This window comes from Pseudomonas sp. Q1, from assembly GCF_009935975.1.
GTDB lineage: Bacteria > Pseudomonadota > Gammaproteobacteria > Pseudomonadales > Pseudomonadaceae > Aquipseudomonas > Aquipseudomonas palleroniana.
In genome coordinates, this window is the sequence record NZ_QODI01000009.1 from 1 (window position 1) to 57,671 (window position 57,671).

The 57,671-nt window shown below is 62.3% G+C and carries 49 protein-coding genes and 1 other RNA gene (1 of these 50 running past the window's edge); 31 read left to right on the forward strand and 19 right to left on the reverse strand.

The genetic code is table 11. The features are described 5' to 3' along the window. Positions 1-106 precede the first annotated feature (106 nt). Genes DK870_RS15330 through DK870_RS15340 form a run of 3 tightly spaced genes read right to left on the reverse strand, consistent with a single transcriptional unit; the run spans position 107 to position 3,196 of the window. A complete protein-coding gene (locus DK870_RS15330; protein ID WP_161549051.1) occupies positions 107-1,570 on the reverse strand; it encodes an aldehyde dehydrogenase family protein in 1,464 nt (487 codons plus the stop codon). 40 nt (positions 1,571-1,610) lie between these two features. Next, on the reverse strand, positions 1,611-2,324 hold the full coding sequence (locus DK870_RS15335) for a cupin domain-containing protein (protein ID WP_161549052.1): 714 nt from the start codon (positions 2,322-2,324) through the stop codon (positions 1,611-1,613). A gap of 20 nt (positions 2,325-2,344) precedes the next feature. Beyond that, on the reverse strand, positions 2,345-3,196 hold the full coding sequence (locus tag DK870_RS15340; protein ID WP_090369316.1) for a GNAT family N-acetyltransferase: 852 nt from the start codon (positions 3,194-3,196) through the stop codon (positions 2,345-2,347). Between the two features lie 294 nt (positions 3,197-3,490). Between DK870_RS15340 and DK870_RS29695 the strand changes: the two genes are divergently transcribed. The 10 genes from DK870_RS29695 (at position 3,491) to DK870_RS15385 (ending at position 14,976) form a co-directional block, all read left to right on the forward strand. Beyond that, entirely contained in the window at positions 3,491-3,616 is a 126-nt protein-coding gene (locus DK870_RS29695; RefSeq protein WP_256679866.1) for a hypothetical protein, read from the forward strand. An 83-nt stretch (positions 3,617-3,699) separates the two neighbouring features. Then, a complete protein-coding gene (locus tag DK870_RS15345; protein WP_060756194.1) occupies positions 3,700-4,368 on the forward strand; it encodes a haloacid dehalogenase type II in 669 nt (222 codons plus the stop codon). Between the two features lie 31 nt (positions 4,369-4,399). Then, entirely contained in the window at positions 4,400-5,674 is a 1,275-nt protein-coding gene (locus tag DK870_RS15350) for an FAD-binding oxidoreductase (RefSeq protein ID WP_090369318.1), read from the forward strand. Positions 5,675-5,769: 95 nt separating this feature from the next. Continuing rightward, positions 5,770-7,407 (forward strand): ABC transporter substrate-binding protein, encoded by a 1,638-nt coding sequence (locus DK870_RS15355; protein ID WP_161549053.1) that lies wholly within the window; start codon positions 5,770-5,772, stop codon positions 7,405-7,407. 19 nt (positions 7,408-7,426) lie between these two features. After that, complete coding sequence (locus DK870_RS15360) at positions 7,427-8,383, forward strand: ABC transporter permease (protein ID WP_060756191.1); 957 nt, start codon at positions 7,427-7,429, stop codon at positions 8,381-8,383. Further along, positions 8,380-9,255 (forward strand): ABC transporter permease, encoded by an 876-nt coding sequence (locus tag DK870_RS15365; protein ID WP_161549054.1) that lies wholly within the window; start codon positions 8,380-8,382, stop codon positions 9,253-9,255. The genes DK870_RS15360 and DK870_RS15365 overlap by 4 nt, the downstream gene beginning before the upstream one ends. 1 nt (position 9,256) lies before the next feature. Further along, positions 9,257-11,098, forward strand: coding sequence for an ABC transporter ATP-binding protein (locus DK870_RS15370; protein ID WP_104994503.1), 1,842 nt, complete (start codon positions 9,257-9,259; stop codon positions 11,096-11,098). Between the two features lie 43 nt (positions 11,099-11,141). Then, a complete protein-coding gene (gene argE / locus DK870_RS15375) occupies positions 11,142-12,299 on the forward strand; it encodes an acetylornithine deacetylase (protein ID WP_161549055.1) in 1,158 nt (385 codons plus the stop codon). Between the two features lie 117 nt (positions 12,300-12,416). Continuing rightward, positions 12,417-13,880: an NAD-dependent succinate-semialdehyde dehydrogenase gene (locus DK870_RS15380; RefSeq protein ID WP_161549056.1), complete on the forward strand. Its 1,464-nt coding sequence runs from the start codon at positions 12,417-12,419 to the stop codon at positions 13,878-13,880. Between the two features lie 10 nt (positions 13,881-13,890). Next, positions 13,891-14,976: a tartrate dehydrogenase gene (locus tag DK870_RS15385; protein ID WP_161549057.1), complete on the forward strand. Its 1,086-nt coding sequence runs from the start codon at positions 13,891-13,893 to the stop codon at positions 14,974-14,976. A 49-nt stretch (positions 14,977-15,025) separates the two neighbouring features. Here the strand turns inward: DK870_RS15385 and DK870_RS15390 are convergent, their stop codons facing one another. After that, positions 15,026-15,952: a glyoxylate/hydroxypyruvate reductase A gene (locus DK870_RS15390; protein ID WP_161549058.1), complete on the reverse strand. Its 927-nt coding sequence runs from the start codon at positions 15,950-15,952 to the stop codon at positions 15,026-15,028. Between the two features lie 192 nt (positions 15,953-16,144). Here DK870_RS15390 and gabT point away from each other — a divergent pair, with 192 nt between their 5' ends. The 3 genes from gabT (at position 16,145) to DK870_RS15405 (ending at position 18,712) form a co-directional block, all read left to right on the forward strand. Next, a complete protein-coding gene (gene gabT / locus DK870_RS15395) occupies positions 16,145-17,437 on the forward strand; it encodes a 4-aminobutyrate--2-oxoglutarate transaminase (protein ID WP_161549059.1) in 1,293 nt (430 codons plus the stop codon). Positions 17,438-17,530: 93 nt separating this feature from the next. After that, a complete protein-coding gene (locus DK870_RS15400) occupies positions 17,531-18,178 on the forward strand; it encodes a 2-haloalkanoic acid dehalogenase (RefSeq protein WP_161549060.1) in 648 nt (215 codons plus the stop codon). Between the two features lie 45 nt (positions 18,179-18,223). Continuing rightward, the gene (locus tag DK870_RS15405) at positions 18,224-18,712 is read left to right on the forward strand and encodes an Lrp/AsnC family transcriptional regulator (protein WP_003230384.1); all 489 of its coding nucleotides are present in this window, start codon (positions 18,224-18,226) and stop codon (positions 18,710-18,712) included. Between the two features lie 49 nt (positions 18,713-18,761). On the opposite strand, the gene DK870_RS15410 is transcribed toward DK870_RS15405, so the two are convergent. After that, positions 18,762-19,955 carry a benzoate/H(+) symporter BenE family transporter gene (locus DK870_RS15410; protein WP_161549061.1) on the reverse strand — a complete coding sequence of 398 codons (1,194 nt, stop codon included), beginning with the start codon at positions 19,953-19,955 and terminating at the stop codon, positions 18,762-18,764. A gap of 234 nt (positions 19,956-20,189) precedes the next feature. On the opposite strand from DK870_RS15410, the gene DK870_RS15415 reads away from it, so the two are divergent. Further along, the gene (locus DK870_RS15415) at positions 20,190-20,954 is read left to right on the forward strand and encodes a GntR family transcriptional regulator (RefSeq protein WP_060756181.1); all 765 of its coding nucleotides are present in this window, start codon (positions 20,190-20,192) and stop codon (positions 20,952-20,954) included. Positions 20,955-21,014: 60 nt separating this feature from the next. Here DK870_RS15415 and guaD read toward each other — a convergent pair whose 3' ends face one another. From guaD to xdhA, 4 genes are all read right to left on the reverse strand, one after another. Then, positions 21,015-22,319: a guanine deaminase gene (gene guaD / locus DK870_RS15420; protein WP_161549062.1), complete on the reverse strand. Its 1,305-nt coding sequence runs from the start codon at positions 22,317-22,319 to the stop codon at positions 21,015-21,017. Positions 22,320-22,326: 7 nt separating this feature from the next. Further along, a complete protein-coding gene (gene xdhC, locus DK870_RS15425) occupies positions 22,327-23,184 on the reverse strand; it encodes a xanthine dehydrogenase accessory protein XdhC (RefSeq protein ID WP_104994496.1) in 858 nt (285 codons plus the stop codon). A gap of 120 nt (positions 23,185-23,304) precedes the next feature. Then, positions 23,305-25,692 carry a xanthine dehydrogenase molybdopterin binding subunit gene (xdhB, locus tag DK870_RS15430; protein ID WP_161549063.1) on the reverse strand — a complete coding sequence of 796 codons (2,388 nt, stop codon included), beginning with the start codon at positions 25,690-25,692 and terminating at the stop codon, positions 23,305-23,307. Further along, the gene (xdhA, locus tag DK870_RS15435; RefSeq protein WP_161549064.1) at positions 25,685-27,133 is read right to left on the reverse strand and encodes a xanthine dehydrogenase small subunit; all 1,449 of its coding nucleotides are present in this window, start codon (positions 27,131-27,133) and stop codon (positions 25,685-25,687) included. The genes xdhB and xdhA overlap by 8 nt, the downstream gene beginning before the upstream one ends. 280 nt (positions 27,134-27,413) lie before the next feature. Here xdhA and DK870_RS15440 point away from each other — a divergent pair, with 280 nt between their 5' ends. From DK870_RS15440 to DK870_RS15485, 10 genes are all read left to right on the forward strand, one after another. Then, a complete protein-coding gene (locus DK870_RS15440) occupies positions 27,414-28,073 on the forward strand; it encodes a GntR family transcriptional regulator (RefSeq protein WP_161549065.1) in 660 nt (219 codons plus the stop codon). A 2-nt stretch (positions 28,074-28,075) separates the two neighbouring features. After that, positions 28,076-31,564, forward strand: coding sequence for a chromosome segregation protein SMC (gene smc / locus DK870_RS15445; protein ID WP_161549066.1), 3,489 nt, complete (start codon positions 28,076-28,078; stop codon positions 31,562-31,564). Between the two features lie 259 nt (positions 31,565-31,823). Beyond that, positions 31,824-32,690: a cell division protein ZipA gene (zipA, locus tag DK870_RS15450; RefSeq protein ID WP_090369351.1), complete on the forward strand. Its 867-nt coding sequence runs from the start codon at positions 31,824-31,826 to the stop codon at positions 32,688-32,690. A gap of 87 nt (positions 32,691-32,777) precedes the next feature. Then, positions 32,778-35,135 carry an NAD-dependent DNA ligase LigA gene (ligA, locus tag DK870_RS15455; protein ID WP_161549067.1) on the forward strand — a complete coding sequence of 786 codons (2,358 nt, stop codon included), beginning with the start codon at positions 32,778-32,780 and terminating at the stop codon, positions 35,133-35,135. Between the two features lie 218 nt (positions 35,136-35,353). Beyond that, positions 35,354-36,520, forward strand: a complete 1,167-nt coding sequence (locus tag DK870_RS15460; protein ID WP_161549068.1) for a putative zinc-binding metallopeptidase — start codon at positions 35,354-35,356, stop codon at positions 36,518-36,520. Between the two features lie 144 nt (positions 36,521-36,664). Further along, an RNA gene (gene ffs / locus DK870_RS15465) (signal recognition particle sRNA small type) lies at positions 36,665-36,761 on the forward strand. A gap of 102 nt (positions 36,762-36,863) precedes the next feature. Then, positions 36,864-37,325: a hypothetical protein gene (locus DK870_RS15470; protein ID WP_218580531.1), complete on the forward strand. Its 462-nt coding sequence runs from the start codon at positions 36,864-36,866 to the stop codon at positions 37,323-37,325. A 23-nt stretch (positions 37,326-37,348) separates the two neighbouring features. Next, positions 37,349-39,310 (forward strand): AAA family ATPase, encoded by a 1,962-nt coding sequence (locus tag DK870_RS15475; protein WP_161549069.1) that lies wholly within the window; start codon positions 37,349-37,351, stop codon positions 39,308-39,310. Positions 39,311-39,467: 157 nt separating this feature from the next. Further along, positions 39,468-40,514: an N-acetylmuramidase family protein gene (locus DK870_RS15480; RefSeq protein ID WP_060756171.1), complete on the forward strand. Its 1,047-nt coding sequence runs from the start codon at positions 39,468-39,470 to the stop codon at positions 40,512-40,514. A gap of 1 nt (position 40,515) precedes the next feature. After that, on the forward strand, positions 40,516-41,106 hold the full coding sequence (locus DK870_RS15485; RefSeq protein WP_161549070.1) for a hypothetical protein: 591 nt from the start codon (positions 40,516-40,518) through the stop codon (positions 41,104-41,106). Positions 41,107-41,122: 16 nt separating this feature from the next. On the opposite strand, the gene DK870_RS15490 is transcribed toward DK870_RS15485, so the two are convergent. Further along, positions 41,123-41,986, reverse strand: a complete 864-nt coding sequence (locus DK870_RS15490; RefSeq protein WP_090369365.1) for a LysR family transcriptional regulator — start codon at positions 41,984-41,986, stop codon at positions 41,123-41,125. A 102-nt stretch (positions 41,987-42,088) separates the two neighbouring features. Between DK870_RS15490 and DK870_RS15495 the strand changes: the two genes are divergently transcribed. After that, positions 42,089-43,048 carry a DMT family transporter gene (locus DK870_RS15495; RefSeq protein WP_090369367.1) on the forward strand — a complete coding sequence of 320 codons (960 nt, stop codon included), beginning with the start codon at positions 42,089-42,091 and terminating at the stop codon, positions 43,046-43,048. On the opposite strand, the gene DK870_RS15500 is transcribed toward DK870_RS15495, so the two are convergent. After that, entirely contained in the window at positions 42,962-43,333 is a 372-nt protein-coding gene (locus DK870_RS15500) for a VOC family protein (RefSeq protein WP_161549071.1), read from the reverse strand. The two genes, DK870_RS15495 and DK870_RS15500, sit on opposite strands and share 87 nt — an antisense overlap. A 197-nt stretch (positions 43,334-43,530) precedes the next feature. Between DK870_RS15500 and dnaX the strand changes: the two genes are divergently transcribed. The 5 genes from dnaX to DK870_RS15525 all read left to right on the forward strand — a co-directional run bounded on the left by dnaX (position 43,531) and on the right by DK870_RS15525 (position 49,160). Continuing rightward, complete coding sequence (gene dnaX, locus DK870_RS15505) at positions 43,531-45,594, forward strand: DNA polymerase III subunit gamma/tau (RefSeq protein ID WP_161549072.1); 2,064 nt, start codon at positions 43,531-43,533, stop codon at positions 45,592-45,594. 43 nt (positions 45,595-45,637) lie between these two features. After that, complete coding sequence (locus tag DK870_RS15510; RefSeq protein WP_003193199.1) at positions 45,638-45,976, forward strand: YbaB/EbfC family nucleoid-associated protein; 339 nt, start codon at positions 45,638-45,640, stop codon at positions 45,974-45,976. Positions 45,977-46,108: 132 nt separating this feature from the next. Next, positions 46,109-47,143: an NADP-dependent oxidoreductase gene (locus tag DK870_RS15515; protein ID WP_060756165.1), complete on the forward strand. Its 1,035-nt coding sequence runs from the start codon at positions 46,109-46,111 to the stop codon at positions 47,141-47,143. A 66-nt stretch (positions 47,144-47,209) separates the two neighbouring features. After that, positions 47,210-47,812 carry a recombination mediator RecR gene (recR, locus tag DK870_RS15520; RefSeq protein WP_060756164.1) on the forward strand — a complete coding sequence of 201 codons (603 nt, stop codon included), beginning with the start codon at positions 47,210-47,212 and terminating at the stop codon, positions 47,810-47,812. 199 nt (positions 47,813-48,011) lie between these two features. After that, positions 48,012-49,160: an acyl-CoA dehydrogenase family protein gene (locus DK870_RS15525; protein WP_161549073.1), complete on the forward strand. Its 1,149-nt coding sequence runs from the start codon at positions 48,012-48,014 to the stop codon at positions 49,158-49,160. On the opposite strand, the gene DK870_RS15530 is transcribed toward DK870_RS15525, so the two are convergent. Beyond that, entirely contained in the window at positions 49,161-49,709 is a 549-nt protein-coding gene (locus tag DK870_RS15530) for an adenine phosphoribosyltransferase (RefSeq protein ID WP_090369375.1), read from the reverse strand. It abuts the gene before it with no gap. 81 nt (positions 49,710-49,790) lie between these two features. Beyond that, a complete protein-coding gene (gene fnr / locus DK870_RS15535) occupies positions 49,791-50,525 on the reverse strand; it encodes a fumarate/nitrate reduction transcriptional regulator Fnr (protein ID WP_060756161.1) in 735 nt (244 codons plus the stop codon). Between the two features lie 153 nt (positions 50,526-50,678). Here fnr and DK870_RS15540 point away from each other — a divergent pair, with 153 nt between their 5' ends. Further along, a complete protein-coding gene (locus tag DK870_RS15540; protein ID WP_060756160.1) occupies positions 50,679-51,164 on the forward strand; it encodes a hypothetical protein in 486 nt (161 codons plus the stop codon). A gap of 6 nt (positions 51,165-51,170) precedes the next feature. On the opposite strand, the gene hemN is transcribed toward DK870_RS15540, so the two are convergent. From hemN to ccoG, 6 genes are all read right to left on the reverse strand, one after another. After that, positions 51,171-52,553 (reverse strand): oxygen-independent coproporphyrinogen III oxidase, encoded by a 1,383-nt coding sequence (gene hemN / locus DK870_RS15545; RefSeq protein WP_104994484.1) that lies wholly within the window; start codon positions 52,551-52,553, stop codon positions 51,171-51,173. A 102-nt stretch (positions 52,554-52,655) separates the two neighbouring features. Next, complete coding sequence (locus tag DK870_RS15550) at positions 52,656-53,339, reverse strand: sulfite exporter TauE/SafE family protein (protein ID WP_161549074.1); 684 nt, start codon at positions 53,337-53,339, stop codon at positions 52,656-52,658. Further along, positions 53,332-53,544 (reverse strand): cbb3-type cytochrome oxidase assembly protein CcoS, encoded by a 213-nt coding sequence (gene ccoS, locus DK870_RS15555; protein ID WP_161549075.1) that lies wholly within the window; start codon positions 53,542-53,544, stop codon positions 53,332-53,334. Before ccoS ends, DK870_RS15550 begins: the two co-directional genes overlap by 8 nt. 22 nt (positions 53,545-53,566) lie before the next feature. Next, positions 53,567-56,017 (reverse strand): heavy metal translocating P-type ATPase, encoded by a 2,451-nt coding sequence (locus DK870_RS15560; RefSeq protein WP_161549076.1) that lies wholly within the window; start codon positions 56,015-56,017, stop codon positions 53,567-53,569. Between the two features lie 7 nt (positions 56,018-56,024). Next, a complete protein-coding gene (locus DK870_RS15565) occupies positions 56,025-56,558 on the reverse strand; it encodes a FixH family protein (protein ID WP_060756157.1) in 534 nt (177 codons plus the stop codon). Positions 56,559-56,588: 30 nt separating this feature from the next. Further along, positions 56,589-57,671, reverse strand: the 3' portion of a protein-coding gene (gene ccoG, locus DK870_RS15570) for a cytochrome c oxidase accessory protein CcoG (protein WP_161549077.1). Its footprint extends 333 nt past the window's final position; 1,083 of the gene's 1,416 nt are visible here — the last part of the coding sequence; its start codon lies off the right edge, out of view; its stop codon occupies positions 56,589-56,591.

The window sequence follows — 57,671 nt, forward strand, 5'->3', positions numbered from 1 at the left end:
GAAAAGGGGGGCTTGCTCCCGATGACAGAGGGTCAAGTGACCCTCTGTCATCGGGAGCAAGCCCCCTCTTGTTTACCGTTGTTAGGCAGTGCCGGAAAACGCTGCCTCAGGCACCGAATCCGACAATGGCCTTGGTCTCCAGGTACTCTTCAAAACCCTGCACGCCATACTCGCGGCCATTGCCCGAACGCTTATAACCACCAAAGGGCGCCATCGGGTCCCAGGCGGGATGGTTCAGGTGCACCTGCCCGGCGCGAATGCGCGACGCCACGGCACGCGCAAGCTGGATGTCCTGCCCCTGCACATGCGCGCCCAGCCCGTACACCGTGTCATTGGCGATGGCGACAGCTTCATCGAGGCTGTCATACGCAATGATGCAGAGTACCGGGCCGAAAATTTCTTCCTGGGCGATGCGCATGCTGCTCGCGACGTCGGAAAACACGGTCGGGCGGGCATAGAAGCCTTTGTCAAAGCCCGGCACGCGCCCGGGGCCACCGCAGACCCGTTTCGCGCCTTCGGCGATGCCGGCTTCGATCATGCTCTGGACACGCTCGAACTGTGCCTGGTTGGCAATCGGGCCGAGTACGGTGTCCTCCGATTGCGGGTCACCGACGACGATGTCATTGGCGGTGGCCGCTGCCAGCGCTTCGACTTCCGCCAGCCTGCTCCGGGGCACGATCATCCGCGTCGGTGCGCTGCAGGATTGCCCCACGTTGCGAAATGCCGACATCACGCCCAGCGGCACGGCCTTGGCAAAGTCTGCATCGGGCAGCAGCACATTCGGCGATTTGCCGCCCAGCTCCTGGGTCACGCGTTTCACCGTCGGCGCGGCCGCTTGCGCCACCAGCGCGCCGGCGCGGTTGGAGCCGGTGATGGAAATCATATCGATGTCAGCGTGCGCCGCCATGGCAGCACCTACCTCGTGGCCACTGCCATTGACCAGGTTGAACACCCCGGGCGGCAGGCCGGCATCGTGCACCAACTGGGCGAACAGCAACGCGCTCAGCGGCGACAGTTCGCTGGGTTTGAGCACCACGGTGCAGCCGGCGGCAATCGCCGGGGCAACCTTGGCGGTGATCTGGTACAGCGGCCAGTTCCACGGGGTGATGAGCCCGCATACGCCGATGGGTTCGCGCTCGATCGCGGTGCTGCCTTCCAGCGTCTGGAAGCGATAGTCGGCCAAAAGATCACGTGCGACGCGCACGTGTTCGGCCGCCAGTGGCACCTGCATGGCCCGTGCGAAACCTATCGCCGCGCCCATCTCCAGGCACAGTGCCTGGGCCAGCTCTTCCTTGCGTTCCAGGATCAGCGTATGGATCTTGCCCAGTACGCGGGCGCGCTCCGCAGGGGCGCAAGCCGCCCAACCGGGAAACGCCTCACGCGCCGCTGCAACGGCGCGATCGACATCTTCGGCGGTGCCACGCGCCACCTGCGCCACCTCCTGTTCGGTGGCCGGGTTGATCACCCCGAGGCTGGCCGGAACAGCCGGCGAAACCCACTGGCCATTGATGTAGAACCTGGCCAATACGTGGGCATCGACGCTGGGGTGGTTCGAAGAGTGTGTAGTCATGTTCAACGGGCTCCCTGGAGCGATAACGGGCGTTGCGAACTTATTTCACCGCGTAAACCTTGCGCACATACACCGAGCCGCGCCAGGCACAGGGCGCGCCTTTGGCGACGAACACGGTGTCTCCGGTGTTGACCGTCAGATCGACACCCTCAGCGTCCTGAAGCGTCATGTTGCCTTCGATCAGGTACATCAATTCGTGCAGCTTGTGCGGGCGGCCGTGGCGGGCATAGGGCGTCGAGTCCCAGATGCCGACGCGCAGTTCGGTGCTGGCGTCGTCGAACAGGTTGTTGGCGCGGCATTGCGGCGCAGGGCCGATCAGGATGTGTGCGTCGGGTGCGGCTGACGGGTTGAGCTGGGCACGCGGGTCGAGCCAGGTCAGGCCGGGGCGCAGCGGGGCGTCGGCGAGGTCCACGGCGCAGAAGGCCCAGCAGGTGCCTGGAGTCGCCTGCAGGGTGAGGCGGGTGCCACGGCCGATGACCGCGCTGTCGCCGACGCCCAGTTCCAAGGTCTGCTCGGCGCTGTGCAGCAGGACTGAGCCTGCGTGAACCACCAGCGTTTCGCTGTGGGGGAAGTCTTCGATCACCGCTTCGCCGCTGAACGCGACCAGGCCGGCAGACACGCCGTCGTCGCTCAGCCAGGCCAGCCGGCGGGTGTTGCCGAAGGGGTCGAGCGTGCTCAGGGCCGCGTTGCGCAAGGGCGTGTCGACAGGGCTGCCGTCAGCGCGAGCGAGCATGAGGATACGGGGGGGAAACATGGGCAATACTCCAGGAGAAATCAGCCGACGGCTTGGGTGATCAGGGCAAATGCATGTATGCCTGCGCGGGCTTTGGGCGGTTCACCCTTGGCCATGCGTGCAACCTTGTCGACGCACTTCAAACCGGCCTGCTCGAGCCAGTCGTTGAGGCCGCATTCGGCCGGGATATCGATGCGCACAAAGGCGTCCGGTACCTCGGCCAGCAGCGTGCCGATCAGGTGCTTGGCCTGCTCGAGCGTCTCGGCCACTACCGGGCCGATGCAGCGCCCGCGACCAAAGGGGTACAGCAGTGCAATCGCGCGCAACTGGCCGTCGCGTTCGATGCCTACCGCGTGCTCCACTTGCAGGTCGCGCAGGATCTCGCGGCGGTCCAGGCCGCTACCGGCGCTGGCCAGGTCGATCAGGGCGGCATGATCATCGGCATTCAGCGTGCGGCAGGTTTCGCCTGCGGCCAGAGCGGTCAGTTCGGGAACCTGCACCTGACCTTGATGCTGCTGCACATAGCCAAATTCGACAAACCCCTGGCTGGCATAAAGCGGTGCACCGGCCAGGGTCGCGTTGAGCAGTGGCGTGCTGGTTCGGCAGGCCTTCAGGGCCATTTCCATCAAGCGTCGGCCGATGCCCTTGCCCTGATAGTCGTCGCTGACGATCACCAGGCCGATCGTTGTGTAATCACCCTGGGGGCAGGCGAACGCCGAGCCGATCAGGCGCTCACCGTCGAGTACCACAAAACCATCGCTGACCCGTTGCAGCATCGCCCAATCTTCCAGGCGGTGTGGCCATTTGAGTTGCACCGACAGGTCATGGGCGGCTGGGAGGTCGGCGACCGTCATTGAGCGATAGAGGTAATCAGGGTGTGGCAGGGCAGCCATGGCGGGCCTCCGTTGAGCACGGGTTGAGGGTCGTTGAAACGCCTGTATCCCACCTGCTTTGCGGGCTGGCAAGAGGGTGCGCAGCATTCGGTAGATTTGCCGTGCGGGAGGGTAACGCCACCATAGTTACTACCAAATCGGAGGGGGTGCTCAGCAGCAAATGCCTCACGGCTGATGGACCTGTTCAGCGCTGTGCACGCAGCGCTTCTTTATAGAAAGGTTGTCCACCACACATTCTGCCGCTGATCGCCCCCAGCCTTGAGCCTTCGTGCCCAAAAAGGCCCATTAAAGCGCATGAATACGGGCTTCGCCCAAGCCTGGAGCGCGCCGCAAACTCTGCTGGCGCTGGCGGCAAAAACGGTGCTTTGTATTGAGGCGGGCGCTTTTTTGACGCCATCTGCTGATTTCACAGTGGTGTAATGAAGCTGTGCTGCAACGAGGCCGACGCGCCGTCAGAGCCGCGAATGCTTGCCACCTTCCACTGACTCCAGGACCGCACCCCCATGAGCTTTCTTCGTCCCAAATTCATTACGTTTGACTGCTACGGTACGCTGACCAACTTCCAGATGGGCCCGCTGACCCGCGAGCTGTTCGCGGACCGCATCGCGCCTGAGCAGATGGATCAGTTCGTCAAGGATTTTGCCGCCTACCGCCTGGATCAGGTGATGGGCGACTGGCGGCCGTACGACGAAATTCTCAAGACCGCCCTGGCACGTACCTGCAAGCGCTGGGGCATCGACTATCGTGAAGAAGGTCAGCTGTATTACGACGCCGTGCCGACCTGGGGTCCCCATGCGGACGTGCCGGCCGGCCTGTCGAAGATCGCCGACAAGATTCCCCTGGTGATTCTCTCCAACGCCATGGACAGTCAGATCATGTCCAACGTCGAAAAGCTCGGTGCGCCGTTTCACAAGGTGTACACCGCCCAGCAGGCCCAAGCCTACAAGCCACGCTTGCAAGCGTTCGAATTCATGTTCGACAACCTCGGCTGCGGGCCGGAAGACATCTTGCATGTGTCGTCCAGCTTCCGTTACGACCTGATGTCGGCCCACGACATGAAGATCAAGCACAAGGCGTTTGTTGCCCGCGGACATGAAGCCGCAGGCAATGCCGCCTATGGCTACCAGCAGATCACCGATATCGGTGGCTTGCCGGGCCTGGTCGGTCTGTAAACACCAACGTCATCGGCGTACGAGGTTAAACATGGGCAGTGAATCCTATTGGCTCGACACCGCACCCGCCTTCACCGGCGCGCAGTTGGGTGACCTGCCCAGGCAGGTCGACGTGGCGGTGGTCGGTGGCGGGTTTACCGGCCTGTCGGCGGCCAGGGCGTTGGCCATGCGCGGCGCCAGTGTGGTGGTGCTGGATGCCGGGCGGGTGGTCGGCGAAGCCTCGGGGCGCAACGGTGGGCAATGCAATACCGGGGTGGCCCAGGATTATGCCGGGCTGCATGCCAGCCTCGGAGCCGCCAAGGCGCGGGACTATTACCAGGCTTATGAAAGCGCAGTGCAGACCGTGGTGTCGTTGGTGGACCAGGAGCAGATCGCCTGCGACATGGTGCGTAACGGCAAGCTCAAGCTGGCGGCCAAGCCCCTGCATTACGAAGGGTTGGCGCGCACCTGCGAGTTGATCCGCCGTGAAGTCGACGCTGATGTCGAGTTGCTCGACGCCGGCCAGACCCGAGCCGAAGTCCATTCGGCGCAGTTTCACGGCGGCTTGCTGCAACGCAATGGCGTGCAAATGCACATCGGGCGTTTTGGTGTGGGCCTGGCCGAGGCGGCGGCGCGACGCGGCGCGATGATCCATGAGCACACGCTGGTCAATGACTGGAAAGCGCAGGCCGGTGGTTATCAAGTCAACACCGCGCGCGGCTCGCTGCACGCCGGTCAAGTGTTGCTGGCCAGCGGTGCCTGCCAGCACGGTGGGCTTGGCTGGTATCGCCGACGCATCGTACCGGTGGGCAGTTTTGTCATCGTTACCGAAGTGTTGCCCCAGGCGCTCATCGATCAGCTATTGCCGCAGCACCGCGCCTATGTGACCAGCCGCATGATCGGCAATTACTTTCGCCTGACCCCGGATAACCGTCTGCTGTTCGGCGGGCGTGCACGCTTTGCGATGTCCAACAGCGTGTCGGATGCCAAGAGCGGCAAGGTACTGCAGGCCGCGATGCTGAACATGTTTCCGCAGTTGGCGCAGGTGAAGATCGATTACTGCTGGGGCGGCCTGGTGGACATGACCTCCGACCGCCTGCCACGTGCCGGGCAACATGGCGGCGTGTTTCATTCCATGGGTTACAGCGGCCATGGGGTGCAGATGTCGGTGCACATGGGCCAGGTGATGGCCGAGGTGATGGCCGGCAATGCTGCGGCGAACCCGTGGCGTGAACTCGAGTGGCCGGCGATCCCCGGGCATTTCGGCAAACCCTGGTTCCTGCCGTTCGTGGGCGCCTATTACCGCTTTCAGGACTACTTACATTGAGTTGCCGCTGTTGCCTCACCGTCGTGTGTGTTTCCAGAACGCTCCGGATAACCGTGAGCACTCGAACCTTTTAATTTTCGACAGGTAGCCTTGCCATGACAGACAACAAGACCACGCCCTCGCTCATCTCCGGTGAAGAGAGCCTGCGGGTATTCGAAAGCCTCAATCGCGGCATGTCGCGGCGCAATGCCTTGCTAATGCTCGGCCTCGCCGGTGTAGCGGCGGCCGGTGCGGGCAGCTTGTTCGGTACGGCCGGCAAATTGTGGGCCGATGAAGCACCGGCCGAAGGCAAGGGCAAGCCGGGCGGCAAGATCCGCGTGGCCGGTATGTCCACGTCTACCGCCGACACCCTCGACCCGGCCAAGGGCGCGCTGTCTACCGACTACGCGCGCCAATACATGTTCTACAACGGCCTGACGCGCTTCGATAGCCACATGACCCCGCACCTGGAGCTGGCCGAACGCATCGACAATGTCGACGCCACGCTGTGGACCATCACGCTGCGCAAGGACGTGACCTTTCACAACGGCAAGCCACTGACTGCCGCCGACGTGGTGTTCTCCCTGAGCCGGCATAAGGACCCGTTGACGGGTTCCAAAGTCATGGCGCTGGTGGAGCAGTTCACCGAGATCAAGGCCAGTGGGCCGAATGAAGTGCAGATCCGCCTCAGCGCGCCCAACGCCGAGCTGCCGTCGATCCTCGCGGTGTCGCACCTCTTGATCGTTCCGGAGGGCACCACCGATTTCAACAAAGGCATCGGCACCGGGCCGTTCACCGTCGGCGAATTCAAGCCCGGTGTGCGTTCGATTGCCGTGCGTAACAAGAACTACTGGAAGCCGGGCCTGCCTTACCTCGATGAGATCGAGTTCATTGCCATCGCCGATGAGCCATCGCGGATCAACGCGCTGCTGTCGGGTGACGTGCACATGATCAACGAAGTCAACCCGCGTTCGACCACGCGCATCAGCGCCAGCCCCAAGCACCGGGTCGTCGATGCGCCGTCGGGCAACTACACCGACTTGATCATCCGTCAGGACCAGATGCCCGGCAAAAGCCCGGAATTCACCCAGGCCATGAAGCTGCTGCTGGACCGCGAACAGGTCAAGTCCGCCGTGTTCCGCGGCTATGCGGTTGTCGGCAACGACCACCCGATTTCGCCGGGCGCGCGCTACTACAACAGCGACCTGCCGCAAACCGTATACGACCCGGAAAAGGCCAAGTTCCTGCTCAAGAAAGCCGGCATGGAGAGCATCACCATGCCGCTGGTCGCTTCGCCGGCCGCGACCGGTTCGGTGGACATCGCCGTGCTGTTGCAACAATCGGCCAAACAGGCCGGGCTCAAGCTTGACGTCAACCGCCTGCCCACCGATGGCTACTGGTCCAACCACTGGATGAAGCACCCGTTGAGTTTCGGCAACATCAACCCACGGCCGAACGCCGACGTGATGTTCTCGCAGTTCTTCCAGTCCAAGGCGCCCTGGAACGAGTCGGGCTGGCAGAACGATCAGTTCGACCAGTTGCTGTTGCTGGCCCGTGCCGAAACCGATGACACCAAGCGCACCCAGATGTACCACGACATGCAGGCACTGGTGCACGACCATTGCGGTATCGGGGTGCCCGTGTTCATCAGCAACATCGATGGCGTGGACAAGCGTGTGAAGGGCTACGTGGCCAATCCGCTCGGTGGTTTCATGGGCTACATGTTTGCCGAGCAAGTCTGGCTGGACGCTTAAGCACCGCGAGGGCAGGACGATGAATAGCACTACACTGTGGTTGATCGGGCGGCGCATCGGCGCCGGGGCCGTGACGTTGTTGATCGTGTCCATGGTCGTGTTCGCGATCACGGCGGTACTGCCGGGGGATGCGGCGCAACAATCCCTGGGCCAGTTCGCCACCCCGGAACAGGTGGCGGCACTGCGCCTGAAGCTGGGGCTCGACCAGCCCGGTGTGCTGCGCTACCTGCACTGGTTGATGAGCCTGCTCAGCGGTGACCTGGGCATGTCGACCTCCAGCGCCATGCCCGTCAGCGAACTGATGGGCGGCCGGGCGCCCAACACCCTGATGCTGGCGGGTGCCACGGCTTTGGTGTCGGTGCCGGTGGCCATGGTGCTGGGTATCGGTTCGGCCATGGCGCGGGGCGGGCGCATCGACAACATCCTGAGCTTTATCACCCTGGCCATGGTCGCGGTGCCGGAGTTTCTGGTGGCGACCCTGGCGGTGCTGATTTTTGCGGTGAACCTGGGGTGGCTGTCGTCGCTGTCTTATGCGAGTGATATCAGCTCCCCCTGGCAGTTCATGCGCACCTATGCCTTGCCGGTGATGACGCTGTGCTGCGTGATCGTCGCGCAAATGGCGCGCATGACCCGCGCGGCAGTCATCGACCAGCTCGACAGCCCTTATGTGGAAATGGCGCGTCTCAAAGGCGTCGGCCCGATTCGCATTGTGCTGCGCCATGCGCTGCCCAATGCGATCGGCCCGATTGCCAATGCCATCGCCCTGAGCCTCTCGTATCTGCTGGGCGGCGTGGTGATCGTGGAAACCATCTTCAACTATCCCGGCATCGCCAGCTTGATGGTCGATGCCGTGACCAACCGCGACATGGCGTTGGTGCAGGCGTGCAGCATGCTGTTCTGCGCGGCCTATCTGGGCCTGGTGTTGATCGCCGACCTGTGCGCCATCCTGTCCAATCCGAGGCTGAGAAACCAATGAATATGCTCATTGCGAAAGGCAAGCCTGCGTCCTCGGCCCTGGCGTTGGCCAAAGCGTCCAGCGGCCCGTCCTGGCTGGGGCTGGTGGGTGGCGTGGTGTGCCTGGCCTGGTTACTGCTGGCGCTGGTCGGCCCCTGGCTGGCGCCGCACCCGGTGGGTGAAGTGGTGTCTGATAACGTCTTCGACGGCTTCAGCCTGGCCCATCCGTTCGGCACCGACTACCTGGGCCGCGACATGCTCAGCCGCGTGATGGTCGGCGCCCGCTTCACCGTCGGCCTGGCGCTGGTAGCGGCGGTGCTGGCCAGTACCCTGGGCACCTTGTGTGCGCTGGTGTCGGTGGTGTCGCCCAAGTGGCTGGACGAAATCCTCAGCCGCATCATGGATGCCTTCATTTCCATCCCGAGCAAAATGTTCGCACTGATCATGGTCTCGGCATTCGGCTCGTCGGTGACGCTGCTGATCTGCACGGCGGTGATCAGTTACATCCCCGGCTCGTTCCGCGTGGCGCGCAGCATGGCGGTGAACATCGAGACCCTGGAATACGTGCAGGTTGCGCGTACCCGCGGCGAAGGCCGGCTGTATGTGGCGTGCCGGGAGATTCTGCCGAACATGCTCAACCCGGTATTGACCGACCTGGGGCTGCGTTTCGGCTACATCGTGCTATTGCTTGCCGGCATGAGCTTCCTGGGCCTTGGCGTGCAGCCACCGGACGCCGACCTCGGCTCGCTGGTGCGCGAAAACATCGGCGGCCTCAGCCAGGGTGCGTTGGCTATCGTCATCCCGGCGCTGGCCATTGGCACCTTGACCATCGGCGTGAATCTGTTGATCGACTATCTGTCTTCCCGACGCAGTCGACGTGCGGGAGGCCATTGAAATGACGGAATTGATTCGTGTCGAAGACTTGCGTGTCGTCGCCTGTGGCGAGCACGGCGAAGTGGAAATCGTCAAAGGCGTGAGCTTCTCGCTGGAGCAGGGCCAGGTGCTGGCGTTGATCGGCGAGTCCGGCTCCGGCAAGACCACCATTGCCCTGTCGCTGCTCGGCTACGCGCGACGTGGGTGCCGGTTGTCCGGCGGGGTGGTGCGTGTCGGCGAGCACGACATGCTGGCCGCGAGCGAAAGCCAGTTGCAGAAGCTGCGCGGCAACCGCGTGTCGTATATCGCGCAGAGTGCGGCCGCCGCGTTCAACCCGGCGAAAAAGCTCATCGACCAGGTGGTAGAAGGCGCCCTGATCCACGGGCTGGGTAGCCGTGTCGAGTTGGAGGCCAAGGCGATCGGTCTGTTCCGTGACCTGGCCTTGCCCAACCCGGAGCGCATCGGCCAACGCTACCCGCACCAGGTCTCCGGCGGGCAGTTGCAACGGGTGATGGCGGCGATGGCGCTGATCAGCGACCCCTTGCTGGTGGTGCTCGACGAGCCGACCACGGCGCTGGATGTGACCACGCAGATCGACGTGCTGCGGGCGTTCAAGCGCGTGGTGCGCGAACGCGGCGCGACGGCGGTGTATGTGTCCCATGACCTGGCGGTCGTGGCGCAAATGGCTGACCGTATCGTGGTGCTCAACAATGGCCAGATTCTCGAACAGAGCGCCACCGCGCCGCTGCTCGAAGCCCCGGCGCATGACTACACGCGCAGCCTGCTGGCGGCCGCGCAGCCGGACGCGACGATCCGTCCGCCGTCCGGCATCGCCGAAGACACGCCACTGCTGACCATCAGCGGCCTGACGGCCGGCTACGGCAACAAAAATGCGCAGGGCCTGCCGCTGATCCGTGTGCTCGAAGGCATCGACCTCACCGTGCGCAGGGGCCAGGCGATCGGTGTGATCGGCGAATCCGGCTCGGGTAAGTCGACCCTGGCGCGGGTGGTCGCGGGGTTGTTGCCGCCCGCCCTGGGTGGCCTCACGTTCGACGGCCAGCCGCTCGGAGGCTGCCTTTCCGAGCGCACGCCGGAACAGTTCCGACGCATCCAGATGGTGTTCCAGAACGCCGACACCGCGCTCAACCCGATGCACAGCGTGGACGCCATCATCGGCCGGCCGCTGAAAATGTACTTCGGCCTCAAGGGCAAGGCGTTGCGCGAGCGCACCGAGCAATTGCTTGACCTGGTGCGCCTGCCACGCACCTTGGCCGGCCGGCGCCCCAGCGAGTTGTCCGGTGGGCAGAAGCAGCGGGTCAACCTGGCCCGGGCGCTGGCCGCCGAGCCGGACCTGATCCTGTGCGATGAAGTCACCTCGGCCCTGGATACCGTGGTGGGGGCGGCGATCCTGGAACTGTTGCGCGATCTGCGCCAGGAACTGGGTGTGTCCTACCTGTTTATCAGCCACGACATCTCCACCGTGCGCGCGCTGTGCGATGACATTGTGGTGATGTACAGCGGCCGGAAGGTCCAGGCCGGCAGCCGCCAGACGTTTGCCGAGCCACCGTTCCATCCCTACACCGACCTGTTGATTCACTCGGTGCCGGAATTGCGCCAGGGCTGGCTGGAAACGTGCGGCGCGACCAGCGGCACGTTGCCGCCGGTGGGTGCAAACGCCGGCGGGCTGCAACTGTGCAGCTTCCTCAATCGCTGCCCGATGCGCGTCGACGGCCTGTGCAATAGCGTGCCGCCCAGCCGGCGCGTCTTGGACAATGGCAGTGAAATTCTCTGCCACCATGACGCTGCCCAGTTGCTCAAGACCCAGCAAGGCCGGGTGATTGAAACCTCGGGAGCCTGCGCATGAGTCGGCACCTTGCCCTTTTTGCCCAGCAACGGAGCCAGGTCTGATGAAACCTCGCGTACTGGATATCCTGAAAAAACTGCTGGCGTTCGACACCGTTTCATCGGAGTCGAACATGGCTTTGATCGAGTATGTGCGCGACCTGCTGCTGACTCGCGGCATCGAGTCGCTGATCGTCAAGGACCCCAGCGGGCGCAAGGCCAATCTGTTCGCCAGCACCGGCCCCGAGGGCCAGCCTGGCGTGTTGCTCTCCGGGCACACCGACGTGGTACCGGCGGCAGGGCAGGCCTGGACCTTTCCGGCGTTCGCCGCCACCGTCCAGGACGGGCGGATCTATGGGCGTGGCAGTTGCGACATGAAGGGCTTTATCGCCCTGGCCATTGACGCGATGCTCGAGGCGGCCGATCACCCGTTGAGTCGCCCGTTGCAACTGGCCCTGTCCCATGATGAAGAGATTGGCTGCGTCGGCGTGCGACGTTTGCTGGATGTGCTGCATCTGGCGCCGGTACGGCCGTTTCTGTGCGTGGTGGGCGAGCCGACCAACATGCAATTTGTGCTGGGCCACAAGGGCAAGGGTTCCTACCGCACCTATTGCCGTGGCCTGGAGGCGCACTCGTCGCTGGCGCCGCGTTCGGTGAACGCCATCCATGTGGCTTGCGACTTTATCGCCGCGCTGCGTGAGAGCCAGCAGCAGTTGCAGCACCATGGCGCCCAGGACACCGATTACGACGTGCCCTACAGCACCGTGCATGTCGGGCAGATTGTCGGGGGCAAGGCGCTGAATATCGTGCCGAACCTGTGCACCCTGGATTTCGAGGTGCGCAACTTGCCGGCCGACGACCTCGAGCAGTTCCTGGAGCAACTGCGCGAGCGGGCCGAAGTGATCGTGCAGGAGGCGAAGAAACTGTCGAGCGTCGCGGCTATCGAGATCGAGACCCTCAACGTCTACCCGGGCCTGGAGACCCATCCCAGCGTCGAAGCGGTGCGCTTTCTCAAGCAGTTTGCCGCGCCGGACACGGGCGCTGCCAAGGTGTCTTTCGGCACCGAAGGCGGCCTGTTCAAGCAGCGCCTGGATGTTCCGGTGGTGGTGTGCGGGCCGGGCTCGATCGAACAGGCGCACAAGCCCGATGAGTTTATCGAGATCAGCCAGATGGAGGCTGGAGAGGTGTTCCTGCACGGCCTGCTCGGTTCATTGAAGGCCTAGCAGAGCCTGCCGTCCTGGGCGCAATTTCAGCAGGCCACGCTGCCCACGCGACGCTTTCGGCATCCTTGTTCGTGGCACCTCCCTAGACTGGAGCGTGTCTCGAACCAGGACCCGACCATGCTCACTACTCGCCTGCAAGACCCCAGCCTCCTTACTGAACTCGCCTATGTCGATGGCCAATGGATCGCCGCCGACAGCGGCGCCACTCTGGACGTCCTCGACCCTGCCACCGGCCAGGTGCTCGCCAGGGTACCGGCCATGGACGCGGTCGACACCCGCCGCGCCATCGAAGCCGCCGAGCGTGCCTGGCCCGCCTGGCGTGCACGCCCGGCCGCCGAACGCGCCGCGCTGCTGGAGCGCTGGTACCAGGCCATGCTCGATAACCTCGATGACCTGGCGCTGATCATGACTCGCGAGCAGGGCAAGCCGCTCAATGAAGCCAAGGGCGAGATCCGCTACGGCGCAGGCTTCGTCAAGTGGTTCGCCGAAGAGGCGCGCAGGATCTATGGCGAAACCATGCCGGCACCCAGCGGCGACCGGCGTTTGCTGACGCTCAAGCAGCCGGTGGGCGTGTGTGCCGCTATCACGCCGTGGAATTTCCCCAATGCGATGATCACCCGTAAGTGCGCGCCGGCCTTGGCCGCCGGCTGCCCGATCATCGTCAAGCCATCGGACCTCACCCCGTTGTCGGCCCTGGCCCTGGCGGTACTGGCCGAGCGCGTCGGCATCCCGGCCGGCGTGTTCAACGTGATCACCGGGCTGCCTGCCGGTATTGGCACGGAACTGACCGGCAACCCGAGCGTGCGCAAGATTTCCTTCACGGGTTCCACCGCCGTCGGCCGCCTGCTGATGCGCCAAAGCGCCGAGCACATCAAGCGGTTGAGCCTGGAACTGGGCGGCAATGCGCCGTTTGTGGTGTTCGACGATGCCGACCTCGAGCAGGCGGTCGCGGGGGTCATGCTCAGCAAGTTTCGTAATGCCGGGCAAACCTGTGTGTGCGCCAATCGCATCCTGGTGCAGGACGGTATTTACGAGCGCTTCGCCGCGCGCCTGGTGCAAGAGGTGAACAAACTCAAGGTCGGCCACGGCCTGGAGGAGGGCGTGAGCATTGGCCCGTTGATCAACCCGGCGGCGGTCACCAAAGTGACGCGGCATATCGAGGATGCGTTGAGCCAGGGCGCGACGTTGTTGTGCGGCGCAATCCCGACTGACGATAGCCCCTTCGTGCAGCCCACGGTGCTGGGCGACGCTCACGCCGGAATGCTGCTGGCCAACGAAGAAACGTTCGGCCCGGTGGCGCCGCTGATGCGCTTTACCCACGAGGCACAGGCACTGGCCCTGGCCAACGCCACTCCGTACGGCCTGGGCGCCTACTATTTCACCCAGAACCTGGCGCGCTCGTGGCGCTTTGGGGAGGCCCTCGAGTTCGGCATGGTGGGCCTCAATACCGGGATTATCTCGATGGAAGTCGCGCCGTTCGGCGGCATCAAGCAATCGGGGCTGGGGCGCGAAGGCAGCAAGTACGGGCTGGACGAGTACCTTGAAGTCAAAGCTTTTCACATTGGCGGGTTGAACGAGTGAGGCAGGATCCATGAGCAAGGCATTCAGAATCGCCGCCATTGCCGGCGACGGCATCGGCAAGGAAGTGTTGCCCGAAGGGCTGCGGGTAGTGGAGCAGGCCGCCAGGGTTTGGGACCTGAACCTGAGCATCGAAGTGTTCGATTGGGCCCACTGTGATTACTACCTGCAACACGGGCAGATGATGCCCGACGACTGGTTCGAGCAGCTCAAGGACTTCGACGCCATTTACTTCGGCGCCGTGGGCTGGCCGGCCAAGGTCGCGGATCACATTTCGCTGTGGGGCTCGCTGCTCAAGTTCCGCCGCGACTTCGACCAGTACGTGAATATCCGCCCGGTCCGGCTGTTTCCTGGCGTGCCATGCCCACTGGCCGGGCGCGAGCCGGGTGATATCGATTTCGTGGTCATTCGTGAAAACACCGAGGGTGAATACTCATCGGTGGGTGGCAAGATGTTCGAAGGCACCGAACATGAGTTCGTGTTGCAGGAGTCGGTATTCACCCGGCGCGGCGTCGATCGCATCCTCAAGTTCGCTTTCGATCTGGCCCAGAGCCGGCCGCGCAAGAAGCTCACGGCGGCGACCAAGTCCAATGGCATCTCCATCAGCATGCCTTACTGGGATGAACGTACCGCGCTGATGGCGGCTGACTACCCAGAGGTGACGTGGGACAAACAGCACATCGACATCCTGTGCGCACGCTTCGTGCTGCAGCCGGATCGCTTCGACGTGGTCGTGGCGTCCAACCTGTTTGGCGACATTTTGTCGGACCTGGGGCCGGCGTGTGCGGGCACCATCGGCATTGCGCCGTCGGCCAACCTCGATCCCGAGCGCCGCTTTCCTTCGCTGTTCGAACCGGTGCACGGCTCGGCGCCGGACATCTACGGGCAGAATATTGCCAACCCGATTGCGATGATCTGGTCGGGGGCACTGATGCTGGATTTCCTCGGCAATGGTGATGCGCGCTATCGGGCGGCCCATGACGCCATCCTGCAGGCGATCGAAGCGGTGATTGCCGAGGGGTTGATCACGCCAGACCTGGGCGGCAAGGCGTCGACCCAGGAAGTGGGCGCGGCGATTACCCAGAGGCTGGTGCGCTGACGACGCCCGGGGCCCCTATCCGTTGCCGTGGTAACGGATAGGGGGGCAATCAATAACCTTTGCTGCGATCCACCTCACCCAGCATCGGCTCGCCACGCTGATGCCGCCGAATATTCTCCAATAACACCGCAAACGCGCTGTCCGGTTGGGTCATCGCGGCAATATGGGGCGTGAGCAGGATCTGTGGGTGGCCCCAGAACGGATGGTCCGCCGGCGCCGGTTCCTCTTGCACTACATCCAGTACTGCGCCGCTGAGTTGCCCGCTGGCCAGGGCTTGCAGCAAATCCTCTTCCACCAGGTGCCCGCCACGCCCCATGTTGATCAGCGCTGCGCCCTTGGGCAGTTGGGCGAACAGGCGCCGATTGAGAATGCCTTGGGTCTGCTCGGTCAGCGGCAGCACGCACAGCAGGATATCGCACTGGTTGAGGAACGCCGGCAATTGCGCTTCACCGGCAAAACAGTCCACACCCGGCAACTGATGAGGGCTGCGTGCCCAGCCCGACAAGGCAAACCCCAACGGCGCCAGCGTCGCGAGGATCTGCTGGGCCTGGGCGCCCAGGCCCATCACACCGACGCGGCGGTTCGCCGCCGGTTGCAACAGGTGCGCCTGCCAGCAGCGCGCCAGCTGTTGCTGGCGGTAGCGCAGCATGTCGCGGTGCAGGCTGAGCACGGCCCAACTCGCGTATTCGCACATGCCGCGGGTGATGCCGGGGTCGAGCAAGCGCACCACGGGCAGCTGCGCCGGCAAACGCGCGAGGTCGAGTTGATCCACCCCGGCCGATACCGCAAACAGCACTTTCAGATTGGGCAGCAGTTGCTCGAGATCGTCGGGTGCCAGCCAGGCGGCCAGGTAGTCGATCTCGGCGGGATCGCCGATGTCGGGCCAGGCGCGCCATTCGATGTCCGGTGCATGCTCGGCAAACAGTGCCTGCCAGCGCTCGCCGCGTACCGGGTCGGATTTGTAAAGCAGAGCCATGGGCATCTCCGCAGGGTTGAAAGTAGCCCTCATCATCCTCCAGGCGCGGCGCAGGATCTGTTGAAACACAGGGGCAAAACAGTTGATCCGAATTTCTCACGGGGCAAGTTCGGTGCAGTTCGTTTCCGGCAGGTCGTACTCTGAGTGGCATCGCAACCGTCTCAGGTTGCCGGTCTCACAATGGGAAATGCCATGAACAGCAGAGTCGACGAAACCCCACATTTGCTCCGCCAGCGCGATCAATTCATACCTCGCGGCCTGATCACCGCGCACCCGCTGGTGATCGATCGCGCCCAGGGCGCCGAGTTGTGGGACGTGGAAGGCAAGCGCTATCTGGACTTCGTCGGCGGTATCGGCGTGTTGAACATCGGCCATAACCATCCGCAAGTGGTGGCGGCTGTGCATGCCCAGTTGCAGAAAGTCTCCCACGCCTGCTTCCAGGTGGTGGCGTACCAGCCTTATCTCGACCTGGCCCAGCGCCTGTGTGAACTGGTCGGTGGGGAGGATGATTACAAGGCGGCGTTTTTCACCTCCGGCGCCGAGGCGGTGGAGAATGCGGTGAAGATCGCTCGCGCCCATACCAATCGTTCGGCGGTCATCGCCTTTCGCGGCGGTTTCCATGGCCGTACGTTGCTGGGGACCACGCTCACCGGCATGAGCCAGCCGTACAAACAGAACTTCGGGCCATTTGCGCCGGAGGTTTTCCATACCCCTTATCCCAATGCTTATCGCGGCGTGACCAGCGCGCTGGCGCTCCAGGCGCTGGATGAGTTGCTGGCCACCCAGGTTGCCCCGGAGCGCGTGGCGGCGATCATCATCGAACCGGTGCAGGGCGATGGCGGCTTCCTCTCGGCGCCGGCCGAGTTTCTCCAGGCGTTGCGTGCGTTGGCCGACAAGCACGGCATTGTGCTGATCCTGGATGAGATCCAGACCGGTTTCGGCCGCACCGGCACCTGGTTTGGTTTCCAGCACGCCGGGATCCAGCCTGACCTGGTGACCGTGGCCAAGAGCCTGGCCGGCGGTTTGCCGTTGTCCGGCGTGGTGGGCAAGGCCCACATCATGGATGCACCGCTGCCCGGTGGCCTGGGCGGCACCTATGGTGGCAACGCCTTGGCGTGCGCGGCGGCGCTGGCGGTGATCACGGCGTTCGAACAGGAGCAATTACTGGCGCGCAGCCAAGTGCTGGGCGAGCGCCTGCGCCAGGGCCTGCTGGGCTTGCAGGCGCGCTACCCGCGGATTGGTGATGTGCGCGGCACCGGTTTCATGCTGGCGATCGAGCTGATCAAAGATGATTCGGCGCGCACCCCGGATGCCGAGCTGAATCAACGGGTGATCGATGAAGCCCGCGCCGGTGGTTTGTTGGTGATCAAATGCGGCGTGCACCGCAACGTGCTGCGCTTCCTCGCGCCGCTGGTGGCGACCGAGGCACATGTCGACGAGGCCGTGCAGATTCTCGATGCGGCCTTGGCACGGGTCTTGAACTGAGCCAGGGCCCGCCTCGGGACCTGATGGCGGCACCGTCCGTGAACCGTTATGGCGCACGGACGACCACACTGCATCATTGGAGGCTTGAACCGCATGGGACTGACCGATTACCGCGCGTTGCTGATCGATTGTGATGGTGTGCTGGTGGATCGCGACTCGGGCGTGCTGGCGGCGTTGCAGCCGCTGCTCGACAGCCGAGGTGGCAAGCCGCCGCCTCGGGAAGAGGTACTGGCCGAGTTCCACACGGTGATCACGGGCCTGTACCCACGTTTTGCCGAGCTTGGCGTCAGCGGCATGTTGTGTTTCGCCCATCGGCAACTGGCTGAGCGCTGGGGGCTGGCGGCCAATTGGGAGGAGGGGATGAGCTTTGCTCGTTCGGCAGGCAACTGGTCGCTGTTCGAAGATGCGCCCGGGGCAATGCTGTACTTGCGCAAGTTCTATCGCCTGCTGGTGCGTGGCGACCGCAATTTCGAAGACCGTGGGCTGTTGTGCGAGCGCCTGGGTATAGAAACCGACGATTTCATCTCGTTGGTCGATGCCCAGCAATGGCTTGACCAGCAAGGCCCGCAGGTCCAGCCTGTATTGCATGTGACCCGCCCTTCAGTGGGCGCCGACCTGGCGCTGGATCGCTGCCTGATCGGCCGTCAGCGGGCTCGACAGCCCGTGCCGTGCGCGGCCGACTATTGCATCAACAGCATGGCTGACTTGGTGGCTCAGCATCAGTTGTCGTTACGGCGCTGATCTTGCTAGAAGATTGTCTTACAAACGGCAGTCAAGAGGTACGCAATGGAAGGGCTCGTCAAGCTGGACCGGATCGACATCAGTATTCTGGTGGAATTGCAAAAAGACGGCCGGATGACCAACGTCAGCCTGGCCGATGCCGTTGGGTTGTCTGCAAGCCCGTGCCTGCAGAGGGTCAAGCGGTTGGAGTCAGCCGGGTATATCTCCAGCTACAAGGCGCATTTGAACCTGGCCAAGATCACGGATTCGGTCACGGTATTCACCGAAATCACCCTCAGCGACCACAAGCGTGAAGATTTCGCCAAGTTCGAATCCAACATCCGCCTGGTGGACGAAGTGCTCGAATGCCACTTGATCAGTGGCGGCTACGACTACCTGGTGCGCTTCATGACCCGCAGCATCCAGCACTATCAGGAAGTGGTGGAGGGCTTGCTGGACAAGAACATCGGCATCTCCAAGTACTTCAGCTACATCGTGATCAAGTCACCGGTGTTGAAGGACGGTGTGCCGTTGCGCAAGCTTCTGCGCCACTGACACCGTCCCGCGCAAGACATGGCCGGCGTGCTTGAAGCCGTCCATGCCCTCAAGTGCGTGTGCGCCAGTTCAGAATCAGCAGCGTCAATACCCCTGCCACAATCCCCCAGAACGCCGAGCCGATGGAAAACAAGGTAAAGCCTGACGCGGTGACCATAAAGGTGATCAGCGCCGCTTCGCGTTCCTTCGGTTCATTCATGGCGATACTCAGGCCATTGATAATCGAGCCAAACAACGCCAAGGCGGCAATCGACAGCACCAACTCCTTGGGCAAGGCCGCAAACAGCGCCGCCAATGTGGCGCCGAATACGCCTGCAATCCCATAGAACACACCGCACCAGACCGCGGCGGTATAGCGCTTGTTGCGGTCTTCATGGGCGTGGGGGCCCGTGCAGATCGCCGCGCTGATCGCCGCCAGGTTGATGCCGTGGGAGCCGAAGGGCGCCAGCACCAGCGAGGCCAGGCCGGTGGCAGTGATCAGCGGCGAGGCGGGCACGTTGTAGCCGTCGGCTCGCAACACGGCAACGCCGGGCATATTTTGTGAAGTCATCGCTACCACGAACAGCGGGATACCGATGCTGATGGTCGCCGCCAGCGAGAAGTGCGGCGTGGTCCATACCGGTGCCGCCACCTCCAGATGAAAACCGCTGAAGTCCAGCAGGCCCATCAACCCCGACAGCAGCGTGCCGATGATCAGCGCGGCCAGCACCGCATAGCGCGGTGACAGGCGCTTGATGATCAGATAAGTGAAAAACATCCCCAGTACCAGGCCGGTGCGATGCTGTGCGGCGACAAAAATCTCGCTGCCGATCTTGAACAGAATCCCGGCCAGCAATGCCGCCGCCAACGATGCGGGAATGCGTTTGACCAGCTTTTCAAAGCTGCCGGTCATCCCGCAGATCGTCACCAGCACGGCGCACGTGATGAAGGCGCCGATGGCCTCGCCGTAACTCACGCCACCCAGGCTTGTAATCAACAGCGCCGCGCCGGGTGTGGACCAGGCGATGGTGATCGGTGTGCGGTAGCGCAGCGACAGGCCAATGCTGCACACCGCCATGCCGATGGAGATCGCCCAGATCCACGAAGAAATTTGTGCGCTGGTCAGACCGGCGGCTTGTCCGGCCTGGAACATCAGCACCAGGGAGCTGGTGTAGCCGGTCATCATGGCGATAAAGCCTGCGACGACGGCGGACGCGGAAGTGTCGGCCAGCGGGCGCAAAGGCGCGTGGGTGGCGTTGGACATGTGGGGGGTGTTCCTTTTACCGGAGAAATAGCGGATTCAAGCCTAAACTCAAACGTGACAAGGCATTGCAATACAGCCGACACCGCAAACAGCCGTACAGTGTGTTGGCGTACTGGGTTGTGTACAATGTGCGTTGTTTTTAGGTGATACTTGCCAGCGACCCGTTGTTGCCGTATTACCCTGAAGCTGCCGTATCACCGTTAATTCGCCGCCGTTCTCCAAACCCGAGTGCCCATGAACGAACAGTTGCAACCTCTCAAGAAACAACCGCGTGCCGGCAAGGCCGGTCGCAGCGGAACCCAGGACGATATCGTCTACGCACATATCTTCGAGGCGATCCTCGAACAACGCCTGGCGCCCGGAACCAAATTGAGTGAAGAAGCACTGGGCGAGATCTTCGGCGTGAGCCGCACCATCATTCGCCGTGCACTTTCGCGCCTGGCCCATGAAGGCGTGGTGCTGTTGCGGCCCAATCGCGGTGCGGTGGTGGCCAGCCCGAGTGTGGAAGAGGCGCGCCAGGTATTCCTGGCCCGGCGTCTGGTGGAACGCGCGATCACCGAGTTGGCGGTGCAGCACGCCACTGCCGATCAACTGGCCGAGTTGCGTCAGATGGTCAATGACGAGCGCGACAGTTTCTCGCGTGGCGACCGTGGCGCGGGCATCCGCCTCTCCGGTGAATTCCATCTGAAGCTGGCCGAAGCGGCGAAGAATGCACCGCTGATCAGCTTCCAGCGCAGCCTGGTGTCCCAGACCTCATTGATCATCGCCCAGTACGAAAGCGGCAACCGCTCGCACTGTTCCTATGATGAGCACACCCAGCTGATCGATGCGATCGAAGCACGCGACGCGACGCTGGCGGTGAACCTGATGATGCACCACATGGATCACATCGACAGCAAGCTCAACCTCGATGAAGAGAGCGCATCGGATGACCTGCATGCGGTGTTCTCGCATCTGCTGCAGACCAAGAAGCCGGGGCGCTCGTCCATAAAGTTGTAAACCCAATCAAATGTGGGAGGGGCGAGCCCCCTCCCACACTGTTGTGGGGTGTTGGTTGAGTCAGCGTTGGTGCACCAATTGGCCAGCTGCATACGTCTGCAACACCGTGCGGTCATCCCCCAGCGTCATCAACACAAACAACGTCTCGGCAATGTGATTGGCCTGCTTCAGGCGATAGCTCAGCAGTGGCGTGGCGTTGTAGTCCAGCACCAGGAAGTCCGCATCGGTGCCCGGTTGCAAGGTGCCGATCTTGTCTTCCAGGCGCAGTGCGCGCGCGCCACCCAGGGTCGCCAGGTACAGCGATTTAAACGGGCTCAACCGCGCCCCCTGCAGCTGCATGACCTTGTAGGCCTCGTTCAAGGTTTGCAGGAGTGAGAAGCTGGTGCCGCCGCCCACGTCCGTGCCCAGGCCCACATTCAACTTGTGTTTCTCGGCCATCGGCAGGTTGAACAAGCCGCTGCCGAGGAAGAAGTTCGACGTCGGGCAGAACGCCACCGCCGAGCCGGTCTCGGCCAACCGTGCGCACTCTTCATCGCACAGATGCACGCCATGGGCGAACACCGAACGCTCACCCAGCAGCTTGTAGTGGTCGTACACGTCCAGGTAGCCGTTGCGCTCTGGGAACAGCGCCTTCACCCATTCGACTTCCTGCTTGTTCTCACTGATGTGAGTCTGCATGTACAGGTCCGGGTATTCGCCGAGCAGTTGGCCGGCCAGCGCCAATTGTTCCGGTGTGCTGGTCGGCGCGAAGCGCGGCGTGACGGCATAGTGCAGGCGGCCTTTGCCGTGCCAGCGTTCGATCAACGCCTTGCTTTCCTGGTAGCCGGATTCGGCGGTGTCGGTGAGGTAGTCCGGCGCATTGCGGTTCATCATCACTTTGCCGGCGATCATGCGCAGGTCGAGCTTTTCGGCTGCTTCAAAGAACGCATTCACTGACTGCGGGTGCACGCTGCCGAACACCAATGCGGTGGTGGTGCCGTTGCGCAGCAGTTCCTTGATGAAAATGTCGGCGACTTCCTCGGCGTGCGCCTTGTCGGCGAACTGGCTTTCGCACGGGAAGGTGTAGGTGTTGAGCCAGTCCAGCAACTGCTCGCCATAGGCGCCGACCATGCCGGTCTGCGGCAGGTGGATATGAGTGTCGATCAGGCCGGGAGTGATCAGCGCATCCTGGTAATGGGTGATGTCGATATCGGCGGGCAGGGTCGGCAGCAGGTCCCCGGCATGGCCGAGCGCGCTGATCTTGCCGTTTTCGATCACCAGCAGGCCGTCTTCGAAATACTCATAGGAGGCTTCGATCCCGACTTCAGCGGGGTCGGCGATGCTGTGCAGGAGGGCGGCACGGTAGGCTTTGCGAGTCAAAGGCATGGTCATCTCAATGCTTGGCAAAAGGAGTCGAAGCTTGGCTGCGACGGGACGCCGGCAGCAGCTTGGCAATGGGTTCGGCGCTCGCGGTGTGCTGGCCGAAATGGGCGTTATAGGTGGCGATGATTTCACCGGCGATGGAGATGGCGATCTCTGCCGGCAGCTTGCCCTTGACCTCGGTGAGGCCCATGGGGCAGCGCATGCGTTGCAGTTGTGCGGTGTCGAAGCCGCGATCACGCAGGCGGTGTTCGAACTTGACGCGTTTGGTCTTCGAACCGATCAGGCCGAAATACGCAAAGTCATTGCGCTTGAGCAGGGCGGCGGTCAGTTCCAGGTCCAGCGCATGGTTATGGGTCATGACGATGCAGTAACTACCCACCGGCAGGTCGGCAATTTCGTCCACCGGCTCTTCGCTGACGATTTTACGCACGCCCTGGGGGATGTGTTGCGGAAACTCCTGATCACGCGAATCGATCCAGCGCACCCGGCACGGCAGGCTCGCCAGCAACGGTACCAGCGCACGGCCGACATGGCCGGCGCCGAACACCGCGATCTGCGCCTGCACCTGGCCCATGGGTTCGAACAGCAGCACCGTCACGCCGCCGCAGCACTGGCCCAGGCTCGCGCCCAGGCTGAAGCGTTCCAGATGAGTGTTCTGCTGACCCCGCACGAGCATGTCGCGGGCGATCTGCATGGCCTTGTATTCCAGGTGTCCGCCGCCGATGGTGTCGAAGCTCTGCGCGGCGCTGATCACCATCTTGGAACCGGCATTGCGCGGCGTGGAGCCGAGCTCTTCGATGATGGTCACCAGCACGCAGGGTTCACCCTGGTTCTGCAGGTCGGCAAGGGCGCTGATCCAGTTGTTCATAGTCACCTCCAGTCAGATCGTTCCCACGCTCTGCGTGGGAATGCATACCGTGACGCTCGGCGTCACAAGAGCGGACGCCGAGCGTCCAGGGCGGCATTCCCACGCAGAGCGTGGGAACGATCAGGCCAGTTCAGTCTCCTGCGTCTTCGCAGTGGTCAACTGCCGCATCTGCTCACACCCCCACAACACCCGCTCCGGTGTCGCCGGCGCATCGATCTTCGGCTGATGGCGATAATCACCCAGGCTCGCCACGGCATCCTTGATCGCACACCACGAGGCAATCCCGAGCATAAATGGCGGCTCACCCACGGCCTTGGAGTGGAACACCGTGTCCTCCGGGTTCTTGCGGTTTTCCACCAGCTTCACCCGCAGGTCCAGGGGCATGTCGGCCACCGCCGGGATCTTGTAGCTCGCCGGGCTGTTGGTCATCAATTTACCCTTGTTGTTCCACACCAGCTCCTCCATGGTCAGCCAGCCCATGCCCTGGATAAAGCCGCCTTCCACCTGGCCGATGTCGATAGCCGGGTTCAACGAGGCCCCCACGTCGTGAAGGATGTCGGTGCGCAGCATCTTGTATTCGCCGGTCAGGGTGTCGACGATCACCTCACAGCAGGCCGCGCCGAATGCGAAGTAGTAGAACGGCCGGCCGCGCGCCTGGCTGCGGTCGTAGAAGATTTTCGGGGTCTTGTAGAACCCGGTGCTCGACAGCGACACCTGGGCGAAGTACGCCTGCTGGATCAGCGCCTCGAAGGTCAGGATCTGATCGCGCACCCGCACATGGCCGTTGTGGAAGGCCACATCCGCTTCGCTGACGTCGTATTTGCGCGCCGCAAATTCCACCAGGCGCTGCTTGATGGTTTCGGCCGCGTTCTGCGCGGCCTTGCCGTTCAGGTCGGCACCGCTGGAAGCCGCCGTCGGTGAGGTATTCGGCACCTTGTCGGTGTTGGTGGCGGTTATCTGCACACGGCCGATATCCACTTGGAACACTTCGGCCACCACTTGCGCGACCTTGGTGTTCAAGCCCTGGCCCATCTCGGTGCCGCCATGGTTCAAGTGGATGCTGCCGTCGGTGTAGATGTGGATCAGCGCACCGGCCTGGTTGAGAAAGCTGGCGGTGAACGAAATGCCGAATTTCACCGGCGTCAGCGCCAGGCCTTTTTTCAGGATCGGGCTGTGGGCGTTGTACAGCCGGATCGCTTCGCGGCGTTCGGCGTATTGGCTGCTGGCCTCAAGTTCGGCGGTCATTTCTTCGAGCATGTTGTGCTCGACCGTCTGGTAGTAATGGGTGACGTTGCGCTCGGTCTTGCCGTAGTAGTTGGCCTTGCGCACGGCCAGCGGGTCCAGCGCCAGGTGGCGGGCGATGGCGTCCATCACTTCCTCGATGGCGACCATGCCTTGCGGGCCGCCGAAGCCGCGATAGGCGGTGTTGGAGGCAGTGTTGGTCTTGCAGCGGTGGCCGTTGACCATGGCATCGCCCAGGTAATAGGCGTTGTCGGCGTGGAACATGGCGCGATCGACAATCGAGTTGGACAGGTCCGGCGAACAGCCGCAGTTCCCCGCCAGTTCCAGGTTGATGCCCTGCAAGCGGCCACTGTCATCAAAGCCCACGTCGTATTCGATGTAGAAGGGGTGACGCTTGCCGGTCATCAGCATGTCTTCCACACGCTGCAGGCGCATCTTGGTCGGCTGGCCGGTCAGGCGCGCGACCACCGCGCACAGGCACGCCGGGCTGGCGGCCTGGGTTTCCTTGCCACCGAAACCACCGCCCATGCGGCGCATGTCGACGACGATTTTGTTCATCGACACGTCCAACACCTCCGCCACCAGCTTTTGCACTTCGGTGGGGTTTTGCGTGGAACAGTAGACGATCATGCCGCCGTCTTCGGTGGGCATCACCGATGAGATCTGGGTTTCGAGGTAGAAGTGTTCCTGGCCGCCGATATGCAACGTGCCCTGCAGGCGGTTTTTCGCAGTGGCCAGCGCGCCTGCCGAATCACCCCGTTGATGGGTGTGGCTGTCGAGCACGAAATGCTGTTTGCGAAACGCTTCGACCACCTCCAGCACCGGCTCCAGGTCTTCGTATTCGATGATTGCCGCCATCGCCGCCTTGCGGGCGGTCTCCAGATCGCGGGCGGCGACGGCCAGGACCACCTGGCCGACGAACTGCACCGTATCGATCGCCAGCAGGGGGTCGCCGGGCATCAGCGGGCCGATGTCTTTGAGGCCCGGTACGTCTTCGTGAGTAATGACGATACGCACACCGTCAAAGGCGTAGCAGGGGGCGGTGTCGATGCTCAGAATCCTGGCGTGGGCACGGTCGGACATGCGCGCGTACAGGTGCAACTGGTGGGGGAATTCCAGGCGGTCATCGATGTACTGCGCTTCGCCGCTGACGTGTTTGGCGGCGCTGTCATGCTTGACGCTGCGGCCAACCCCGGAGGTGAGGTCCTGGGCAAACAGCTCGGCGAGTTCGGCCTGGGTTTTAACGACGGCGTGATGGTTAGACATAAGCGGTCACCCGAGTCTCGATGTGCGGCGTTTGCAGTTCGATGAAGTATTTGCGCAGCAGGTTCTGGGCGCTGAGCAGGCGGTATTCCTTGCTGGCGCGGAAGTCCGAGAGCGGGGTGAAATCCTCGGCCAGGGCGGCACAGGCTTTTTCCACGGTGGCGGCATTCCAGGTGGCGCCGACCAACACCGCTTCGCAGCTTTTCGCCCGCTTGGGCGTGGCGGCCATGCCGCCGAACGCGATGCGGGCCTGGCTGATCACACCGTTGTCGAGCTTGAGATTGAAGGCGGCGCAGACGGCGGAAATGTCATCGTCCAGGCGCTTGGACACCTTATAGGCACGAAACAGAGTGTGGCCCTTGGGCACGATGATTTTCTCGATGAATTCGCTGTCCTGGCGGGCAGTGACGCGGTAGTCGATGAAGTAATCTTCCAAGGCCAGGGTGCGGCGGGTTTCACCCTTGCACAACACGATCTGCGCGCCCAGTGCGATCAGCAGCGGGGGTGAATCGCCGATTGGCGAGGCATTGCCGATATTGCCGCCCAGGGTGCCCTGGTTGCGGATCTGCAGGGACGCGAAGCGGTGCAGCAACTCACCGAAGTCCGGGTACTCATGGTGCAGCGCGCTATAACAATCGGACAACGCGGTGGCCGCGCCGATTTCCAGGCGGTCGTCGAACGACTCGATACGCTTCATCTCTTCAATGTTGCCGACATAAATCATCACCGGCAGGGTGCGGTGGAACTGGGTGACTTCCAGTGCCAGGTCGGTGCCGCCGGCCAGCAGGCGGGCTTGCGGATACGCGTCGTAGAGGTCGGCCAGGTCAGCCACGGTCAGCGGTACCAGGCAGCGCTTGTCGCCGCTGTTGAGTTCAGCGGTTTGCGTTGGCGCGATGGCTTTGAGGCGGGCGATGGTCTCGGCTTCGCGGCTGTCGAACTGATCCGCAGGTTTGTTGCAGCACGCCTGCTCGGCGGCCGCCAGGATCGGGCGGTAGCCGGTGCACCGGCACAGGTTGCCGGCCAGGGCTTCATGGGCTTTCTGGCTGTCGGGCGCATCGCTGTTCTTTTGCAACGCGAACAACGACATCACAAAACCTGGGGTGCAAAAGCCGCATTGCGAGCCATGGCACTCGACCATGGCCTGTTGCACGCTGTGCAGTTGGCCTTGGTGCTTGAGGTCTTCTACGCTGATCAGTTGCTTGCAGTGCAGTGACGAAACAAAGGTCAGGCATGAGTTGAGGCTGCGATAACGGATCTGCTCGGCACCTTGAGCATCGGTATGCAGTTCGCCGACCACCACGGTGCAGGCACCGCAGTCGCCACTGGCGCAGCCTTCCTTGGTACCGGATTTGCCCAGATGCTCACGCAAATAGTTGAGCACGGTCAGGTTGGGGTCCAGGGCGTGCTCGCTACGGAGTTCCTGGTTGAGTAAAAACTGGATCACGGAAGGCCTCGCAGACTCATTATTGTTGTTAACCGCTTTGCGCCGAATCTAGTCATGTCTGACTTTTCGGTCAATGATTTTCTGACCAGAAGGTCAAGAAACTTCGGTCACAACACTTTCAATTATGGTCCAATCTTCTGGGACCGGTGTTTTTCGGGGCTTGTGGGCTTTGAGGCTTGCGTGTTTCATGCCAAATTCGCCTTGGTGGACATAGCGCCATCAATGGGCCAATGCGCTACACTGCCGCGCTTGTATTGACAGAAGATTCTGAAGGGAAAACATGACGTTCAAGGCGCCGGACAGTCTCGCCGAGCAAATTGCTCACCACCTCGCCGAACGTATCATTCGCGGCGATCTCAAGCCTGGGGAGCGAATCCAGGAACAGAAAGTCACGCTGGCGCTCAATGTCAGCCGTGGTTCCGTGCGCGAAGCCTTGCTGATCCTCGAACGCCGTCATCTCATCGCGATCCTGCCGCGCCGTGGCGCACACGTCACCGAACTCACCGCGCACAAGGTGCAGAGCCTGTGCACGCTGATGGGCGAAATGTACATCCTGCTCGGCAATGCGGTCGCCGAAGGCTGGCAGACCCAGGCCGACATGGCGCCATTCCTGCAAATCCAGCAACGCCTGGAGGGCAGTTATGCGCGGGGGGACATCCGCGCCTTCGTCGAAGAAAGCTTTAATGTGATGCGTGCCGCGTACCCGTTTGCGAACAACCCGTACCTGCAGGAAACCGTCGAAAACCTGCAACCGGCGATGAACCGTGCGTATTACCTGGCCCTGGATCAGCGCAAGGCGTCCATGAGTGAATACCTGGTGCTGTTCGAGCAATTGCTCGCCGCAGTGCTGGCGCGTGATCTGGTACAGATTCGCCTGGTGTTGTCGGCCTACTGCCAGCGCAGCAGCTCGCTGGTGATCGCTGCGTTGGCGGACGCCTAAGCGTGCGGCTCAAGTGCATCAAGTTGGCGGGGTTCAAATCCTTCGTCGACCCGACCACGGTGAACTTCCCCAGTAATATGGCGGCGGTGGTCGGGCCCAATGGTTGCGGCAAGTCGAACATCATCGACGCCGTCCGTTGGGTGATGGGCGAGAGCTCCGCGAAGAACTTGCGCGGCGAGTCGATGACCGACGTCATCTTCAATGGCTCCACCAGCCGCAAGCCGGTGAGCCAGGCCAGTATCGAGCTGGTGTTCGACAACTCCGACGGCACCCTGATCGGCGAGTATGCGGCCTATGCGGAAATCTCCATCCGCCGCAAAGTGACCCGCGACAGCCAGAACAGTTACTTCCTCAACGGCACCAAATGCCGGCGCCGCGACATTACCGATATCTTCCTCGGCACGGGCCTGGGCCCGCGCAGCTACTCGATCATCGAACAGGGCATGATCTCCAAGCTGATCGAAGCCAAGCCTGAAGACTTGCGTAACTTTATCGAGGAAGCTGCCGGCATCTCCAAGTACAAGGAGCGCCGCCGCGAGACCGAAAACCGTATCCGCCGCACCCATGAAAACCTCGCCCGCCTGACCGACCTGCGCGAAGAGCTGGAGCGCCAGTTGGAGCGCCTGCACCGCCAGGCCCAGGCCGCCGAGAAGTATCAGGAATACAAGGGCGAGGAGCGCCAGCTCAAGGCGCAACTCTCGGCCCTGCGTTGGCAGGCGTTGAATGACCAGGTCGGCCAGCGCGAAGCGATCATCGGCACCCAGGAGATCAGCTTCGAAGCCCTGGTGGCCGAACAGCGTAACGCCGACGCCAGCATCGAACGCCTGCGTGACGGGCACCATGATCTTTCCGAGCGCTTCAATCTGGTGCAAGGCCGGTTTTATTCGGTGGGCGGTGATATCGCCCGCGTCGAGCAGAGCATCCAGCATGGCCAGCAGCGTCTGCGCCAATTGCAGGACGACCTGAAGGAAGCCGAACGGGCGCGCCTGGAGACCGAATCGCACCTGGGACATGACCGTACCTTGCTGCTGACCCTCGGCGAAGAGCTGGACATGCTCACCCCCGAGCAGGAAATCACCAGCGCCGCCGCCGAAGAAGCTGCCGCGGCCCTGGAAGAGTCCGAAACCACCATGCATGGCTGGCAGGAACAGTGGGATGCGTTCAACCTGAAGTCCGCCGAGCCGCGCCGCCAGGCCGAGGTCCAGCAGTCACGCATCCAGCAACTGGAAGCCAGTATGGAGCGCCTTGCCGAGCGCCAGCGCCGGATGCAGGAAGAGCGCGCCTTGCTCGCCGCCGACCCGGAAGACGCGGCGATCATGGAGCTCAGCGAGCAACTGGCTGAAAGCGAAATGACCCTGGAAGAGCTGGAGGCCAGCGAAGAACAACAGGTGGAGCGCCTGGAGCAACTGCGCCAGCAACTGCAACAGGCAACCCAGGCCCAGCAGCAGGCACAGGGCGATCTACAGCGGCTCAACGGTCGCCTGGCATCCCTTGAAGCGCTGCAGCAAGCCGCGCTGGATCCGGGCACCGGTACTGCCGAGTGGCTGCGCGAGCAACATCTGGCCGAGCGCCCGCGCCTGGCTGAAGGCTTGAAGGTTGAAGCCGGTTGGGAGCTGGCGGTGGAAACCGTGCTCGGCGCCGACCTGCAAGCCGTACTGGTCGATGATTTCGGCGGCTTCGACCTGGCCGGTTTCGCCCAGGGCGATCTGCGTTTGCTCAGCCCGGCAGCCGATGGCGTGCGTGTGCCGGGCAGTTTGCTGGACAAGGTCGAGGCGGCGATTGATCTGGCGCCCTGGCTGGGCCAGGTCAAACCGGTGGACTCCCTGGAGCAGGCCCTTGCCTTGCGTGGTCAGTTGGCGGCCGGCGAAAGCCTGATCAGTCGCGACGGTTACTGGGTCGGTCGCCACTTCCTGCGCGTGCGCCGCGCCAGTGAAGCGCAGAGCGGCGTTCTGGCCCGTGGTCAGGAGATCGTCAACCTGATCGCCGAGCGTGAAGAGCGCGAAGCCACCCTGGAAAGCCTGGAAACCGAATTGCAAACCCTGCGCGCCACCCAGCGCCAACAGGAGACCGGCCGCGAACATTTACGCCGCCTGTTGCAGGATGAAGCGCGCCAGCAAGGCGAGTTGAAAGCCCAGCTCTCGGCGAGCAAAGCCAAGGCGGAACAGCTGACCCTGCGCCGCACCCGCCTTGACGAAGAAGTGGCCGAGATCGGCGAGCAGCGTGCCCTGGAGCACGAGCAGATCGGCGAAGCGCGCCTGCAATTGCAGGAGGCGCTCGACAGCATGGCACTCGACACCGAGCAGCGCGAACTGCTGCTGGCCCAGCGCGACAGCCTGCGCGAACGCCTCGACCGCGTGCGCCAGGAAGCGCGGCAGCACAAGGACCACGCGCACCAATTGGCGGTTCGCCTCGGCTCCTTGCGTACCCAGCACGATGCCACGCGCCAGGCCCTTGAGCGCCTGGAGATGCAGTCCGAACGGCTGACCGAGAAACGCGAGCAACTGAGCCTCAACCTGGAGGAGGGCGAAGCCCCGCTGGAAGAGTTGCGGCTCAAGCTCGAAGAGTTGCTCGACAAGCGCATGAGCGTCGACGAAGAACTCAAGACCGCCCAGATCGCCCTGGAGGACGCCGACCGCGAGCTGCGCGATGCGGAAAAACGTCGGACCCAGGCCGAGCAGCAATCCCAGCTGATCCGCAGCCAGCTCGAACAGCAGCGCATGGAATGGCAAGCCCTGACCGTGCGCCGCAAGGCTCTGCAAGATCAACTATTGGAAGATGGCTACGACCTGCACGGCGTGCTCAGCACCCTGGACGCCCAGGCCAACGAAAAAGACGCCGAAGAAGAACTCGAGCGCATTGCCGCACGTATTCAAAGGCTCGGTGCGATCAACCTCGCGGCCATCGATGAGTATCAGCAGCAGTCCGAGCGTAAACGTTATCTGGATGCCCAGGATGCCGATCTGGTCGAGGCCCTGGACACGCTGGAAAACGTGATCCGCAAGATCGACAAGGAAACCCGCAACCGCTTCAAAGATACCTTTGATCAGATTAATGGCGGTTTACAGGCCTTATTCCCGAAAGTTTTCGGTGGTGGCAGCGCTTACTTGGAACTGACGGGCGAAGATCTACTCGATACAGGGGTGACGATCATGGCGCGGCCTCCGGGCAAGAAGAACAGCACCATCCATTTGTTGTCCGGTGGCGAAAAGGCCCTGACGGCATTGGCCCTGGTGTTTGCCATCTTCAAGTTGAATCCGGCGCCGTTCTGCATGCTCGATGAGGTTGATGCCCCGCTGGATGACGCTAACGTGGGACGTTACGCCCGACTGGTTAAAGAGATGTCGCAGACGGTGCAGTTCATCTATATCACCCACAACAAGATCGCCATGGAAATGGCGGATCAATTGATGGGGGTGACGATGCACGAACCCGGGTGTTCTCGCTTGGTGGCCGTGGATGTGGAAGAAGCAATGGCGATGGTGGAATCTTAAACCTCGTCATGAGGGATAATTCTTAGCGCTGCGTAGGATGATTTACCGGTCTGGCGAAAGTGGCAAATGGACATATTTGTTCAAGGCATTTTGACAGACGGTGTAAAGTTATCTTTGGTCGTGCTAGTTTAATGTCAATTTTTCGTATGCGTGGGCAAAACGTCAGTCAGAACATAGAGTTGGCGCCACGTTTTAAAGCGGTTTGCACGTTGCTAAGCCCCTTATTTTTCAGCATTTTTTATTAGAGGCACGGGATTACATGGAAATCGGTCTGCGCGAGTGGCTGATCGTCATCGGCATTATTGTCATTGCCGGTATTCTTTTTGATGGCTGGCGCCGCATGCGCGGTGGCAAGGGCAAGCTCAAGTTCCGTCTGGACCGCAATCTGTCCAATTTGCCTGACGACGACGGCAACGCCGAGCTGCTGGGGCCGCCCCGTGTGCTGGATACCCATAAAGAGCCGCAGCTGGACGAGCACGACCTGCCGTCGATGAGTGCGCCGGTGCGTGAAGCCCGCGAGCCATCTTCCAAGCGCGGCAAGCGCAACGCCGCCGCGGTCGCCGAGCCGCATCAGGGCGACCTGAACCTCGATGTCGACGACGGCCCGAGCTTCAGCAGCCGTGACGGCGATTTCCCGGACGAGACTGCGACCAAAAGCAGTGCTCCACGCCAGTCGGTCAACGATCAGCCGGCCGCTGAGGAAGTCTTGGTGATCAGCGTGATCTGCCGTGACGCTGCCGGCTTCAAAGGCCCGGCGCTGTTGCAGAACATCCTGGAAAGCGGCCTGCGTTTTGGCGAGATGGATATTTTCCATCGTCACGAAAGCATGGCCGGTAATGGCGAAGTACTGTTTTCCATGGCCAACGCGGTCAAGCCAGGCACCTTTGATCTGGACGACATCGATCTGTTCAGCACTCCGGCGGTGAGTTTCTTCCTCGGTTTGCCAGGCCCTCGTCATCCGAAACAAGCGTTCGACGTGATGGTGGCTGCGGCGCGCAAGCTGTCCCAGGAACTCAACGGCGAGCTCAAGGATGACCAGCGCAGCGTCCTGACGGCCCAGACCATCGAGCACTACCGTCAGCGCATCGTCGAGTTCGAGCGTCGCGCCCTGACACAGAAGCGCTGAGGTCCGATCTTAAGCGTTGCCTGTAGAATCCGTGCACTAACATATTGAGCAGCTTCGGCTGCTCTTTTGCTTTATGAGAGAACACCCATGACCGCCGCCCATACCCGTATCCTCGAATTGCGCGCTGAACTGGATCAGCACAACTACCGCTACCACGTCCTCGACGAGCCGAGCATTCCGGACGCCGAGTACGACCGCTTGTTCCATGAGCTCAAGGCCCTGGAGGCCGAGCATCCGGAACTGGTGACGCGTGATTCACCGACGCAGCGGGTCGGCAGTGCGGCGTTGTCGGCGTTCACCCAGGTCAGGCATGAGATCCCGATGCTCAGCCTGGGCAACGCGTTCGATGAATCCACCATGCTTGAATTCGATCGCCGGGTCACCGAGGGCCTCGATCTGCCGGTGGGCGATCTGTTTGGGGGCGGCGCGGCGGTGGAGTACAGCTGTGAACCGAAACTGGATGGCCTGGCGGTCAGCCTGCTTTATCAAGACGGCGAATTGGTGCGCGGCGCAACCCGTGGCGATGGCACCACTGGTGAAGATATCAGCGTCAACGTGCGCACCGTGCGCAATATCCCGCTGAAGCTGCACGGCAGCGGCTGGCCGGCGACCCTGGAAGTGCGCGGCGAAGTGTTCATGTCCAAGGCCGGTTTCGAGCGTCTCAACGCATCGCAACTGGAAGTGGGCGGCAAGACCTTCGCCAACCCGCGCAACGCCGCCGCCGGCAGCCTGCGCCAGCTGGACTCGAAGATCACCGCCAGCCGTCCGCTGGAGTTCTGCTGCTACGGCGTGACCACCGATATCAGCGACACCCATATCGGCAACCTGCAGCAGTTGCAGAAGTGGGGCATGCCGATCAGCCGCGAGTTGAAGCTAGCCAAGGGCATTCAGGATTGCCTGGATTACTACCGCGATATTGGCGAGCGGCGTAACAGCCTGCCCTATGAAATCGACGGTGTGGTGTTCAAGGTCAACAGCATTGCCTCCCAGCGTGAGCTGGGCTTCCGCGCCCGCGAACCGCGCTGGGCCATCGCTCATAAATTCCCGGCCATGGAAGAGTTGACCGAGCTGCTCGACGTGGAATTCCAGGTCGGTCGCACCGGTGCGGTGACACCGGTGGCGCGCCTGAAACCGGTGAAGGTGGCCGGTGTGACCGTGTCCAATGCGACCTTGCACAATATGGATGAGGTGGCGCGGCTGGGCCTGATGATCGGCGATACGGTGATTATCCGTCGTGCCGGGGATGTGATCCCGCAGGTGGTTTCGGTGGTACTTGAGCGCCGCCCGGAAAACGCCCGCGCCGTGCAGGTGCCCGAGAGCTGCCCGGTGTGTGGCTCCCATGTGGAACGCACGCAACTGGTCAAACGCAGCAAAGGCAAGGAGACCGTCAGCGAAGGCGCGGTGTACCGCTGCGTCGGCCGCCTGGCCTGTGGGGCGCAGCTCAAGCAGGCGATCATTCATTTTGTTTCGCGGCGTGCCATGGATATCGATGGCCTGGGCGACAAGACCATCGAGCAACTGGTGGATGAAAAACTCATCGGCTCGCCCGCCGACCTCTACAAACTCAAGTACGAGCAGATCATCGACCTGGAAGGCTTTGCCGACATCTCCAGCAAGAAGCTGATCACGGCCATTGAAAACAGCAAGACGCCGACCTTGGCGCGCTTCATCTACGCCCTGGGCATTCCCGACGTGGGCGAGGAGACCGCCAAGGTACTGGCGCGCTCCCTGGCGTCCCTGGAGCGGGTGCAGAAAGCCTTGCCGGAGGTGTTGACGTACCTGCCGGATGTCGGCCTGGAGGTGGCGCATGAAATCCATAGTTTCTTTGAAGACAGCCACAACCAGGACGTGATCGGCGCGCTGCTGTCACCCCAGGAGTGCGGCCTGCAATTGCAGGATCAGGGCGAGCTGAGCGCTGAATTCGCGGCCAGCACGACCTTGGGCGGTCTGCTCGACAAACTTCACGTGCCGAGCGTCGGCCCGGGGGCGGCGCAGAAACTGGCGGACAAATTCGGCACCCTTGAGGGCGTGATCAAGGCCGACTGGCTGGATATGCGCCAGGCACTGCCCGAGAAGCAAGCCAAGGCGGTGCGTGATTTCTTCGATAACGCAGGCAACGCCACGCATGCCCTGGCCATTGAGCAGCAGCTCAAGGACTTCGGCATGCACTGGCAGAGCGAGAAGAAGGTCATCGAAGGCTTGCCGGAAGCCGGCCATACCTGGGTGCTGACGGGCTCCCTGGAGCTGATGAGCCGCGATGTGGCCAAGGACAAGCTCGAAAGCCTTGGCGCCAAGGTTGCAGGGTCCGTTTCGGCGAAAACCCACTGCGTGGTCGCGGGGCCAGGCGCCGGTTCGAAATTGGCCAAAGCCAGTGAGTTGGGCTTGAAAGTGCTGGATGAGGCAGCCTTCGTTGCCTTCCTGGCCAAGCACAACATCTCAGTCTGAAAACGTGGCTTGTAGTGAGCGGGCTTGCCCCGCGCTGGGCGGCGCAGCCGCCCTAAACCTAGGCACCTCGGTCTTTCTGCAACACCGCGGCGTCCCTGTTGGGGCGGCTGCGCCACCCAGCGCGGGGCAAGCCCGCTCACTACAGGCGACAGTGTAGGAAAGTGGAACGATCTCAACCCGCAAATGATCTAGTCTCAGTCACCCAGGGAGAGATCGCCATGTTCCGCTACTTCGAGCAACTCAGTTCACGCATTGCGGCGCCCTTCGTGGCCAATACGTCTCGCGATAGCAAGGTGTGGCAGTGCCGTTGCGGTCAGTCATTGTTCTTTCGCAACAGCCAATGCCTGGCCTGCCAGGCGCTGCTGGGTTATGAACCCCGGCAAAGTCGCCTAGCTTCGCTGCAACCCGGCCCCGTGGAGGGCACGTGGCTACAGGATGGCCATCCCGACGCCGGCGCCTTCCGCCGCTGTGCCAACCTCGATACCCCCGCCGCCTGCAACTGGTTGATCACGGCCCACAGCACCGCGCCGCTGTGCGTGGCTTGCAGCCTGAACCGCACCATCCCCGATCTTTCGGTTGCGGAAAACCCCGAGCGCTGGCGCAAAGTGGAAACCGCCAAGCGGCGCCTGGTGGCGCAATTGATCAGCCTGGGCCTGCAAGTCGTGCCCAAAAGCGTCGATGAAGACACCGGCCTGGCCTTCGATTTCATCGGCATCGACCTCGAAGGCAACGCGCCCATGACCGGCCACGCCAACGGCTTGATCACCCTCGACATCAAGGAGGCCGACGATGCCCACCGCGAACAAGTCCGGGTACAGATGCGCGAGCCTTATCGCACCCTGCTGGGCCATTTTCGCCATGAAGTCGGCCATTACTACTGGGAGCGCCTGATTGCCAATTCCCATTGGTTGCCAGCCTTCCGCCAACTGTTCGGCGACGAACGCGCCAGTTATGCCGAAGCCCTCGACCAGCACTACCAGAATGGGCCGCGCCCGGACTGGCAGCTCACCTGTGTCAGCGCCTACGCCACCATGCACCCCTGGGAAGATTGGGCGGAAACCTGGGCGCACTATCTGCACATGATGGACGCTGTCGACACCGCCCTCGGCTTCGGCATGCGCGCGCGTGAGATGGAACTGGATTACCAGCCATTCCCGCTCACCACCCTCTACGACCCCGAACACCCTGGCGGACCGGCGTTCCTGGCGTTCGTCAACGCCTGGATCGAACTGGCCGGCATGCTCAACGAGCTGTCGCGCAGCATGGGCCAGCCGGATTTCTATCCCTTTGTGTTGCCGCCGGCGGTGATCGCCAAGCTGCACTTTATCCATCTGGTGATTCAGGAGGAGGGCGGCCGGGCGGATGAGGTGTTGCAGGCACAATGATCAGCCAATCGGGGAGGAGGCTGGTGGCTAGGGCAAGTACTTGAAGCCCTTAATATTTTTAATCGGGAACCAACAGTTGTAACTTCCGATGAGATCGGTACAATGGCGCGGCTTGCCGAGAGGCAGGCGTCGTTATGGTGACCCCATCGGTCCCCCCGCAACGATTACCCGTTAACCTGGTCAGGCCCGGAAGGGAGCAGCCACAGCGGGAACATTGTGTGCCGGGGTGTGGCTGGTGGGGTTGCCTCCATAACGCTCTTTCTCCTAATGCCTTCGGGCAGCACCGCATCAAATTCAATTCAATTCAAAAAATGCTTTCACGTCATCTGCCATCGAGCAGTCCATGGCGGCATACTCCAGTGCCTGGCATTTGGAGACAGTACCCGTGGAAAAAGTCGACGACCTCACTCGCGAAAAATTGCGCGAGTGGCAGATGCGGCGCCTGGAAATCAAGGACCGTATTCAATCGCATCCGGAACAGACCCTGGAATTATCCAAGGTGCTGGACCTTATGGATGACGAGCACGCTGAAATCCTGAGCCAGGCCGAGATGATCCAGGTCGCGCAGGCGACTCCCGCCGCCGAGCCGACGCCGCCCGTACTGAGCGGCGCGTACACCCTGCAATTGAATGTGGCCGCGCAGAGCACCGAGGATTTGCGCAGGTTGTTCGAGATGGCGGTTTTCGAACTGCAGCAGCAGATCAATACAGCCGGTGCAGCGGGGCGGTATCCCGGAGGCATGGCGGGATCTCTGGGCGAGTATCGCTTTGAGCTGGGTGTTCAGGTTGAACCCGGCGAAGCCTGACGCCAGCGACGCTGTGAGGAAGTATGCAACCGGAACATTTTGATTTATCCAGCCCGGTGTTCCTGCCGGTCACTGACGAAACCTGCGCCGCCTTGCTGGGGGCCGAGGGCGCCAGGGCGCTGCTCGGCCTGACGGACCCGGAGCTGGCGGCGGTGCTGGTCATCCAGAACCTGGCCCAGGCCACGCAAAAAGACCTGACCTGTACGGGCGCCGAGCGCATCCTGGCCAAGTTGATCGGCTGGGCGGTGGACACACAGGCAGAGGGCGCAGCCACATTGCTGTCCGAAGCACAGCGGTTGTTCGACCCGCGCAAACTGTACTTTGGCTGCAACGCGCTCAAAAGCATCAACCTGCGCCTGTTGTCGGTTGAAGAAGTCCAGGCGCGAGATTACCTGCTGCCCAGCGGCCAATGGGATATGGACTACAAGGTCCGTCACCTGCGCGGCAATGATCCGTTCAGCCAGCAGATGATTACGCCCCGGCATCGTGAACGTTGGCTAAGCCCGGCCCAGGACAAACTGGTGCGCACGTTTCGCGCCAATCTCAATGAAGACCTGCACGTTCAAGGTTATGCCGGCGTCGGCAAGAGCCATCTGCTGGGTGCCCTGATCGAGTGCCTGCGCCCTGCTCAGACGTTGATACTGGCGCGCACGGGGGCAAAGCTGGCAACGCTGCGCGAGCGCATGGGGTTGCCCCGCGACAGCAAGGCCGGTTCCACTTTTGCCGCTTTCGCCAAGGCGTTGTTGCACGGCCCACGACCGCCCGTGGCGAATACATCGACCAGGTTACCCACCCGGCAGGCGGTGGCCCAGGCACTGGACATCTACGGTTGGCGCGGGCATGACGGCCAGGCGACCGTGGATGTCTGCCTCAAGGTGCTGGAAAACTATTGCCACACCGCTCATCACAGCCTGTCGGCCCGGCACTTCCCGCATTTCAAGCAAGCGCTGAGCGGCATGGATGCACAGGTGCTGCTGGAATATTCAAGCCGTGTGTGGACCTACCTGGAAAGCAACCCGCAATGGGCCAGCCAGACCGGTTTCGCCACCTTGTTGCTGATCAAGCGCGCCAGCCTCGCCGGTTGTGTGGTGCCGCCCCGTTACACCCATGTACTGATCGATGAAAGCCAGGACATACCGGCGTCGTTGCTGCAGATCATTGAACGTGGTCGTCAGGTGCTGATTACCCTCGGCGATGAATACCAATCGGCCAGTGGCGTGATGGTGAGGCGAAAGCGCGAGGTCCGGCAAAGCGACATCAGCTACTCCGTACGTTCGGGGCGCAACGTCGAGCGTCTGGTCAACCCGTTGATCAGCGTGCACTCGCAAAAGTGCAAGACGCCTTTTGAGGGCGCACGCGATGCCGACGTCGGCATCGAGCACTACCCGCAAGGTTTCGTGCCGCCGGAAGGCTGTGTGGTGTTGACCGCATCCTATTGGGACACCATGAAGTGGGCGATCCAGTTGCACCAGGCCAACTGCCCCTTCGGTTTGCCGAGCAACGCGGCGCAGCAGGATCTGGAACGCTTCATGATCAGCGTCATCGGTTTGTTCAAACCGGACTTCTACAGTGACGAACACAACGAAAAAGGCGCGCACGCTTATTTCGCCGATATGGGCGACTGGCAGCAGGTGCGTGAGGCCAACCAGTTCGATGAGTCGTTCCGGTGGGTCGAGGGCGAGCTGGAAAAAGGCTTCAATGTCGCGGATGTCACGCGTTTGAATCGTCTTGGCGGCGGTCCCGGCACACGTTGCCTGTTGATGCGGGCGCTCGAAGCGGGCGGGATGGAATTCGAACGGGTGCTGCTGACCCCCGAATTGCTGACCAACGTCCCGTTCAAGGATGCCTACGCGTTCGACCAGCGCCTCTGCGAGGTCTATATAGCGATTTCCCGGGCCAGGTCGCAGCTTTACCTGCCCTACGATGTGGTCGAATGGATCGATTACCACAGCGGCCAGAAGTTTCGCGAGAGCCATGGTTGCTGACGGATTAAGTGTGGCTGATTCACAACTTTCCAATCCGCCTCTGGACAACCTAAAACCGCCTTGTTAGTTTTCGCCAGCCGCTTGTTTCAGAATATGACAAGGGTATGGACTTGATATTGAAGTGCTATCACTTCTTTAACTAACAAGGATGTCTGTCATGAAAAGCCTGCAAGGTTTGCCTCCACTTATCAGTGCTTCGGTAGGTGCTCCCGGTAAAGCCCGCAACTTGCCCGCCGATGTGCAGTGCGTCCAGTATTTATTCAATCTGATCATTCCCAAAATGGGTTTTCCGCTGGCCGAAAACGGCAAGTGCGATGGCCAGTTGGTGCAGTGCATCAGCCAGTACCAGTTCCGTCATCTCAAGTATGCCCACCCCGATGGTGTGATCGACCCCACCGGTCGTACCTTCAACAGCCTCATCGAAGAAGCGGTGAAGGTGCCGGTCAAAGCCTTTCCGGGCGTGCGCATTCCGAGCTTTCTCAATGTGTTCGGCAACAACCAGGGGGACGCCGTGCAGGCCACGGTCAACGTCTATCTGGACCGCATGCGCGCGATGGTCGAGGCCGAGCGGCGTAACCGCCAGTTGATGCTCCAGGCCACGTGCGACGGGGGCATGACCCTCAGTGATACCGACTTCCAGAACGCCGCCACGCAGTTGGGTGGCGGCATTTCGGTGAATATCATCAAGGCCTTTGCCACGGTGGAATCCGGCGGACGTTCGGGGTTTGGCCCGGCCAAGTTGCCGGTGATCGCCTTCGAAGGGCACCTGTTTCGCAAGTACACCAAGCACATCTACGACCAGGCGCACCCGCTGCTGTCTTACCCCTACAAGAAAAAGGCCGGACCGCAGTGGCAGGCCAATAACAAGGACCAGACCAAGGCTTGGGAAACCATGGCCACCGCCTTCGCGCTGGATCAGGAAGCGGCGTTGATGTCGGCGTCCTGGGGTATGTTTCAGATCATGGGCTTCAACTACGCGTCATGCGGTTACAAGACGGTGTTTGAATTCGCCGCGGCATTGAAAGTGAATGCCGGTAACCAACTAAAGGCGTTCCTCGGTTTTTGCAGCAAGAGCCCGGCGTTGATGAAAGCCATGAAGGCCAAGGACTTTACCGGCATGGCGCGCAACTATAACGGCGAGGACTACGGCAACTACGACGTGCTGATGCAAAAAGCCTACGAGAAACTGGAAGGGAAAAAATAAGATGATGCGTTTTCTAGCGATGGGTGTGTTGTCGTTGTGCGCCGTGGTACCGGCCTTTGCCGGTTCGCCCGCATTGCATTCAGGCAAGTACGAAGGGCTGATGCTGGCTGTGACGCCTGAGCACCAGGTTGAAGGCTACTACTCAGAAGCCATGGGCGAGGGCGTGACCCGCAGCTGTGCGTTCTACCTGCAAGGCAAGCCCGCTGCGCTGACGACCTGGCTCGACAACGCCTACCCTGGCAGCGTGGCACCCTCGTCGGACGGTGTGACCCTGACCGTGGCAGAAGGCCGCCAGCACCCTGGCTGCCTCAATGTGCTGATGCCGGAGATCGCCACCGGCCTGGACCTGACCCAGACCGCCAACACGAAATGGATCGGCCTGGTGAAGGTGTCCGCCGACAAGGCTTACCTGCTCAAGACCCCCAGCGCCAAGGCGACCAAGCGCCCGTATATCGTCAAGAATGACGTGGTCGGCGTGCTGGCGTTCAAGGATGGTTGGGCGCAAGTCGAGTTCATCAATGCCGACGATCGTTCGTTCACCGGCTGGATCAGCCAGGACCAGTACGCACGCCTGGCCGCCCCGAAGAGCTGACACAGACCCAATGGCGTCAGCCAAAGGTTTCCCGCAGTAACCCGGCGAAGGCATCTCGCGCCAGATGCCGTTGGGTGTCCTTGTGCCAGAACAGCAGGTTGTCCACCGCCTGCAGTTCCTCGAACCGGTACGACGCCAGCTGATTGGCCTGCTCATAGCGGGCCAGGATGCCCTCCGGCGCCAACGCCACGCCAATCCCCGCACTCACGCAACCGATGATGGTGCCCCAACTGGCATAGCTGGCGATGCTCGGCTTGAAGTCGTGGGGTTTGACCCAGTTTTCCAGTGCGGCGCGGTAGGGGCAGCCTGGTGGCCACACCAGCAAGGTGCGTCCGGCCAGGTCCTTGGCGCTGCTGATCGGTTCGCTGGAGGCGCTGGCGATCAGCACCAGGCGTTCGCTGTAGACCACGCTGTGTTCGAGCTTGGCGCGCTTGTTGCCGCTGGCCACCAGCGCCACATCGAGGCGGTGGTGTTGCAGGTCGTCCAGCAGTTGCGCCCAGGCGCCGGTGACCAGTTCCAGGCTGACCTCGGGATAGCGCCGGTGGTATTCCGCCAGCAAGGGCGGCAGGCGCCCGCTGGCGCTGGATTCCACGGCACCGATGCGCAAGGTGCCACGGGGAATCGCGTTGACGTCCACCGCGCGTTTGGATTCTTCCACCAACGCCAGGATGCGCTCGCAGTACTCCAGGAAGATTTCACCGGCGGCGCTGATCGCCAGGCCACGTCCGGCGCGGATGAACAGCGGCGTGCCCAACTCGCTTTCCAGTTGCTTGATGCGCGTGGTGATGTTGGACGGCACACAGTGCAGTTGCAGGGCGGCCTGGGCCACGCTGCCGGTTTGCGCCACGGCTCGCACCATTTTCAGTTGGGCCAGTTCCATTGCTCAGTTCCAGTGATTTCAGAAGTCAGAAACGGTTAATTGTCCTGCGTCCCATGCCAGCCAAGACTGAGTGCATTCCTACTCAGTTTGCGGATGCCGTCAATGAATACCCCGTCACCCTTCAAGCTTACGCTAGTCATCGCCAGCGTCATCCTCTGCTGGGCCTACTCGCCGATCGGCATACATATGGGGCTGCGCAGCTACAGCCCTGGCCAATTGGCATTGCTGCGGTTTCTGATCGCGTCGGTCTTCATGGGCGGCGTTGCGCTGGCAGTGGGTATTGATCGGCCGCGCCTGCGCGACCTGCCGTGGTTGCTGGTGCTGGGCTTTTTTGGCGTGTTCCTGCATCACACCAGCCTCAACAACGGGCAGCAGTGGGTGACGGCGGCGGCGTCCAGTGTGCTGGCTCAGTCGGCGCCTTTGTTCAGTGTGTTGATCGCAGCGTTCTGCTTGAAGGAGCGTGTCAGTGCCTGGCGTTGGGGCTGTGTGCTGTTGGGGTTGGTCGGCGTGTTGATGGTGATCTGGGGCGATGCGGGGGTGGGGGAGATCGATCCGCGTGGCTTGCTGCTCCTGTTGGCGGCCGTTTCGTGGAGCGTCTATTTCGCTATCCAGAAACACTATGCGCACCACTACAGCCCGCTGACCATGGCGTGCTACATGGTGTGGTTCGGCACGTTGATGCTGGGCGTGAACCTGCCGGGCCTGCCGGCCGCGGTGATGCAGGCGCCGTGGCCGGAGAACCTCTCGGTGCTGGTACTGGGTATTTTCCCCAGCGCCCTGGCGTACCTGGCCTGGGGCTATGTGTTGAAGCATGTCGACGTCAGTCGCGCAGCGGTGGCGATGTACCTCATCCCACCGGTGGCGATGGTGATGGCGGCAACGCTGCTGGGCGAGCACATTGCGTTGCAGGTGATGCTCGGCGGGGTGGTCGTATTGGCCAGCGTGGCTGCCATCAGCCTGGAAGGGCGCTGGGGCTCAGTCACTCAGGCAGAACGCCCGCAGCCGATGGCCATCGAGGTCCTGGGCGACAAAGGTGTAGCCGAAATCCATGGCGGTCGGTGACTGGATGATCGTCGCGCCGCGTTCCAGCCAATGCTCGTGCAGGGTATCGACGGCTGCTTTGTCAGGCAGCGAGAAGCCTACTTCGCCACCGCCCCCGGTGAGCTGGGCGGCCGGCTCTACGGTGTGCCGCGACCACAGGCCCAGCTTGACGCCGTTGTCGAGGATGAATAGAGCGAACGTCGGGCCCAGCTCTACCGGCGGCTTGTCCAGCAAGCGGCTGTAAAAGTTGGCGCTGGTGGCGGGACTGTCGACGTACAGCAGGAAATAGTGACCGACGGTGTTCATGCAGGCTCCTTGAGCACGGGGGGATAAGTGAAACCGAGTCTATAAGACCGTGCTGTCAGTTCTTGTCAGGAGCGTATCGAGCCTGTTGCAGGGCCTGCCAGGCCTGCCAAATCAGATTAGACGAGCGTGCCGGATGCAATTTCCCCCTTGCTCCGCTAGCATTACCGGCCTCTGCTCTCCAGTTGCGACGGTTTTCGATGAGTTATCAGGTTCTTGCACGTAAATGGCGTCCGCGCTCGTTCCGCGAAATGGTCGGCCAGACCCATGTGCTCAAGGCTCTGATCAATGCCTTGGACAGCCAGCGGTTGCACCACGCCTACCTGTTCACCGGTACACGTGGGGTGGGCAAGACCACCATTGCGCGCATCATCGCCAAATGCCTGAACTGTGAAACCGGCATCACCTCGACACCCTGCGGCACCTGCTCGGTGTGCCGGGAAATCGATGAAGGGCGTTTCGTCGACCTGATCGAGATCGACGCCGCGAGCCGTACCAAGGTCGAAGACACCCGCGAGCTGCTCGACAACGTGCAGTACGCACCGAGTCGTGGCCGCTTCAAGGTCTACCTGATCGACGAAGTGCACATGCTCTCCAGCCATTCCTTCAACGCCTTGTTGAAAACCCTGGAAGAGCCGCCGCCCTACGTCAAATTCATCCTGGCCACCACCGACCCGCAGAAGCTTCCTGCAACGATTTTGTCGCGGTGCCTGCAGTTCTCCCTGAAAAACATGACCCCCGAGCGGGTGGTCGAGCATTTAACCCACGTGCTGGGCGTCGAGAACGTGCCGTTCGAAGACGACGCGTTGTGGCTGCTCGGTCGTGCTGCCGATGGTTCGATGCGCGATGCCATGAGCCTTACCGACCAGGCCATCGCCTTTGGTGAAGGCAAGGTCATGGCCGCCGATGTGCGCGCCATGCTCGGCACCCTCGACCACGGCCAGGTCTTCGATGTGCTGCACGCGCTGATCGACGGCGACGCCAAGGCGTTGCTCGAAGCCGTGCGCCACCTGTCGGAGCAAGGCCCGGACTGGAACGGCGTGCTCTCGGAAATCCTCAATGTGCTGCACCGGGTCGCCATTGCCCAGGCGCTGCCTGAAGGCGTCGACAACGGCCATGGCGACCGCGACCGCGTGCTGGCCCTGGCCCAGGCATTGCCGGCCGAAGATGTGCAGTTCTACTACCAGATGGGCCTGATCGGCCGTCGGGACCTGCCCCTGGCACCGGACCCGCGTAGCGGTTTTGAGATGGTCCTGCTGCGGATGCTGGCCTTCCGGCCTGCGGACTCGGCAGACGCGCCGAGACAGCCGCTAAAGCCAGTGGGGATCAGCCAGGCCACAGTTGATTCCGCCAAACCAGTGGCTGGCGCGGCGGTGGTCGCGCCAGTGGTTGCTGCGCCCGCGCCGGTTGTGCCGGTTCATGAACCTGAGCCTGAACCTGTGCCCGCTTCGGTAGCTGAACCTGAGCCGGAACCGGAACCTGTCGTCGAGCCCGAGCCCGAGCCGGTCGTCGACCTGCCCTGGAATGATCCGGTGGAAGCCGAGATGGCGCCGGCCGTGGAGCCCGTGCTGGAAACCACCGGCGAACAGCCGGAACTGACGCCGATGCCCACGCCGACCCCGGACAGCGTGGTGCCCGACGCCCCTGAGTGGGTCAGCGCGCCGGTTCCCGAGCCGACCGTGGCCCAGGTAGATGCCGCCACGCCAGGCATGGACCTCGACGACGAACCGCCGCTGGACGAAGACTACATCGAGCCGGATATGGATTCGGCCTACAGCTACCTGGATGACCTGGCCAGCGAACACACCGCCGAGCCGGCCCCGGAGCCCGAAGCCGAGCCCGCTGCGGCACCGGCCACCGGCCTGGCGTTGCAATGGCTGGAGTTGTTCCCGAAATTGCCGATTTCCGGCATGACCGGCAGTATCGCCGCCAACTGCACGCTGATCTCCATCGAAGGCGATCACTGGCTGCTGCACCTGGACCCGGCCCATAGCGCGCTGTTCAACGCCACACAGCAGCGTCGTCTCAACGATGCCCTGAACCAGTACCATGAGCGCACGCTGACGATCAGCATCGAGTTGATCAAGCCCGAGCAGGAAACGCCGGCGCAGGCCGCCACGCGTCGGCGTATCAACCGCCAGCGCGAAGCGGAAGATTCGATCCATGGTGACCCGCTCATCCAGCAAATGATGCAACAGTTCGGCGCAGTCGTTCGCCAAGATACAATTGAACCTGTCGAAGCCCCGGTGCCCCAGGCATCCTGACACCGGGCTACTAAATTGATCCACGTACTTTGAGGTGATTCCCATGATGAAAGGTGGCATGGCCGGCCTGATGAAGCAGGCACAGCAGATGCAGGAAAAGATGGCCAAGATGCAGGAAGAACTGGCCAACGCCGAAGTCACCGGTAAAGCCGGTGGCGATATGGTCAGCGTGGTGATGACCGGTCGTCACGACATCAAGCGCGTGAGCATCGACCCAAGCGTATTGCCAGGTGTCGGCGAAGATGACCTGGAAATGCTCGAAGCCTTGTTCGCCGCCGCCGTCAATGACGCGGTGCGCAAGATCGAAGCCAACAGCCAGGACAAAATGTCCGGCGTGACCGCCGGCATGCAACTGCCTCCGGGCATGAAGCTGCCGTTCTGATCGGGCGGCGTTAGCTAGACTCCAATGCCAGGCCGCGTGCCTGGCATTTTTGTTTGTGTGATCCGATCGAACCCTGGCGGGGTGCGCAAGGTCTGCACCCTATACCGACGCACTCGATAAAGGAGCCCCCTCATGCCTCAAGAACCGGTCCTGAACCAGCGCATTGTCCTGGTTTCTCGCCCCCAAGGCGCGCCGACGCCGGAAAACTTCCGTCTGGAACGCGTGACCCTGCCGGACTTGGCGGACGGCCAGGTGCTGTTGAAGACGCTGTACCTGTCCCTCGACCCTTACATGCGTGGACGCATGAGTGACGCACCGTCCTACGCAGCACCGGTAGAAATCGACGAGGTAATGACCGGTGGCGCCGTCAGCCGTATTGAGCAATCGCGTAATCCCAAATTCGAGGTGGGCGATCTGGTGGTCGGCTCTACCGGCTGGCAGAGCCACAGCATTTCCGACGGTCGCAACCTGATACCGGTGCCCAAGGGCCTGGCGAGCCCATCGATGGCGTTGGGCGTGCTTGGGATGCCGGGCATGACCGCTTATATGGGGTTGATGGATATCGGCCAGCCCAAGCCTGGCGAGACCCTGGTCGTGGCGGCGGCGTCCGGCGCGGTGGGTTCGGTGGTGGGGCAGGTGGCCAAGCTCAAGGGCTTGCGTGTGGTGGGGATTGCCGGTGGCGCGGATAAATGTCGCTATGTGGTGGACGAGTTGGGCTTTGATGCCTGTATCGACCACAAGAGCGAGCACTTTGCCGATGAGCTGGCCCAGGCGTGCTTCAAGGGCGTGGACATCTACTTTGAAAACGTCGGTGGCAAGGTTTTCGATGCGGTGGTGCCGCTGCTCAACCCCAAGGCACGTATTCCACTGTGCGGCCTGATCGCCGGCTATAACGCCCATGAGGCGCCGAGTGGGCCGGATCGCCTGCCGGCATTGCAACGGACCTTGCTTACCAAGCGCGTACGTATCCAGGGCTTTATCGTGTTCGACGACTATGGCGACCGCCAGCCCGAATTCCTCAGTGCGATGGCGCCGTGGGTGCGCGACGGCAAGATCAAGTTCCGCGAGGACGTGGTCGACGGGCTGGAGCAGGCCCCCGAAGCCTTTATTGGTTTGCTGGAAGGGCGCAACTTCGGCAAGTTGGTGGTGCGCCTCGCGCAGGATTGACCATTTGACGCTAATCCGGGGCGCGGGTATAAACCGCGTCTCGTTGTTTTGTCGGACCCATTGCCCATGAGCTTCAGCCCCCTGATTCGCCAACTGATCGACGCCTTGCGTACCTTGCCGGGCGTGGGTCAGAAAACCGCCCAACGCATGGCGCTGCAATTGCTGGAGCGTGATCGCAGCGGCGGTACCCGGTTGGCCCAGGCCCTGAGCCAGGCCATGACGGGTGTGGGGCACTGTCGCCAGTGCCGCACCCTCACTGAGGAAGAACTCTGCCCGCAATGCGCCGATCCACGCCGTGACGACACGCTGTTGTGTGTGGTGGAAGGGCCGATGGACGTGTACGCGGTGGAGCAGACCGGTTACCGCGGGCGCTACTTCGTGCTCAAGGGGCACTTGTCACCCCTGGATGGCCTGGGGCCGGAAGCCATCGGCATTCCGCAACTGGTGGCGCGCATTGAAGAGCAAGGCACTTTCACCGAAGTGATCCTGGCCACCAACCCGACGGTGGAAGGTGAGGCCACGGCGCACTACATCGCGCAGCTGCTGACCAATAAGGGCCTGGTCACCTCGCGTATTGCCCATGGCGTACCGTTGGGTGGCGAGTTGGAACTGGTGGATGGCGGCACCTTGGCGCACTCCTTTGCCGGCCGCAAGCCCATCGCCCTCTAAAGAACAACGCAGCAAAAACTGTGGGAGGGGGCTTGCTCCCGATGGCGACCTTATAGTCGATACCTGATTGACTGAACCACCGCTATCGGGAGCAAGCCCCCTCCCACATTGGTTTTGCATTGTTGGCAGTATTCGCGTCCGGCTTGATAGCCAAGCAAGCGCTTGGTAAGTTCGCTCTACCTCTGCGTGGAGTTTGCCGATGTCTGCCTATCAGGACTACTTCGACCCCAGCCACCTCTTGGTCCGCGACAGCGTGCGCCGTTTTGTCGAGCGCGAGATGTTGCCGGGCATCGAGCAATGGGAGGAGGCCGCAAGCTTTCCCCGCGAGTTGTACCTCAAGGCAGGTGCTGCGGGGATTCTGGGCATCGGTTATCCCGAAGCGCTTGGCGGCAGCCATGAAGGTGACCTGTTCGCCAAGGTGGCCGCCAGTGAAGAGTTGATGCGCTGCGGCTCTGGCGGGGTAGTGGCCGGCTTGGGTTCGCTGGATATCGGCTTGCCACCCGTCGTCAAATGGGCCAGGCCCGCGTTGCGGGAGCGTGTCGTACCGCAGGTGTTGTCCGGCGAGAAGATCATCGCCCTGGCCGTAACCGAGCCGAGCGGCGGTTCTGATGTGGCCAACCTGCAAACCCGTGCGGTCCGTGAGGGCGAGCATTACCGCGTCAGCGGCAGCAAAACCTTTATTACCAGTGGCAGCCGCGCCGACTTCTACACCGTCGCCGTACGTACCGGCGGGCCGGGCTTTGGCGGTATCAGCCTGCTGCTCATTGAAAAAGGCACCCCAGGCTTCACGGTCGGTCAGCCCCTGAAGAAGATGGGCTGGTGGGCGTCGGACACGGCTGAACTGTTCTTCGACGATTGCAGGGTGCCGGTGAGCAACCTGATCGGCGCCGAGAATATGGGGTTTGCCTGCATCATGGACAACTTCCAGAGCGAACGCCTGGCCCTGGCGTTGATGGCCAATATGACCGCGCAACTGGCGCTTGAGCAAAGCCTTGAGTGGGCTGCCCAGCGCGAAGCATTCGGCAAGCCCATCGGCAAGTTTCAGGTGCTCAAGCATCGGTTGGCGGAAATGGCCACTGCCGTGGAAGTGTCCCGCGAATTCACCTATCGCCAGGCGGCCAAGATGGCCGCCGGCAAGAGTGTGATCAAGGAGATTTCCATGGCCAAGAACCTCGCCACCGACACGGCCGACCGCGTCACTTATGACGCGGTGCAGATCCTCGGTGGCCAGGGTTACATGCGTGGCAACCTGGTGGAGCGGCTGTACCGCGACAACCGCATCCTGTCCATCGGGGGTGGCACTCGCGAAGTGATGAATGAAATCATCAGCAAGCAGATGGGGCTTTGATCAGCGCTCGGTCAATGCGAACTGGGTCAGGCAGAACGTCGGAATGCCCATGTCTTCCAGGCGCTGTGAGCCGCCCAGCTCCGGCAGGTCGATGATCGCCGCGGCTTCGAAGATCTTCGCGCCCATGCGACGCACCAGGTTGGCGGCAGCGATCAGGGTGCCGCCGGTGGCGATCAAATCATCGAACATCAAGACCGAGTCGCCTTCGCACAGACTGTCGGCATGCACCTCCAGAAAGGCTTCACCGTACTCGGTCTGGTAACCCTCGGCCAACACATCGGCGGGCAGCTTGCCTTGCTTGCGGAACAGGATCAGCGGCTTGTTCAACTGGTAGGCGATGATCGAGCCGATCAGAAAGCCCCGCGCATCCATCGCGCCGATATGCGTGAAGTCGGCTTCTACATAGCGATGGGCAAAGCTGTCGGCCACCAGGCGCAGGGCGCGGGGTGATTGGAACAGCGGCGTGATGTCACGAAAGATCACGCCAGGCTTGGGGAAGTCGATGACAGGGCGGATCAGGGATTTGATGTCGAACGAATCGAAGGTCATCGTCGAAGAGTCCTGGGAGCGGAAAACGGACTCGAAGTATACCTGCGGCCCCGCCGATTGGCGCGGCCGCAGGTGGCTGGATCAACTCTCCAGCGCCCCCCCGGCCAGCGAACACAGCTGGATCGGGTCAAGGATGTGCACTTCCTTGCCCTCGGCGGCGATCAGCTCGTTCTGCTGGAAGCGGGTAAACACCCGGGACACGGTTTCCACCGCCAAGCCCAGGTAGTTGCCGATTTCATTGCGCGACATGCTCAGGCGGAACTGGTTGGCCGAGAAGCCACGGGCGCGGAAGCGTGCCGACAGGTTGACCAGGAAGGTAGCGATGCGCTCGTCGGCGGTTTTTTTCGACAACAGCAGCATCATTTGTTGATCGTCGCGAATCTCGCGGCTCATCACGCGCATCAACTGGCGGCGCAGTTGCGGCAGTTGCAAGGCCAATTCATCCAGACGCTCGAAGGGGATTTCGCATACCGACGTCGTCTCCAGAGCCTGGGCCGATACCGGGTGAATCTCGGTGTCCATGCCGGACAACCCCACCAATTCGCTGGGCAGGTGGAAACCGGTGATCTGTTCTTCGCCGCTGTCGCTCAGGCTGAACGTCTTCAACGCCCCCGAACGTACTGCATAGACGGAGTCAAACTTGTCGCCCTGGCGAAACAGAAACTCGCCCTTTTTCAGCGGGCGGCCGCGTTTAACGATGTCGTCCAGCGCATCCATGTCTTCCAGATTCAACGAAAGTGGCAGGCACAGGGGAGCCAGGCTGCAATCCTTGCAATGGGCCTGGCTGTGAGCGCGCAGTTTAACTGGCTCGGACATTTCTTAAATCCTTGTGGGAAATCACACATAAGACGTAAGGGTAACGCACCGAGGGTAGCTGAGGCCAGCGTGTACAAAAAAGCGGCAGCGGTATACAGGTTTTTGTATCGCTGCCGATACATTGTTGTCTCTCAACGAGCAGGAGCTCAGATCATGTCCGTCAGCAGTGTCCAGAACCCACAGATTAATGTGGCTGCAGTGTCGGTCTGGAAGGCCGCCGATGCCTCCAAGGACAAAGACGCCGCCTCCAAGGCACCCACCGCGCCAGAAACCGCCGAACCCAAGACCACCGAGGGGGTAAAGGTGGTCATCTCCGGAGAGGCGATGGGCGCATCGAAGGCCGAGCAATCGGACAATAGCGATATCGACAACAGCAGCCTGAGCGATAGCGTCAAGCAGTTGCTGAAAATGATCCGTGAACTCAAAAAGCAGCTTGCCGAAAAAATGGCCGAAATGGCAGCGGTCATGGCCGATAATTCCATGACGCCTGAGGCGCGCCTGGTGAAGGTGGGCAACCTGCAGGCTGGCGTGTCGGCATTACAGGCTGGCTTGACCTTGGCTCAGACCGCTTTGGCCAAGGCCATGAAAGACCAGCCACCGTCGGCTCAATTGGAAGCCATGAGCCTGGCCTCGCGCTAACCGGGCTCAGATGACCCGCGAGAATCGCTGCCTGTTCTGGTGCTCCAGATAGGCATCGAACACCATGCACACCGAGCGCACCAGCAAGCGTCCGGCCGGCAGCACGCGAATGCTGTGGGCATCCAGTTCGATCAGGCCGTCTGCCGCCATGGTCTCCAGCTGTGGCCACAGCTCAAGGAAATAGCCGCGAAAATCAATGTTGAAGGCCTGTTCGATCTGCTCGAAGTTCAGGCTGAAGTTGCAGATCAACTGCTGAATCACCTCGCGTCGCAAGCGGTCGTCGGTGGTGCAGACCAAGCCACGGCTGGTTGCCAGTTGCGCGCCGGCCAGGGCGTTCTGGTACTGGTTCAAGTCGCTGCTGTTCTGGCAGTACAGGTCGCCGATCTGGCTGATCGCCGATACCCCCAGCCCGATCAAGTCGCAATGGCCGTGGGTGGTGTAGCCCTGGAAATTGCGCTGCAACCTGCCTTCCTCCTGGGCAACAGCCAATTCGTCATCCGGCAGGGCGAAGTGGTCCATGCCGATGTAGCGGTAACCGGCCTGGGTCAATTGCTCGATGGTGGTTTGCAGCATCAGCAGTTTTGCCGCAGGCGAAGGCAAGTCGTCGGTGTTGATGCGCCGCTGCGGCATAAAGCGCTCGGGCAGGTGCGCGTAGTTGAACACCGACAGGCGATCCGGTTGCAGACTGATCACTTCTTCCACGGTGCGCGCGAAGTTCAACGGCGTTTGCTTGGGTAAGCCGTAGATCAGATCAATGTTGATCGAACGAAACTGCAAGGTGCGCGCGGCGTCGATCACTGCGCGGGTTTCTTCCAGGCTTTGCAGGCGGTTGACCGCCCGTTGCACCTCCGGGTCAAGGTCCTGCAGGCCAATGCTCACGCGGTTGAAACCCAGTTCACGCAACAGGCCCATGGTGGCCCAGTCGGCTTCGCGGGGGTCGATCTCGATGCCGTAGTCGCCCGAGTCATCATCGAGCAAATTGAAGTGCTGGCGCAGGTGCGTCATCACCTGGCGCAGTTCGTCATGGCTGAGAAAGGTCGGGGTGCCGCCGCCGAAGTGCAGCTGCTCCACGGGCTGTTTCGGGTCCAGGTGACAGGCCACCAACTGGATTTCCTGCTCCAGGCGTTGCAGGTAGGCCTGGGCGCGGCCACGGTCCTTGGTGATCACCTTGTTGCAAGCGCAGTAATAGCAAATGTTCGCGCAGAACGGCACGTGGATATACAGCGATAAGGGGCGGGCGGCTTTGCGGCTTTCGCGCAGGGCATGCAGCAGGTCGAAGGTGCCAACCTGGCTGTCGAATTGTACGGCGGTGGGGTAGGACGTGTAACGCGGCCCCGCCAAGTCGTAGCGGTGAATCAGATGTGTGTCCCAACGAATGGCGTCGAGCATGCGGGCGGTCCCCCGGATAGGCTAGTGGGCCGAGTCTAGGGGCGAGCCGCAGGTGGCATGTTGATTTGCATCAACGGGGAGCGGCGCTATGCCACATGGCCGTTAATGGCCCATCAACCAGTGCTGATGCGGGCCGGGCAGGGTCCATAAGCCAAACACAATCACCCATACGCCACCGGCCACACGCACGCTGCGTTTGCGCAGCCAGGCGGTGACGCGTTCGGCTGCCAGGCCGGTCGCCAGCAACACCGGCCAAGTGCCCAAGCCAAACGCCAGCATCAGCAGTGCACTGTCCAGCGCATTGCCCTGGCTCGCCGCCCACAGCAGGGAGCTGTAGACCAAGCCACACGGCAACCAGCCCCAGAGCGCGCCCAGCAGCAGGGCGCGGGGCAGGCTGGACACCGGCAGCAAACGGCTGGCGACGGGCTGGATATAGCGCCACAGGCCGCGTCCGAGGCTTTCGATGCGGGTCAGGCCGCTCCACCAGCCGGCCAGGTACAGGCCCATGCTGATCAGCAGTAGCCCGGCGAGCACGCGCATGAACATCGCCGCGGGGCTGTTGGCCAGCGCCCAGCCGGCCAGGCCGATCAACAACCCGGCCGTCGCGTAGCTGAGGATGCGCCCCAGGTTGTAGGCCAGCAGCAGGCGGAACCTGCGGCCGCGTTGGTGCTTGGGAATCGCCAGGGTCAGCGCACCCATCAGCCCGCCACACATGCCCAGGCAATGGCCGCCACCGAGCAAACCGAGGATCAGCGCCGAGACCAGCAGGGGGGGCAGCTCAAGCATGGGGAGGGTCTTTGGGCGGTTGTTCCGGGCCGTTCGCTTCGTCGATGGCGGCCAGGTGGTTCGGGTCCTGATCTTCGAACAGCACGCTGTGGGCCGGGCCGTCGAGGTCTTCGTACTGGCCGCTGTCCACGGCCCAGAAGAAGATGTAAATGGCCACGCCCACTAAGAGCAGCGCCGCCGGGATCATCACGTATAGAGCTGGCATCTGCACTCCATGCCCGCACGCCTCAAACCGGCAGCGGGCGGGTTACCAAAGGGGCACCGGCTGGCTGCACATTCGGCAGGCGAGCCAGGCGCAGCGCATTGAGCACCACAGTCAAGGAACTGAGGGACATGCCGATCGCGGCCCAGATCGGGGTGATCCAACCCAGGGCGGCAAACGGCAGCATAAGGCTATTGTATAGCCCGGCCCACAGCAGATTCTCGATGATGACCCGCCGGGTACGCCGCGCCAGGCTAAAGGCTTGCACCAGGGCATCGAGGCGGTTGGACAGTAGCACGGCGTCGGCGCTGGTTTTCGCCAAGTCCGTGGCCGACCCCATGGCCACGCTGATATCGGCGGCGGCCAGCACCGGTACATCGTTGACGCCATCACCCAGCATCAGCACGGTGCGGCCTTCCTGGTGCAAGCGTTGCAGCACCCGCAGCTTGTCATCCGGGCGCAGGCCGCCGTGGGCTTCGTCGATGCCCAGGTCGGCGGCGACGCTGGCGACCATTGGCGAACTGTCACCGGACAGCAACAGCGTGCGCCAGCCACGGGCCTTGCACGCAGCCAGCAGGGACGGTGCATCGCTGCGCAAGCGGTCATCCAGCACGAACCAGGCCAGGGCGCCATGGCTGTCGCCCAACAACAGCCATTGGCCGGCTGCGTCCGGTGCCTCAGGCAGCGGGCACCCACTCAGTTCGCAGACAAAGGCGGCGTGGCCGATGCGCAAGCGGCGTTCGCCCACGCGCCCCTCCAGCCCCAGCCCTGGGGCACTGATGACTTCTTCAGCGGCCAACGGCGCGCGCCCGAAGGCTCGGGCGATGGGGTGTTCGGAGCGGTTTTCGAGGGCGGCGGCGAGGCTCAGGCAGTCATCGCTGTTCAACGCGCCCACGGGACGTATGGCACGTAACGCCAGGCGACCTTCGGTCAGGGTGCCGGTCTTGTCGAAAATCACCGTATCGATCTGGTTCAAACCCTCCAGTACATGGCCGCGGGTCAGCAGTAGCCCGAGTTTGTGCAGGGTGCCGGTGGCGGCGGTGAGGGCGGTCGGGGTGGCCAGCGACAGCGCACAAGGGCAGGTCGCCACCAGCATTGCCAGGACGATCCAGAACGCCCGCGTCGGGTCCAACTGCCACCACGCCAGGCCGATCAGCAGCGCGGCGACCAGTGAGCACAACAGGAACCACTGCGCCGCGCGGTCGGCGATTTGCGCCAGGCGCGGTTTCTCGGCCTGGGCGCGCTCCAGCAGGCGCACGATGGCCGACAAGCGGGTGTCATGGCCCAAGGCGCGCACCTCGACGGTCAGCGCGCCTTCGACGTTAAGCGTACCGGCGGTGACGGTGTCACCGATAAAGCGCGATTGCGGCAGGTATTCGCCGGTCAGCAGCGACTCGTCGATGCTCGACTGACCCTCGAGAATCACCCCGTCGGCCGGCAGGACGGCGCCCGGATGTACCAATACCCGATCACCCAACACCAACTCACTGAGCAGGATGCGCTCGCTCTGCCCACCGCTGTTCAAGCGCAGGCACGAGGCGGGCAACAGGTTGACCAACTGCGCGGTGGCGGCGGCGGTGCGCTCACGAGCGCGGCGTTCCAGATAGCGGCCGGCCAGCAGGAACAGCGCGAACATGCCCACCGCGTCGAAATACAGTTCGCCGGACCCGGTAATCGCGGTCCAGATGCCCGCCAGGTACGCGCCGCCAATCGCCAGGGACACCGACACATCCATGGTCAGGTGACGTGTACGCAAGTCGCGCAGGGCGCCCTTGAAAAACGGCGCGCAGCTGTAGAACACGATGGGGGTTGTGAGAAACATCGCCACCCAGCGCAGGATCACATGCAGTTCCGGGCTCAAATCGATGTTGAATTCAGGCCAGGTCGCCATGGTTGCCATCATCGCCTGGAACCACAACAAACCGGCCACCCCCAGTTGGCGCAGGGCCAGGCGGTTCTCGCCGGCCAATTGCTGGGCTGCGCGGTCGGCCTGATAGGGGTGGGCGGCATAGCCAATATGACGCAGTTCACCGAGCAACCGGCTCAACGGCAATTGAGCGTCGGCCCAGCGGACTTGCAAGCGATGGTTGGACAGGTTCAGCCGCGCCTCCGCCACAGCGGGCAGGCTGCGCAGGTGTTTTTCGATCAGCCAGCCACACGCGGCGCAACTGATGCCTTCCATCAACAGGGTGGCTTCCGCCAGTTCGCCTTCGTGGCGTACAAAGGGCTTTTGCACGTCGGCGCGGTCGTACAGCGCCAATTCGTCCACGAGTTGCACCGGCAACGCCTCGGGGTTGGCCGAGGCTTCGCTGCGGTGCTGGTAGTAGCTTTCCAGCCCACCGGCAACGATGGCTTCGGCCACCGCCTGGCAGCCTGGGCAACACAACTCACGGGGTTCACCCAGGATCTGCGCGGTAAACCGGCTGCCCGCCGGGACGGGCAGGGCGCAGTGGTAGCAGGGGATGGGGCTGGTCATGGTCGGGTTACTGGTCTTCAGCACCTTGCAGCGGTTCGTCACCCAACAGCAGGTCCTTGTCGTGGCTGACCTGCTCTTCTTCGAACAGGCGCCAGGTCTTGTCACCTTCTACGCCGAGCAGTTCCACGAAGCGTCGGCCGTCGACCTTGTCGGTGACCTGACCGATGTAGCGCCCGGGTTCGCTGTCGCTACGGGTCAGGATGATCTTGCGGTCCTTCTGCGGCTGGGTTGGCGAAATCAGGTTCAACTCCAGCGTATTCGGGTTGCTGTTGCCGGTCAGGCGCAGGTCGACTTCGCCAGTCAGCTCGTCCAGGTGCACCGATGCACGCAGTTGCAGGGTCTGCGCCAGTTGTTCGCGATCCAGGGAGCGGTTGATGCCTTTGCCGGCCTCGTAATAGTTGTCGTTGACCAGGTTGTCGGGGTTTTTCACCGCGATAGTCACCATGGACAGGGTCAAGGTCACCGAGCAGGCCAGGATGCCAATGATGATCCAGGGCCAAAGGTGCTTGTACCAAGGGCTTGCGGCAGTTGCTGCGGGCATTGTGGCGCTCTCTTTTAACGGGCTTTTTGTTTATCGGACCTGGGGGCCGATGAATCGGCTCTTGGCTTCAACGTGGACGCTGTCGTCATCGGCATCCTTGAGGATGAATTGCACCTCGTTGGTGCTCGACGGCAGTTGCTCGGGGGCGCTGGACAGTTCCACCGGCATGCTGAAGATATCCCCGGCGGCGACTTTGATCTCGCGGCGGCCTTGCAGCTTGAGGTCCGGCAGGCCCGCTGCGTCGAGCACGTAGGTGTGGTCGCGCTGGTCTTTGTTCATGATCTTCAGGCTGTAGACGTTTTCGATGCGGCCTTCGGCGTTTTCGCGGTAGAGCACGCGGTCTTTGCTGACGTCGAAGCCCACCAGCGAGCGCATGAAAAATGCCGTGACCAGCAGGCTGATCATCGCCAGCAGGACCAGGGCGTAACCGATCAATCGTGGTCGCAGCTTGTGAGTCTTCTGTCCGGACAGGTTGTGCTCGGTGGTGTAGCTGATCAGGCCGCGTGGGTAGTCCATCTTGTCCATGATGTTGTCGCATGCGTCGATACAGGCGGCGCAACCGATGCATTCGATTTGCAGGCCGTCGCGGATGTCGATCCCGGTCGGGCAGACCTGCACGCACATCGTGCAATCGATGCAATCGCCCAGGCCCTGAGCCTTGTAGTCGACGCCTTTTTTGCGCGGGCCACGCACTTCACCGCGACGCGGGTCGTAGGAGACGATCAAGGTGTCTTTGTCGAACATCACGCTCTGGAAGCGTGCGTACGGGCACATGTAGATGCACACCTGTTCGCGTAGCCAGCCGGCGTTGCCATAGGTGGCGAGGGTGAAGAAGCCTACCCAGAAATAGGACCAGCCATCGGCCTGGCCGGTGAAGAAGTCGAACACCAGCTCGCGGATCGGCGAGAAGTAGCCGACAAAGGTCATGCCGGTGACAAAACCGATCAACAGCCACAGGCTGTGCTTGCTCAATTTGCGCAGGAACTTGTTGACGCCCATCGGTGCCTTGTCGAGCTTGATGCGCTGGTTGCGATCGCCTTCGGTGACCTTTTCGCACCACATGAAGATCCAGGTCCACACGCTTTGCGGGCAGGTATAACCGCACCACACGCG

Excerpts from the sequence above, each read along its gene's own strand:
- DK870_RS15330 (WP_161549051.1), bottom strand. The coding sequence starts at position 1,570 with ATGACTACACACTCTTCGAACCACCCCAGCGTCGATGCCCACGTATTG.
- DK870_RS15335 (WP_161549052.1), bottom strand. The coding sequence starts at position 2,324 with ATGTTTCCCCCCCGTATCCTCATGCTCGCTCGCGCTGACGGCAGCCCT.
- DK870_RS15340 (WP_090369316.1), bottom strand. The coding sequence starts at position 3,196 with ATGGCTGCCCTGCCACACCCTGATTACCTCTATCGCTCAATGACGGTC.
- DK870_RS29695 (WP_256679866.1), top strand. The coding sequence starts at position 3,491 with ATGAATACGGGCTTCGCCCAAGCCTGGAGCGCGCCGCAAACTCTGCTG.
- DK870_RS15345 (WP_060756194.1), top strand. The coding sequence starts at position 3,700 with ATGAGCTTTCTTCGTCCCAAATTCATTACGTTTGACTGCTACGGTACG.
- DK870_RS15350 (WP_090369318.1), top strand. The coding sequence starts at position 4,400 with ATGGGCAGTGAATCCTATTGGCTCGACACCGCACCCGCCTTCACCGGC.
- DK870_RS15355 (WP_161549053.1), top strand. The coding sequence starts at position 5,770 with ATGACAGACAACAAGACCACGCCCTCGCTCATCTCCGGTGAAGAGAGC.
- DK870_RS15360 (WP_060756191.1), top strand. The coding sequence starts at position 7,427 with ATGAATAGCACTACACTGTGGTTGATCGGGCGGCGCATCGGCGCCGGG.
- DK870_RS15365 (WP_161549054.1), top strand. The coding sequence starts at position 8,380 with ATGAATATGCTCATTGCGAAAGGCAAGCCTGCGTCCTCGGCCCTGGCG.
- DK870_RS15370 (WP_104994503.1), top strand. The coding sequence starts at position 9,257 with ATGACGGAATTGATTCGTGTCGAAGACTTGCGTGTCGTCGCCTGTGGC.
- argE (WP_161549055.1), top strand. The coding sequence starts at position 11,142 with ATGAAACCTCGCGTACTGGATATCCTGAAAAAACTGCTGGCGTTCGAC.
- DK870_RS15380 (WP_161549056.1), top strand. The coding sequence starts at position 12,417 with ATGCTCACTACTCGCCTGCAAGACCCCAGCCTCCTTACTGAACTCGCC.
- DK870_RS15385 (WP_161549057.1), top strand. The coding sequence starts at position 13,891 with ATGAGCAAGGCATTCAGAATCGCCGCCATTGCCGGCGACGGCATCGGC.
- DK870_RS15390 (WP_161549058.1), bottom strand. The coding sequence starts at position 15,952 with ATGGCTCTGCTTTACAAATCCGACCCGGTACGCGGCGAGCGCTGGCAG.
- gabT (WP_161549059.1), top strand. The coding sequence starts at position 16,145 with ATGAACAGCAGAGTCGACGAAACCCCACATTTGCTCCGCCAGCGCGAT.
- DK870_RS15400 (WP_161549060.1), top strand. The coding sequence starts at position 17,531 with ATGGGACTGACCGATTACCGCGCGTTGCTGATCGATTGTGATGGTGTG.
- DK870_RS15405 (WP_003230384.1), top strand. The coding sequence starts at position 18,224 with ATGGAAGGGCTCGTCAAGCTGGACCGGATCGACATCAGTATTCTGGTG.
- DK870_RS15410 (WP_161549061.1), bottom strand. The coding sequence starts at position 19,955 with ATGTCCAACGCCACCCACGCGCCTTTGCGCCCGCTGGCCGACACTTCC.
- DK870_RS15415 (WP_060756181.1), top strand. The coding sequence starts at position 20,190 with ATGAACGAACAGTTGCAACCTCTCAAGAAACAACCGCGTGCCGGCAAG.
- guaD (WP_161549062.1), bottom strand. The coding sequence starts at position 22,319 with ATGCCTTTGACTCGCAAAGCCTACCGTGCCGCCCTCCTGCACAGCATC.
- xdhC (WP_104994496.1), bottom strand. The coding sequence starts at position 23,184 with ATGAACAACTGGATCAGCGCCCTTGCCGACCTGCAGAACCAGGGTGAA.
- xdhB (WP_161549063.1), bottom strand. The coding sequence starts at position 25,692 with ATGTCTAACCATCACGCCGTCGTTAAAACCCAGGCCGAACTCGCCGAG.
- DK870_RS15440 (WP_161549065.1), top strand. The coding sequence starts at position 27,414 with ATGACGTTCAAGGCGCCGGACAGTCTCGCCGAGCAAATTGCTCACCAC.
- zipA (WP_090369351.1), top strand. The coding sequence starts at position 31,824 with ATGGAAATCGGTCTGCGCGAGTGGCTGATCGTCATCGGCATTATTGTC.
- ligA (WP_161549067.1), top strand. The coding sequence starts at position 32,778 with ATGACCGCCGCCCATACCCGTATCCTCGAATTGCGCGCTGAACTGGAT.
- DK870_RS15460 (WP_161549068.1), top strand. The coding sequence starts at position 35,354 with ATGTTCCGCTACTTCGAGCAACTCAGTTCACGCATTGCGGCGCCCTTC.
- DK870_RS15470 (WP_218580531.1), top strand. The coding sequence starts at position 36,864 with ATGGCGGCATACTCCAGTGCCTGGCATTTGGAGACAGTACCCGTGGAA.
- DK870_RS15475 (WP_161549069.1), top strand. The coding sequence starts at position 37,349 with ATGCAACCGGAACATTTTGATTTATCCAGCCCGGTGTTCCTGCCGGTC.
- DK870_RS15480 (WP_060756171.1), top strand. The coding sequence starts at position 39,468 with ATGAAAAGCCTGCAAGGTTTGCCTCCACTTATCAGTGCTTCGGTAGGT.
- DK870_RS15485 (WP_161549070.1), top strand. The coding sequence starts at position 40,516 with ATGATGCGTTTTCTAGCGATGGGTGTGTTGTCGTTGTGCGCCGTGGTA.
- DK870_RS15490 (WP_090369365.1), bottom strand. The coding sequence starts at position 41,986 with ATGGAACTGGCCCAACTGAAAATGGTGCGAGCCGTGGCGCAAACCGGC.
- DK870_RS15495 (WP_090369367.1), top strand. The coding sequence starts at position 42,089 with ATGAATACCCCGTCACCCTTCAAGCTTACGCTAGTCATCGCCAGCGTC.
- DK870_RS15500 (WP_161549071.1), bottom strand. The coding sequence starts at position 43,333 with ATGAACACCGTCGGTCACTATTTCCTGCTGTACGTCGACAGTCCCGCC.
- dnaX (WP_161549072.1), top strand. The coding sequence starts at position 43,531 with ATGAGTTATCAGGTTCTTGCACGTAAATGGCGTCCGCGCTCGTTCCGC.
- DK870_RS15510 (WP_003193199.1), top strand. The coding sequence starts at position 45,638 with ATGATGAAAGGTGGCATGGCCGGCCTGATGAAGCAGGCACAGCAGATG.
- DK870_RS15515 (WP_060756165.1), top strand. The coding sequence starts at position 46,109 with ATGCCTCAAGAACCGGTCCTGAACCAGCGCATTGTCCTGGTTTCTCGC.
- recR (WP_060756164.1), top strand. The coding sequence starts at position 47,210 with ATGAGCTTCAGCCCCCTGATTCGCCAACTGATCGACGCCTTGCGTACC.
- DK870_RS15525 (WP_161549073.1), top strand. The coding sequence starts at position 48,012 with ATGTCTGCCTATCAGGACTACTTCGACCCCAGCCACCTCTTGGTCCGC.
- DK870_RS15530 (WP_090369375.1), bottom strand. The coding sequence starts at position 49,709 with ATGACCTTCGATTCGTTCGACATCAAATCCCTGATCCGCCCTGTCATC.
- fnr (WP_060756161.1), bottom strand. The coding sequence starts at position 50,525 with ATGTCCGAGCCAGTTAAACTGCGCGCTCACAGCCAGGCCCATTGCAAG.
- DK870_RS15540 (WP_060756160.1), top strand. The coding sequence starts at position 50,679 with ATGTCCGTCAGCAGTGTCCAGAACCCACAGATTAATGTGGCTGCAGTG.
- hemN (WP_104994484.1), bottom strand. The coding sequence starts at position 52,553 with ATGCTCGACGCCATTCGTTGGGACACACATCTGATTCACCGCTACGAC.
- DK870_RS15550 (WP_161549074.1), bottom strand. The coding sequence starts at position 53,339 with ATGCTTGAGCTGCCCCCCCTGCTGGTCTCGGCGCTGATCCTCGGTTTG.
- ccoS (WP_161549075.1), bottom strand. The coding sequence starts at position 53,544 with ATGCCAGCTCTATACGTGATGATCCCGGCGGCGCTGCTCTTAGTGGGC.
- DK870_RS15560 (WP_161549076.1), bottom strand. The coding sequence starts at position 56,017 with ATGACCAGCCCCATCCCCTGCTACCACTGCGCCCTGCCCGTCCCGGCG.
- DK870_RS15565 (WP_060756157.1), bottom strand. The coding sequence starts at position 56,558 with ATGCCCGCAGCAACTGCCGCAAGCCCTTGGTACAAGCACCTTTGGCCC.